Raw genomic sequence first — 53,768 nt, 5'->3', positions numbered from 1 at the left:
TTCTATTCCTGGAGCGGGAATACCCGCGGTGTCGCCCGCGAAATCAAGAAGCAGACCGGTTTCGACATGGTGGAACTTGAACTCGTGAAGCCTTATTCCGAAGACTACAACACCGTCTTGAAGCAGGCACAGAACGATCAGCACAAACAGGCGCGCCCTGCCCTCAAGAAAAAGCCTGACGCAAAGAAGTGGGCCGGTTACGAAACGATTATCATCGGTTACCCCAACTGGTGGGCGAGTATCCCGATGCCTATTGCGACTTTGCTCGAAAGTTACGACTTTACGGGCAAGCGGCTTCTGCCGTTCTGCTCCCACGGTGGCGGGCGCTTTGGCCAGAGCATCACCGCGATTGCGAAACTCGCGCCCAACGCAAAAATCGGCGAAGGACTTTCGGTGCATTATTCTGGCGGTTCAAGACTCTCGAAAGATGTGGCCAAGTGGCTCGAGAAAAACGGCGTGAAGACGAAATAATGTATATTCCCTGATATGCCTATTTCCGCCAAAATCCGTATGCCTCTTGATATCGCGATGACGGTCGCGACGCTCGTGCTGATGGGCGGCAATTACTTCTTTGAATCGACCGCCGTTCACGAGATTCTGGGCGTGGTGCTGCTTGTTCTGTGGGCGGTGCACATCACGCTGAACCGGCGATTCTTCCTTTCGCTGTTCAAGGGCCGCTACAACGTATTCCGCATCTTGCAGGCAGTCGTGAATTGCGGGATTCTTTTGTGCGCAATTTTCTTGATGGTGAGCGGAATCATGCTTTCGAACCATGTATTTTCTTGGCTCGGCATTGAAAGTGGAGCCAGTTTTGCCCGCAACACCCACATGCTTGCAAGTCACTGGTATCTTATATTTGTCTCGCTCCATATCGGATTGCATTTGTCGCTGTTCATCCGTGGAAAAGTTGCAACGGGCATAACGTTTGCGCTCGCCGCTTACGGAATTTACGCCTTTATCGCTCGCGGCCTCTGGAAATACCTTACGCTCCAGCAACCGTTCTTCTTCTTGGATCTGGAACGTGGCTATCTGCTGTTTACACTAGATTACATCGCCATTATGGCGCTGTTCGCGGTGGCGATGCACCTTGCGATGACGGCGATGGTTAAATACTCACGCTAATGAATGCACGATACCTGTATTCGTAAGACCTTCTAGTGCGAAAGTTTACTCAATAGAGCATTAATTGTCTTTAATTTCTTCAATAGTATCTAAAATGGCTTTGCAATCAATACCACCGTTTGCTTGGTCTTGTGTAGTTTTCAGGATAATACTTTCAAGACTTAGATAGTCATTTTTCTTCTTTTCCCATTTTTCTCTATAATCTTTTTCTTTAAGAAGACCTAGATGTTCCCAGTAATATTTTTTACCATTATGATTTATGACAAAATCTGGTAAATACTTGTTGCCATTAATTATTATATAGTTGCCATCATTTTCATAATGCCAATCAAGTCCTGCTTTTTCTAATTCGTTGGCTATAATCACTTCTGATTTTGAACGAACCATTATACCATTGTCTGTTCTGTGAATTTTTTCTTTTTCGTACCAGCCTTTATCTTCTATATTGATGAAATTTGGATTCGTAAACAAATCGGTACAACGTTTAGCTAATTCTGAATAAGCATCCGAAGAAAAACGTAAAAGATTTCTAAAATTGTCGTTATATAAAATTACGAGTCCATTCTGTTGTCTAGTTATGGCTGTATACAGAAGTTCTCGAGATAACATTCTGCTGTTTTTATTTAACACAAGGATTACATTTTTAAATTGACTACCTTGTGCTTTATGAACGGTGATTGCATAAGCAAGTTCTAAATCTCCGTCGTCATCATCTCCATAATATTTCCATGGGTACATGTTATCATTATATTTTTTTCCGTAATATGTTACTCCAAGTTGAGTAGAAAATTCAACATTTGGGAAATTTGTTCCTTTTGCACTGCTAACTCTTATCCCGATTTCACCATTTGCAATATAATTAAAATCATTTTTCGGATACGAGTCTGAGGTTCCATTCTTTGTACATATGACTTTATCGCCAACACCAATTTTTTGAAGTCCACAAACCTCAGAATAGTAATTGTTAACCTCTTTAAACTTAGAATAATGTGTTGGACGATACTTTTCGTGGATTATTTCATTAATAGAATAAATGCCATCAGGAGAGTTTTTTACAGGAGTTAGAATTTGCCAATTTTCTGCTTTTGAACCAGAGCCACCATTTTTTGGAACACCAAAAAATCCACCAACATTAAAATTTGTGTATTGACCATTAATAAAAGCTCCTAAACTAATGTCAAATTTTTTTATATCATCTTTATTTTCCATCCCAGCAACATTTACAATTTCATCAATAATTACATCATTAAGTTTTTCATCTTCGTATTTTCTAAAACGAATTCCTGATTCACCTTTTTCGATGGAATCTAAAATACTTTCATCTGGGTTGCTACCACCTTTAAACCAAGCCGCAAAGTCATTCGTCTCTGAAATATTGCTTCGCATAGTCTGGGAAAGCTTAGCAATATTGGAAAGATAATTCTTTGTAAAATGGTCAACTAAATCGGAAAAGGGCTTGCCACAACCTATGGGGGGGAGCTGATTCGGGTCGCCAACAAAGATAATTCTTTTGGCACATGACGCTGCTTTCAAAACTGCTGCAAACATTTCGGTTGTGAGCATCGAACATTCATCTATAATTACCGTATAATCGGATAATTCAACCTTTGATGTTCTTGGAAGCCGGTACCGGCCTGTATTCCAGTCGAAACTGTTGTCTCCAATTAAAAATCCAGCAATGGTTTTTGAATCATATTGCTTGCCGGTTGCATCCCACATTCTAACTCTCGCTTTGCCAGTAGGAGCAAGTAATAAGACTTTTGTATTGATTTCGGGGTGCGCGCACAAAGCGGAAAGTACAGTTGTTTTACCTGTACCGGCATCTCCAATTAAAACAGAAATTTGATTTTGAGCGAGTTTTGCTAAAGCCGCCAGCTTTTCTTCTGCGGCTAATTTTCCCTTTGGAGTATCATTACCGTCAAATTTTGAAAGTTTCTCCTTTAGGATTTTCTTAAAACTATCTATATCTAAATTGATTTTTTCGGATTTTACTCTTTTTCCTATTTCATCACGAGCAACTTTGTCAAATTCTTCTATACTCTTTAATTTTAAATAAGTTGTTTCTTTAATTTTTTTGATGATTATTTTTTCTTTTAAGTAATCTTCAAAAAGTTCTATACTATCAGTGTCAAAATGCAAATCATGTATTAGGTTTCTGGCATTTATTAACTCAACTAAACGAGTGTCCGGCAATGTCGTATGACCATAATTTTGTGCTTGTTCATCGAGTTCACGTATCAAAAAAGCCCTAAGTCTTTCTTTAGAATCTGCCTCAATTATTGTTAAATCTTTGTCTTCTTTTTGTTTTTGCACATTAAAAAACATGCCATTATCAAGAAGTGTTAATGGAATCTGTAAATCCAGCTTGTTTTGTAAAGAATTTTCAAATAATAAATAAGGATTGTTTATGAAATCACCATAAATTGCCTCGTTTTGCAAAATATCCGCGAATTGTTCTTCGCTACAAATAAAACGAGAAAGATTTTTAATTGTTTTAAGATTATCTTTAATAAATTTTTTTGCTTTGGCTTTTTGTGTTGCGGAAAATTCACCATTGTAGTCATCGATTGCTTTGTTCAATTCATTGATGGAGTCTTGAGTTCCATTAAATGAAATATTTTTAATAATATCTAGAGCTATATTTTTATCTTCATCATTAATTTTTGTTGTAAACTTTCCTGAAGAGAGAAGAAGCGTTCCAAGACCGGGATATATTCCACGTTCATTTTGTAAGCGCTCAATTTGTGAGTCTATCCAGCTTGAAATTTTGCCATAATCAAAAATGATTGTAGGAATATCTGTTGAAATTTCTTTATAACATTTTTTAGCCTTTTTTAAAATGCTGATTAATGCATCGTATGATATCAATTCAGAACCGTTGCTAAATTGATCCCGATAATCGTCATCAGCAAATAGAATATACTTGTCAATATTGGGCTGGCTGTTTGCTTGCCAATAATCATACAATTTTTTATAAGGAAATATAAAACCGTTATTGACAATATCATGTTCAATGATTTTGTCCCATAAAGAAGGGGTTGTCGTTATAGATGCATCAGATGAATCATAGTGTTGTGTATCATGTACTTTTTTTACAAAACCAATGCCCAAAACAACTCGACGGCTATCTTCTGTAAAAGGGACATTCTTTAAATACGGTACAATCAAAGATTTTTCGTTAACATTGTCATAGTAATATTCAAGAACGGCTTTTTGGTTTTGGGGCTCGTTTATCCATGTATTATTTATTGGATGATTTTTTGAATTTTTATGCGATGCCTTGTATTCATCTTCACGTTTTTCACTGTAATTAATAACAATAGAAGAAGCCAGTGAATCCTCTGTTCTAAGCCATCGGTAAGGACGGGAAATTAATGATTTGGATAAAATATCAACTTTTGTAGGTTTAATATGTTCAAGACCAGTATATGATGAATATGGGTATTCAGCCATAAAAGACAAAGCATCTTCTGATAAAAATGCTGCGTTCTCTTTAATACAAGGGATTTTCTCTTGATCTTGTATAGTTAGGTCTGTAAACTTTTTTGCAGCAAAAAGACATTCAAAATCACAATTCTTTTTATCTGCGATGCCTTTTAAATACTTGCAGGAAAAGTTGTCTTGTGGATGATTGCATAATGTTCCTTTCCAACCGTTATCCTGCCATGGGACTCTTACTGTTATGTTTTTTGAATTCTGCATAATTTTCCTTTTTACTCAATCAGCCCCAAACCGCCAAATGTGGTCTGTGATTTTGAATTATATTCCTGTAAAATATACGCTTTTCAAGTTTGTTCAAGTGGGTAAACAATCCTAGAGAAGCCTGTTTTCAATAGTTACAGCTGCGTTGGGGTGACCGGCGCGAACGTGACTGCGGGACTCGCCATCTAGGGACATGTCGCACAGAATGAACGCGAAAAAGCGCAGAAGGAAGTGGACAAGTGGGTAAAATAGCCCGCCGTACATTAGATATAACAATGGCCGTACTCACCCTCATATTGATGGGTGGGAACGGTCTTTTTTACAATGTTTTCGGCGGCGAACTTGACAGTAGACTCGTCCACGAAATCTTGGGCGTTGTGCAGTTTGTTTTGTGGGCGGTACACGTTGTTTGGAACCGTGCGTGGATCAAGGGCGTACTCAAGGGAAAATACAACGCGTTGAGAATCGTGCGGACGATTGTTAACGCTGGCGTTATCGTGTGCGTTCTGTTCTTGATGATAAGCGGGATTATGCTATCGAATCACGTGTTTTCTTGGCTCGGAATCGAAAGTGGAGCAAATTTTGCCCGCAACGCCCACATGCAAGCAAGTCACTGGTATCTCGTATTCGTCTCGCTACACATCGGGCTACACTTGTCGCTGTTTATTCGCGGAAAGGTCGCCACAGGCATAACGTTTGCGCTTGCCGCTTACGGAATATATGCTTTTGTCGCCCGCGGTCTCTGGAAATACCTTACGCTCCAGCAACCATTCTTCTTCCTGGATCTGGAACACGGCTATTTGCTGTTCGTACTAGACTACATCGCCATCATGGCGATGTTCGCGGTGGTGATGCACCTTGCGATGACGGCGATGGTTAAATACTCACGCTGACAAAAATGTGAAACTTCGCCCTTATAAAAATTCTATTTTAAACTTTGATGAAAACCATTAAACAAAATTTCCTTTTGATGATTGCGGCGGCATTTTTTGCAATTCTCGCCGCGGTTGTCGAAGGGTCTTTTGTTTATGACTACGATGTTGAATTAAACTCAAGCGTCGAATTAAGCTATGCCGAATTCAACCAAGACGCCGCTCACGAAAAGTCACATTTTCTGTCGCGAGAAGTTTCATCAGAAGCCGTTCTGCTCATGCGAAGAGCCGGGCAACAGGCGCTTTCACGTACTTTACGGAATGCGGGTTTTCAAGGAATTGGCGGTCGCGATGCAGCAGCATTTAAATGGGGTGCAAAGCACACTATTCAAAAAGTTTTTGCATCGATCGGAATACATAACGGCTTTCCGACACCCCTTGCATATCAAATTCCCAAAGAATATTACGTATTCACATTAAAACGAATACTTTGTTAACAAGTTCTTTCTCTCGATACACATTCCGCCGCACAAACAAGCGGCAAAATTTAAACTTTTAACAAAGAGAAAGAACATGGAAAACATTTCCAAAATGGAGATGGCGACAGCCCTCTTCAATCAAATTTATATCAAAACCGAAAAAGCCTTTTTCGGCCTCAAAACCAAAGTCACTTACGCCCCGACAAATTCTCCTGTCGTAGGGACCGCATTGGAATTCGCTCCCGCAGAAGGGCAAAAAGCAAAAGCAATTCTCGAAGCCTCCCCCGCTGAACTCGACGCCGTCCTGCAAAAGAATGGTCGCCCCAAAACAAGCGATAACGGGAACATGAAACTGAATCTCTGCTACTCGCGAGACCATGAATTCGCAGCATTCCACTTGCAACAATTCTCGGGATTCGAATACCACACGGTTGTCGAAACGCGATTTGCCACAGGCGATGAAGCGAAAAAACTGCTTCACGCATTCATCAAGTAAACGTAAAACATAAAACAAAGCGGATGTCGAAAGCTCGGCATCCGTTTATCTTTCTAAAAGTTTTCGTTGAATAAATACATCAGGCTTTGCCACAAGCTACTCATACGACACGAGAATTGAAAACGTAAGCAATGACCTAAAAACTACAGATAGGACTACATAATAAAACTACACAAAAAGCTACACTGAAAGCAAGAATAACCCAACGCATTCCCGTTCCGTTCACCGGCCTGTTGCAGTCAAGTACGCACAGACTGCAGTGTAATATCCTGTGACAGTTTCGGTGTACGAATCCGCAGCTTGCTGGCGCAACGTTTCCGCTTCTAGCAAATTGCTAAGCGTCGCAGTGCCCGCATTGTAAAATTCACGTTGTATGCGCAAGTTTTCTTCGGCCTGGGCAATGGCATCACGACTGATTTCTATTTGTTTGAAGGATTCGTTCAGCGTGTTCCATTTGGCATCAATATCCACCTTGATCAAGTTCTTGTTTTCTACCTCGTCAATCGCCGCCTTTTGCGCCTTCAAGTCAAGCTTGGCGGTAGAATAGCTATTGCTCCACCAATCCGAAATCGGCACCGTAAGCGATGCAAAAAGCACGCCATTCACAGCATCATCGTCAAGCAAGTTTTGATAAAGCAAACTTGCGCCAACAGCAAGAGTTGGGAGAACTTTGCCGCGTTCCATCGAACGCTCCTTTTCGGCAGCTTCGCGACTGATGGCAAGCAACTTACTTTCGGCACGGCGTTCAACACCATCGTCAGCAGAAATCGCGTAAGATTCAGGCGGCGTTATTTGTGAAAGATCAGCATCGGCAAGGTCAAAATCAGCATTGTCGCGGTTCATTTGCCGCGCCAGCATCAGCTTTGCGACCGAGATTCCATTTTCAAGTTTCAGACGATTGCTTTGCAGCTTTTTCTTTTCGAGTTCAACACGAAGCAAATCATTTTTCACAGCGACCCCCGCTTCTACAGCAACTTGGACATCGCTATAAATTCCATCCACCTGTTTTTCGGCTTCGGCAAGTGTTTTCAACTTTTCCTTAAGCGAAATAATGAGCCAGTAATAGGTCTCCGTATTCTTGCGGATTTCCGTTTCGGTAAGAGTTTCCTGCAATTTGGCAACACGAGTTCCAATTTTGGCAAGCTGATTGCCGTTGTAAATTTGTCCGCCCACAAAAATCGGCTGAATCAAAGTCAAATGCCCAATAATTCCTTTATCAACCATTCCCATATTAAAAGTCGTCGGAAGTCCTGACAACAAAGAAGGGTCAATCCCCGCCTGCACCAAGGTCGGCGCAACTTGTTGTCCGACACTTTCCATTTCTTTGGACAGATCCATTTTTTGTTTTACCAAGAAATCGTTCGAGATAAAGGCAAAACCACCGGCAAACACCTTCGGGAAATACGCCGGGAAGGCGCTTCCTTCGGTTTCTTCGGCCATTTGGCGATTCACTTTCGCACTTTTCAAAGTCGCATTATTTTCGCGTGCAATACGCAAGCAATCATCAAGCGTATACACATCCGCCGCGAACGATGCGGAAATGCTAAAAATAAGAGCAACCATTATGTTATTCAATTTATTCATTTTATAAACTCCCTGGATTCTTCGTCCCTTCGGTCCTCAGAATGACGCAAAGAGAACGTTTACTTCTTACCATCCACTGCCTATCGCCTACTTTTTCCTAATCACTAATCACCAACCACTAACCACTAATCACTTTCCTGCGTCTGAATTTCATACAACTTACACCCCAATAAGCAACGGGCAGCACAGTCAAAATCAAGCACATCGTCACAAGCGTTCCCCAGAAAATGATGATGGCCATAGGCACCCACAGACCATCTCCACTCACCATCATAGGTAAGACTCCCGCAGAAGCCGCCGCCGAAGTCAGGAATATCGGACGCATACGCCTAAGTGCCGAATTGTATATGGCATTTTTGGGACTCAAATGTTCCTTGCGTTTCAATTCCTCAGCATAATCAATCATGATAATTCCATTACGCACCATAATTCCAAACAAGCTCACCATGCCAAGGACGCCCGTAATCGTGAAATCCATATCCGTAATCCACATGGCAACACCCGTCCCGAAAATAGAAAGCGAAAGCAACGAGAACAACGTGAACGCGATACGAATTTTTCGGAAGTGCCATACCATGATAAAGAACATCATAGCAACAGCCACGACGAGACCTTTAAGGAGTCCAGGAAGCGTTTCGATAACAGAGGCCGCTTCGCCACCAAGCTCCAATTTAACCCCTTCGCTGGCAGTCAGTTTTTTCAACGATTCAAAATGTTTTAAAGCAAGGTCATTCGCACTGACATTCTGCGAAACTTCGGCAGAAATCGTCACCGTCGGGAGACCATTCCTTCTATCGCGCGCGCCCTCGTTGAATACAGGCGAGAATTTTGCAATCTGACGGAGCGGCGCATTAGAAAGTCCGCCATAAGTTGCGATTTGTTCATTTTCAAGATTCGAAAAACTTGCAGAATCAGCATGCGTTCCCTTAAGCACAACAGGAACATTTCTATTGCCTTCCCAAAGATTTGCAATCGGGAATCCGGCATTGTAGCGAGAAGCAAGCATCGCCTCGACAGAAAACTGGTTCACCCCAAGTTTCGAAGCATTTTCGTCAAGCGAAACTTTAATGCCGCTCAAAGGTTCTCCATAGGAACTGCGAACAAGATAAACACCTGGGAGACCCCGCAAATAATTTTTCACCTTTTCGCTTGCAACTTTACGATTTTCATCCGTTCCATCGGAGATTCTAATTTCTATTGGCGATGCGGCATCGCTAAAGCTGAGCTGTTTAAAGCGCACAAATACATTTGCAAAATGATCTACATATTTTTCCGAATACTCCTTGATAATCTCTTCTGTAGCATGAGCACTTTCGGTATTTACGATAAACTGCGCAAAATTTTCACCGGCAAATTGCGGTGCATAAGTCATATGAAAACGCGGCGAAGACATTCCCTTGAATGTCGTAATGTAGGTGACTCTCGGATCTTTTTCCAAGATACACTTCATGCTATCCGCCACGGCAGAAGTCTGATTAATCGAAGTCCCGTTCGGCAAATAGAATTCTACTGAGAGCTGGTTGCGTTCCGCAATCGGCATGAGTTTTATGGGGCGAGAAATAATCATAACCGCGCCCAAGACAACACAAATAACCGCCACAAGAATGGTCAATTTTGGGAACCTGAAACAAGTTCTTAAAACGCGTTCATAGATAAAGTTCGAGAGACTCTCAAAAGAGAACTTGCTCTTCTTTTTTGTTTTCGGTTTTAAGAAAGCAAATTGCAAATAGGGAACAATAAATATCGCCACGAGCAAAGAAATCGAAAGAACGATAGTCACCGCCCACGGGAATGTTGTCACAAAATCGCTAAACATTCCATTCATCGTCACCAAGAACGGGAAGAAGGTAATGCTTATGGCGAGCGTAGCCGAAAAAATCGATTTCAAGAAATGAACGGCGCTATGTTCCGCCGCTCTCCAGCGTGTACCAGAACCATAAATTCGTTCTTGATAATCATCCAATATCACGATGGAATTATCTACAATCATTCCCAGCGACACCATCAAGGCTGCAAGCGTCACACCGTTTATTTCGTAGCCGAGGCCAAAGAAAAGCCCAAGCGAAATGAAAATGGATATTGGAATAGTCGAAGCCGCAATCAATGCCACCTTGAAAGGTTGCAACAGAACAACCACAATAATAACCGCCAATACGGCAACCAAGATTTCTCTCAAAAAGTCATCAATACTTTTGCCAACAACTTCCGTCTGGTCCGTAATGCGGAACATCTTGACTTCTTCAGGCAAGCTGCTTTCAAATTCCGAAAGCACCTGTTTTATTTCCTTGCCCATTTTCACGATGTCGTGGCCTTTTTTCATTTCGATGCTAAGCATCACGCACTTGTTGCCGTTCACTTCGATATAGGCTGTACGATCAGGATATTCGCGTTCCACACGGGCTACATCTTTCAAGCGAACCACACTTCCGTCAGGCGCACTAAAGACAATTGTTTCGCGGACACTTTCTAAAGAATTCACGCCGCTTTCCACATAAATCGGGTGGTTGTAATCGCCGTCCCTTAAGGTTCCCGCAATATTCACGAGGCCTTGCCCCGAAAGGAACGCGGTCACCGACTTGTAGCCCAGCCCATATTGGGAAAGTTTTTCGTTATCCAGATAAATAGAAATCTGGTCTTTCTGTTCGCCAAAACGCGTAATGCGGCCGACACTTTCAAGCGGTCTTAAGTTATCCGCAAGTCCGTCAAGATATTCACCCAATTCACGATAAGTTTTATTCTTGCTTTCTATCGCCAAGAGCATCGACGAAGCATCGCCAAAATCATCCATCACGATGATTGCAAGGACTCCAGCAGGCAAACTCGACTTGAACTGCGAAACACCATGCTTGAATCGACTCCAAAATCCATCTTTGTCATACACGTAATCTTCAAGCGCCACCTGAACAATCACCATGCCATCGCGAGTCATAGAAGTCGTTTTGCTTTTTTTGACATCGCCATAAGTGAAGATGTAATCTTCAAGCGGTTTCGTAACACGGTCTTCCACTTCTTTTACAGTTGCACCGGGATAAACCGCAATCACAACGCCCTGACGCACTGTAAATTCAGGGAACTCATTTTTTCGATTAGCAGAAAGGCCATAAACGCCCAATAGCACCAAAATGCAGCAAAGCATAAACACAATGCCGCGATAACGCATGGCGGTTTCAACAAAGGAACGTTTCTTTTTCATAGAATTCCCCTATCGAGCAACAGCCTGATTTGCCGTTTGAACTCGGTCACCCTCGCCCACCTTGGACATTCCCTTTACCACAACGGAATCACCATCGTCAATTCCCTGCACCAAAAGCTGTGAACCATTTCCTAGAGAGGTTTCAACATTTTTTCTCATCGTTTTTCCACCACGGACGACCCAAACAAAAGAGCGATTGTATTCATCCAAAAGCACCGCAGATGCGGGGAGTTCTACACCAGCGAGAGAATTTTTACTATCGATGAACATTTCCAAAAGCATTCCCGGCAAAAGCTCGCCACTCTTATTTTTCAGTTCAGCTTCGATTTGGTAAGAACGCGAAAGCGGATTAGCAGAAATTCCCTTATTTGTAATCTTCCCTTCAAAAGTTTTATCGCCAAGTGCACCGACACGGACTTCTACTTTGTCACCCACATTGAGCATAGCAACATCTTTTTCGGGAACGGAGGCAACCGCCTTGACCGTCGCGATATTCACAATGCGAAACACAGGAGAACTCGGTACAACATTCTGCCCGATTTCAAGCGATTTGCCCACAACAATTCCCGTTGCAGGGGCGTAAAGTTTGCAATCATCCAGCGCCTTTTGCGCAAGTTTCTCCGCAGCAATAGCCTGCCTATATTTACTTTCAACATCCATCCACTGGATTTCAGAAATGGTCTTGTTCTCATGCAACTTTTCCATACGGGCGCGCGCATCTTCCGCCTGATTTTTCAAAGCAGAGGCAATCTCCAAGGCACTCTTTGCAGAAGTATCATCCAAGGTCGCCACGAGCGCACCCTTGTTCATCTTTTTGCCTTCGGTCACATGCACCGACTTCACCGTCCCCGGCGAAGAAAAGCTTACCATCGTTGTCGCGACTTCGGCTATAGAACCCGCGTAACGCAACGAACTGCCGACATTTGAATTCTTAGCGACAATAGTCTCGACTTTAACTATCGGCGTTTGTTTCTGAGCGATTTTCTTGTCATTGCGAGAATTGAAGTCACTTTCGCAAGCAACAAGAGACAATATCAAAAGAGGAAGTATGTACAATTTCGTATTCATACTTTAAAAAATATGATTTAGGCTCGTCAATTATAAGGTTAAAATTTCGCCAAAAACAGAAATTTTTACCATAATTCAAACTTTTTAGTGACTTTTTAGGCAAAATTGAGGTAATTTTTACTAGGAGCAATTTTAAACATTTGTTATTCGATTTTATGAAAAGAAAGCCTACAAACGCAAATAACATAAAGAAAGCCGACCTTTCCCTATTAGATTTTTTGAAGCAGTCAAACACTGTTCCTGGGAAAATTGTCTTTTTTGAAAACATTGAAGGGCTAGACACATCTGGCTATTTTTACATACAAGGTCTTGCATTATTTTTAATTGAAAAAGGCCACAGCACAATCGAAGTGAACACAACGACATACGAGTTGGAAAAAGGCTGTATTTTTGTCGTATTTCCAGGGCAAATCATCCATGTTATCAGCATAAGCAATGACATTAAACCGTTATGTATCGCGTGTTCAATGGACATGATGAACGACTTAATGTCTCAAGTCAAAGACAGTTTACAACTTTTTCAGCATGCAAAACAATCGCCATTCCAGAAAAAGGATGGTGAAAAATTTGAACAAATAAAAAAATCGTTCAGACACCTGCAAGAAAAAATTAAACTCACAAAAGACAATCGCTACCATTATCAAATCATTAAGAACCTTGTACTATCCATTGCGTTTGAATGCATCGACATTTTAACAGAAAAAAGCATTGAGCCGCAAGGTTCTAATCGAAAAAAAGCTTTATTCAACGCATTTCTGCAAAAAGTCGAAGAAGAACACCGCCAAAATCACAGTGTCAAATATTACGCTGACGAACTTTTCATCACCCCCAAATACCTTTCTACAGTCATTGAAGAAATGAGCGGCAAAGGCGCAAAACAATGGATTGACGAATACATCGCCCTAGACGCCAAGGTTCTTTTACAATCAACGCAAAAAGACATTCAAGAAATTTCAAACGAGCTGAACTTTATTGATGTAGGCTTCTTCGGGAAATTTTTCAAGCGCATGACAGGGATGACGCCCAAAGCCTTCCGCGAGAAAAAGGAATAAGCGGTTCTCATTCCCTGAAAGCGGATACTGTTCCACGATTTTTCTGTAGTCCTTTGACAAAAATGTTAGACTTATCTAAATTTGTTAGACAATGGAAATAAAACTTTCAGACCACTTTACATATCCACGGCTACTACGCTTTGTTCTGCCATCTATTTTAACATTATTTTTCACTACAATTTACAGCATAGTCGACGGAATTTTCGTATCGAATTTTGTCGGTAAAACAGCATTTGCCGCAGTAAATTTCGTCATGCCGATTCTTATGTTTCTTGCTTCTGTCGGCGTAATGATGGGAGCTGGCGGCAGCGCCCTTGTTGCAAAGCTTTTGGGCGAACAGAATAAGGTCAAGGCAAATCAGGTCTTTTCGATGATTGTCTATACCATGTTCGCATTTGGAATCATCGTAAGTATTGCCATCTCGTTTTTCATGGAAAATATCGTATGCTTTTTGGGAGCAAACGGTGAATTACTTACTCAAGCAACCCACTATGGGCGCATTGCCGTTCTCGGCGGAACCGCGTTCATATTCCAGCATATTTTCTATTGTTTTTTTATCGTAGCGGAACGGCCAAAATTAAGTTTTATAGTTACGGTCGTAGCGGGCGTCACCAATATTTTATTAGACCTTGTTTTTATCGTCATTTTAAAATGGGGGATTTCCGGAGCGGCATTTGCAACGGTAATCGGCCAGATGGTTGGCGGGATTGTCCCCTTGATATTTTTCCTTTTGCCCAACAAGACTCCATTGAGTCTTGTAAAGCCTTGCTTTGATGGTTCAGCACTGTTAACGACTTCGACAAACGGTATTTCCGAATTGGTATCAAATATCGCCATGTCAGTTGTAAGCATGCTCTACAATTACCAGCTTATCAAATTCGCAGGCGATACAGGTGTAGCCGCTTATGGAGCCATTATGTATACAAGCTACATATTCTCAACCATTTATATGGGGTATTCATTTGGCAGAGCTCCTATCGTAAGTTATCACTACGGCGCTAGCAATACAGAAGAACTCAAAAATCTGTTCAGGAAAGATTTGGTCATCGTCATCTTCGCAGGCTTCTTGCTAACGGCAACCTCTGAAATTTTAGCATATCCACTCGCATACATTTTTGGAAGCTACGATCTCAATTTATTCGAAATGATCCGTCACGGCATATACATTTATTCTTTCGCCTATTTACTGATGGGAGTAAACTACGCAGGGTCCTCGTTTTTCACCGCTTTAAACAACGGGTTGGTCTCAGGCCTTATCTCTTTCTTCAGGACTTTCCTTTTTGAGATCCTAGCCGTACTCACGCTACCCATTGCATTCGGAGTCGATGGAATTTGGGCGTCGACCGTGGTTGCAGAAGTCGCATCATTTATATTTACGGCAGCTTGCCTTGTGCGATACCGAAAGAAATATGGTTACTATTGATTTTTTAAGTACGAAATACTACTCGGGGATCATGAACAAGAAACTCATTGCAATTTTTTACGCTATTCTAGCTGCCGCATTTTACGCATTGAACGTTCCTTGTTCAAAAATATTACTTGGTCATATTTCACCTGTTTTTATGGCAGGGTTACTTTATATCGGTGCAGGATTCGGTGTTGGTATTCTCTACTTATTTCACATCAAGCACGAGCCCCAATTAGAACGATTAGATAGGAACGATTTTCCTTACACGTTGGGAATGGTATTACTCGACATCGTCGCGCCCATTTTGCTTATGTTTGGCGTAAAGTACGGAACATCCAGCAATGCATCTCTGCTCGGAAACTTTGAAATCGTCGCGACAACACTGATTGCATTTTTCATTTTCAGAGAAAGAGTTTCTTTATGTTTATGGCTTGCCATTTTGTTTATTACGGCGTCCAGTTTCATCCTCTCGTTTGAAAATATCCAAGCTTTTAATTTTTCAATTGGTTCCATTTTCGTTCTCGGAGCGACCATCTGCTGGGGGCTAGAAAACAACTGCACCCGCAAAATTTCGGATAAAAGCACATACCAGATTGTGACCATAAAAGGCCTCTGTTCCGGAATCGGTTCCATCGTCGTTTCGCTTACTACAGGCGAAATGAATTTTGCCGCAAAATACATCCCGCTCGCCCTGCTGCTCGGCTTTGTGGCTTACGGTCTGAGCATTTTTACATACATCCGAGCACAAAAATATCTGGGCGCCGCAAAGACAAGTGCGTTTTACGCTATAGCGCCATTTATTGGCGTCCTATTTTCTGTCGTACTCCTGAACGAAAAAATCACGCTGCAATACATCGTGGCACTCTTGGTCATGATTATCGGGACGACGTTCGTCGTTTACGAAACACTTGACCGCACGCACTCTACATAATTCGATCGAGGCGCAAATCAGTGCGTTTTGACCAATTTATTGCATTTTTTAATTTTGCATTTTGTTATTCCGCTACACATTCAGCATCGCTTCTATCAATTTTTCCTGATTGCCTAACAGCGGATACTGTTCTACGACTTTTCCGTATTCCATGCGAACCACGGATTGACAACTGTTTAAAATAAATTCAGGGTCATGCGTAATCACGAGTAGCGTTTTTCCGCTGGCGGCAAGCTTTTTAAGCGTCGCAGAAACAGCAAGCATTTGCCTATAGTCAAGACCGCTTGTGGGTTCGTCAAACACAACAACATCGCACCCGCTCGAAATTCCGCTGCCGATAGCGACACGCTGTTTTTGCCCGCCCGAAAGAGCCATCGGATGATTGTCCGCATATTGTTTGAGATTGAGACCTTCAAGAATTTCAAGAGCCAACTTTTCATCTTGCGGTTTCATGCCGAGCAGGACTTCATCCAGAACGCTTTCGGTAAAAAGCTGATGGTTCACATCTTGCATAATCAAGTACGTGCCGCGCTTGCGAGCCGCACGCTTTTGACGCCAAGAGCCCTGCAATCCGCACAATACTTGCGCAAGCGTCGATTTGCCAGCACCGTTATGACCAATCAGCGCCGTAATTTGCCCACACGGGAGTTCAAGACGATCAATATCTAAAATCAGATGCTTGCGATGGTATGAGAAAGTGAGATTGTCGAAAATGATAGATTGCTTCGCTTCGCTCGCAATGACGTTATTTTTGTCGCTCGCAACATCGTCAATTTCACCGCTCGCAATGTCGTTATGTCGGTGCGCTTGCCGAACCATCCCTTCGCGCAATTGTTCCAAATTCATGCAACGCAGTCCGAGGCTTGCCGCATATTCCGGACCTTTCGCTTCTAGTTCCGCTGGAGTCCATTCGTGTGCAATGCTGCCGTCTTTTACATAGCAAATCCGGTCTGCAATTTCGCGCAAGTAATGGATGCGGTGTTCCACGACAACAACGGTCTTGCCGCGAGATTTCCAGAACTTGATAATTTCGGCGAGGTCTGCGACAGTTTTCAAGTCAAGATTAGCCGAAGGCTCGTCGAGCACAAAAATTTCAGGGTCCGTCGCCGCAACAGACGCACACGCGATTTTCTGTTTTTCGCCGCCCGAAAGGTTAAAAATGCTACGACCCAGCAAATGCTCTAAATGAAATTCCTGGACAACATTTTCCACGCGCTGTTTGATTTCTTCGGGATCCATTCCCAAATTTTCGCAACCAAAAGCAAGTTCGCAATCCGTATCAATGTTGAAAAATTGCGAACGCGGATTCTGGAAAACGGAACCCACGACTCTTGAAATTTCGGCAAGCGTCATATCGGCGGTATTCTTGTCGCCGAGCTGCACATCACCATCCATCGTTCCCGAATGGTAATGCGGAATCAAACCGTTAATGAGTTTTGAAATCGTCGTCTTTCCGCAACCCGACTCCCCCGCCAGCACAACGCACTCGCCCGAACGAATCTCCAAATTCAAATTCTTGAGAATCGCATCATCCAGGGAATCGGAGTAAGAAAAGGAAATGTTTTTTAAAGAAATGTTCATAGGTTGGGAAAGACAATTAAGACGGATTGTTTCGCTACGCTCGCAATGACGTAACAGCACTAATTACGGAGTAAAAACATTACAACCACAACAATACAATAAGCCCACACAGCAGCATCCGCCCAGCGGAACCCAATCTTTGCAACGCAAGTGCGTTTCGTATCCGTCGAGAGTCCACGCGTTACTGCGGCAATCGAAAGTTCATCGCCAATTTTCGTAATAGAAACCAAAAGCGGTACTAGCCGATATTCAAGAAACGCCACCGGATTTTTCAGCGTCCGCAAACTGAACAAACGGATTCCGCGCATCCGCATCGCATTGCCAATCGCACGGGATTCATCATACACCGTAGGGAAAAATCGAATCATCACAATTAAGGGTATCGTCACCTTGTTCGAAATATGCATCCGCGACATGCATGCCAAAAATTCATTGACCTTGGTAGTTGTTATCACATAATAAAGCACAACGCAGGCCGGCATAATGCGGTACATCAAAAACAACGACGCAAGAATTATCGTACCCGAGGTACCAATATCCAAATTTTTCACAAAATCAAAGAAAAAGCCAGCAGTCAAATAAACAAAAAAGAAAGCGCAAACAAATTTCCACTTTCCCTCAAATAATAGCAATATAGACGTTACAACAACCATCAACAAACTATAGAATAGTGGAGCGGTAAAAACCATGCCGTTTGCCACCACCGCTAAAAACAGTTTTGTACGCGGATCTAATGCAAACGCAAGATTCCTAGATTGCTTCGTCACTTCGTTCCTCGCAATGACGCTATTTTGCAAGTCCGATGCGTTCAAAATGCTTTTTCATCATGCGACGAGCAATGAATCCACCCACCACAGCGCCTGCGGCACCAAAGCTAAAAAGTCCAATCAAAGGCCAATAGCTGCTAGAAAGCTCCGCCAAATGAGCAATATAAGCCTTATCGCAAACAGAACTGCAATACGCCAAGTATTCTTCGGTCGAAGACCAAAGCGGAATCATCATTGAAGAAGGCACAAAACTAATCATCACATTAGCAAGCAGACATCCCACAAAATTCTTGTGGAACAGCTTTAAGCAAAGGCCCGCCAAAACGCCATACACCACGCAAAGCAAACCAAAAGAAATTCCGTGGCCAGAGAACACCATGACAACGCCAAAAAGCATGCAAAGCAACACGCAGCAAAGTAAAGGCCTTTCGACTTTCGAAAAGAAAAGGAATAGCGGGACGCTCGTCACCAAGCTCACTACGCATGTGGAAACCACAATAAACGCAGGAATAAAACCGATACTCGCTCCAAGTCCAGAAAGAGCAAGGTAAAGTGCACCAAAAATGCCCACGTTCACGAGGTCACGCACCAACGTATTCGAAGATTTTTTTCCAGTAGTTTTCATTTTCTTGTCATCCCCGACTAAGTTTGGTAAGCCCGCCGAACCATCGGGAATCTCCTTAAACAGTTCCAATTGTGGATACTTTTTTGGGGCAAAAATAGAGAAATTTTCCCATTAAATTCTACTCCATTTAGACGCAGTTTAGCCCCGTTTAACTTTTCGTACACATACTATATCCACCCATGTTTTTTCCGCGTCCGATTGGAGTAGAAAAACGCTACACGTTATATTATTTTCGGGCAAAATTTTTGGGAGGATGTTATGCAAGTTTCTCGAGTTAATAAAGTTTTCGCCCGCCTGGGGCGTTTTCAAATTAAATTCCGTTGGCTGATTTTACTTGCAACAATTCTTGTGACTCTCGCCGCATGCCTCGGGCTTCCGCAATTGCAAATGACCAGCAGCGAAGAAGAATGGTTCGATGATTGGGACAAAGTCAAAATTGACCAAGCGCACTTCAATAACGTTTTCGGCAGCGATGACGGCTACATGGTGATGGTCCGTGCTAACGATGTTTTCGCCCCCGAAGTTTTAAGCGCCATCGACCGACTTTCCAAGCGTCTCGAAAATGAGGTCCCTTACGCCGACCGCGTTGTTTCACTCACACACAACTTATCCATCCCTATTGCAAATAACGAAGGCTTCGAAGTCATCGACCCGTTCGAAAGCGGCATCCCGACAGATTCAGCACAGCTCGCCGCCAAGAAATCGCTCATCATGAGCCGAGAATCTCTCGTGAACAACATCGTCTCCGACGACGCGAAAGAAACATGGGTTATTCTCTCGTTGAAATCATACGAAGGAGGCATCGATTTCGGCAAAGACAGTATCGCGCCTTTCGCTCGCAACGTCATTCTCTCCGATGAATTCAAAAGCGACAAGTTCGAGATGCTCCCAACCGGCATGAGCTACACCGAAATGGAAGAAAACGAAGTCATCTCGCGTGAATGCGCTATGCGCATTGGTATTGGCTTTACCGTCATGCTTGCATGCCTTATTTTATTTGTACGTTCCTTGCGCGGAGTCATTGTCCCCGCCATCGCAACCGTCGGAGGAATCGCCTCAGTGCTCGGCGTAAACGCTTGGCTCGGTATCGTCGGCGACGAAAGCATGGTCGCACTCCCCATACTTTTAGGCATGGCACTTTCGGTCGGCTACTCCATCCATTACATCAATTCATTCCGCATGCACTTTAGGCGCACGGGCAACCGCCGCGAATCCGTGATAAACGCTGTCGAAGAAACCGGCTGGCCGATCCTCTTTACCGTCATTACCACCGTTGCCTCGCTGATTTCGTTCCTGTTCGCAGGCATCCGCCCCATCCGCTGGATCGGCGGCATTTCGGCAGGCATCGTCTTCATGGTTTATTTGTACGTCATTATCTTGATTCCGATTCTCATGAGCTTCGGCAAAAACGCAAAGCCCGACCCGACAGAAGTGAAAACGGCCGGCGCCACCAAGGCCGACATCCTCTTTGAATTCTTCGGTCGCAAAGTTTGCAGGCACAGCGGCATCATCGCTGCAATTTCCGCCGCCATAATGTTGTTGCAAATTCCAGGCGTGATGAACATTGACGTGAACATGGACTACACAAAAACGATGGGCGAAAAAATCCCGTTCGTCACAAGGCTTATGGACATGCTTAGCGGCAAACTCGGAAGCCTCTACGATTTCAACGTAATGATTGAATTCAACGAAAGTGATGCACTGAAAAATCCAGTCAACATGAAACGTATCGAATCCCTCGAACAAAAACTCGGCACGCTCCAGCTCACAAAAATTTCAGGAGACAAACCCCGCGTTCAATCCGTAACGCGGCTCGTGAAAGAAATGAACCGCACGCTGAACAGCGACAGCACAGAATACTACAAGATTCCCGATGCGCAGGACATGCTCACGCAACTGCTGTTCCTCTACGAAATTTCAGATGCCGACGCGCTCTTTGAACGCATGGACGAAGATTACAAAACGACATTCATCCACATAGAACTCTCTGGGTACGATGCCAAGAAAATCGTTGAAGACCTCGATTCCGCAAAATCGTACGCCGCGCAAATTTTCCCGGACGCTAAAACTTCAATCGTCGGCGAAGTCGTGAACTATGCCGAAATGAACGGCAAGCTCGTAAATGGACTGTTGCGTTCGTTCGGAGGTTCATTTGTCATCATCGCCATCATGATGATTCTCGCATTCGGGAGCATCAAGGCGGGCCTCATCGGCATGATTCCAAACGTCGCCCCCGTACTTTTAATCGGTGGCGTCATGGGCTATTCGGGAATGCCACTTGACATGATAACGATGATCGTCATGCCGATGATTTTGGGCATCGCCGTTGACGACACCATCCACATGAACAATCACATCAAATACGGTTACGAACGCACGAGCAGCTACAAAAAAGCGCTATTGCTCTCTTACCGCGAAATCGGAAAGACGATGGGTATGACAACATTCATTCTCTGCGCAATGTTCTTCGTGTTCATCTTCAGCCCCATGGGCGCACTGCACAACGTCGGATTACTCTCCATCATTGGTCTTGCAGCAGCCCTCATTGCCGATTACACGCTCACCACCGCCCTTGTGTACGTCACCAAGCCGTATGGGAGAGAGAAACGCTCGTAAAAAGATTTCAGCTACTCGATATATCCTTCTTGGTCGTAACACTTGTGATGTTTCTTGATTAGATTCACAAGCGGTTGAACTCTCGAATCGGTCACTTTCATATTCTCGAATTTCAGAATCTGGTTGTCGTAGCGTTCGCGGCTGCCGTTTTCAATGCGTTTTTCAGCATCATTTGGAACAAAGAAAGCGGAACGCTCCTCAAGTTTGGCATAAAACTCGGTAAGATAGATATTGATGCCAGCAAGGTCTAAATCGCCAAAATGCATATAATAATTGTCGTTGCCACAGAGCCAACGAATCAAATCACCGGACTGCGGATAGCGAGCTACAAATAGTAATGGTTGCGGCTTAACAAAGGGAACAATTTGTTTGAACAATGTTTTCTGCCGTTCAATATAGCGGAAATTTTCCATATTCTCTATGCCCACAACTATCACATTTTCTGGGACAAAGAAATTTTCGTAATCAGCGATAAAAACAAAGGATCCATCAGGCGGATTCAAATCAAAATGTTTTCCATTGAGACTCACTGGTATCGGTTCATAGCAGTTTACCAAGAACCCCTTGCAACTACGGGCAGTTCGAATTTTTGAATTACCTGTTGATACAGCTTGTTCCTTTCGCATGGCCAACGGTCTGATGCTACTTTCCGCCCAAGAAAGCCTACGATACATCTCTTCGCTTTTTTCTAAATCTTTGAACGCATCATCTCGAATGGCTAGATAAGCTCGTAAGGCATTTCCATTTGGAGCTTTGCAAAAAGAACCTCGTCCTTTTGGGAATGAAATCAGCAAACCTTCCTTTAGCAATTCGGCAAAAATAACTCCTTTACAGTCGCTTGCGGGGAGTTCATCTCCGTTGGCAAGAACTATCAATTTATTCAATAACGCTGTTGTAATATTGTACGCCAAATTACACTCCTAGAGCTCTTGTCATTAACGGCCTTACCACGGTTTGCGATTTTGCATTCTTTTCGAGCAAATACGTGTAGCGATATTCCGACACACTCTGCGTTGTAGGTGAGCCATTCACCAAATAAATGTTTCGACTATTCGCAAATTTCAAAATGCCATTTGCATTCTTCGGGTGGAGTTTTCCGATTTCGTCCATCATGCAGTGGAGTTTAAATTCGCCGAACTTGCGTGAAGCCTGCGTCTTGAAAACATTGATGAGCATGATGTTCACCATTGCTTTCACGAGTACATCCGTACCTTCGGAACCCACATTAGAAATTTTGTCAATCCATCCAGTATCGTTATCGTTTTCTTGTACGCGGAACTGCAAGCGGAATGCATCCGAAAGTTTTAATGTATTACGCGTCGGTTCGTCATTTAGTGACTTCACAAATTGCAAAAGCAAATCAACCGCTCCGCGATTCGCACTTTCCGTATCGCCCATTGAGAACAAGTTCAATTCACCCAACGCATACTGATTTTCTGCATAGAATCTCTGCATCGCAAGCATCAAACGCATCAGCTTGTCATTCGATTCTTCGGTACGCAAAGCGATACTCTTGATTACGCCTGCAAAATTCTTTTCGACAAAATCGCGATTAATATTCAAAACAATTTTCTCGATTTCAGATTTTTGACGCGTAACATCGCCAACTTCTTTTGCAACGCGAGCCAAAATGTCGGAATATCGACCGCTCGTACGTTTGCGATATTCCTCAATCTTTTCGTTCAACAAAAAGTCGCTCAAATTGTCCGCAAAATCCATGAAATCGCTTTCGCTATTCAATTCCATCTTGAACTTGAACGTGTTGCGTCTGGAAAAACGCCCCTTGAACTTGTTAATAGACATCTCAAGTTCCTTGCTTCGCTTTTGAGCGTTCATCAACGATTCCTTGAGTTCAGTCAAAATTTCAGTACAGAGCCGGGCATTCGGTGTTTCGCCAACGCTCTTTATATTTTCTGGGCAGAAACTTGAAACGGAGAATTTATCCGTTTCTTCAACGGACTCCTTCAACTTGCGATCCGTTTCGCGGTTCTGCTGCAAAATTTCATTTTGCTCCGCACGCTTCGCTTCAAGGCGTTCCTTGCGAGCATTGAACTTTTGTTGCAAATCGTTCAAACGACTTTCTAAATCGCGTTTTTCATTTTTGAATTCGTCATCATGGTCGAAGAATTCCTGCTTGTCGTATCGATAACGAGCGACCAAATCGCGATTCCGTTCTATTTCGTTTAGCTGTTGCTGTACATTATCAATTTCCGCTTCGCATTCCTTCAAAACGCTGACATCGACATTCTTATTTTTCAGCTCTTCGTCACGCTGCTGCAACAACAATTTACGTTCGTTTTCCGCTTCGTTCTTGCGTGTTTCAATTTCTGCAAGAATCTGCACGCGGAAATCATTAAACGCATTTTGAAGAGATTCATTTTCTTGCTGTTTCGCTTTTTCGTTTGCTTTCAGTTCGCGATTTTTATCTGCGATAATTTTATTCTGCTGTTCCTCGGCATTCAACAGTTTTTCAGAGATGACATTCTGTTGCGACTGAATTTCATTCTTACGTTTTTCAATTTTCGCAGCATCATCGCGATTCCATTTTTCGCGTTCATTTTCCAAACGCTTACGCTTTATCGGAATCTGCACGAGTTCATTTTCGGCGTTTCTGATATTTTCCAAAAGCGGCTTAATCTTAGGGGCATACGAGCGTTCTACCGCCGAATTATTCTTTTCAAGAGCATCCGACAATTCCGTCTGTTTTGACTTGTTGTCTTCAACGGACTTCAAAATTGATTTTTTCTCGGTCGCAATTTCTTCGGGCGTTCGCACACGAATCGGCAAATCTTCAAGATTGATTTTCACGCCGAAAAGAGCGTCTCCATCTACAAGTTCCGGAGAAAGATCCGTATTGTACAGAACCGATTCCTCATCGACTACCTTGCCAATAGAATTTTCCCAACCCGGTTTATTCTGGCTAAGCCATTCATAAAGCGAACCCTTTTGCCGTTCCAGCAAATCGTCAAGGCTTTTGAGCTGAGCGGCAAAGCCTCGATTTTCCGCAACCAAGGCATCATTCTCTTTTTCGTATTCAACGCGATTGCGTTCCAGCTCGGCATCTCGTTGAGCAGAAAGTTTGTTCAACTCCGCTTGGCATGCAGACTTCAGCACTTTTATTTCACATTCGTGAGCATTCAATGATTTCAGTTGTTCATCGCATTCATTAATTTTATCTTTAAACGGATGTTCATACAGAAGCCTTAGCAGCTCCTTTTCGCAAGCGACACGATCTGCATTCAAGGCATTAATTGTATTTTTTACGCTTACCAGTTTTTCATCAAACCGAGCAACAATCGTTTCTCGCATTTGTTCAAATTTTTCGAGCACCCGCTGCCGTTGTTCCAACAACTCCGCATTTTTATCGTTCAGGCGAATGTTCTGATTTTGCTTAAATTCTTCCAAAGCCCGCGAAACTTGTTTCAGCAAATTCTCAAACTTTTCGGCGACATCTTCATATTCACGAGTCAGGAGGCGGCGACGTTCTTCCAATCGTTCTTTCTCGATTTTCAAGGAGCCTTCGCGTTCCTGTTTTTTCAGAATCTCATCAATATTCTTTGCTTGGTATTCCTGGAATTTATCGCGACACTTTTTCAAATTATCCTTAACAAGCGTCAAGTCCGCATTCAAGCCGTCGCGTTCCTTGTGGAACTTGCCACTTTCTTCGCTTATAAGACGAATCGTTTCATTCAAAGCTTCATTCGATTTTTCAATTTCAATCGCAATCGACGGGAGTTGCTCTTTAGCCACGCGATAAGAATAATTCAGTTGCTTGCCACAATCCTCGATATTCTTTTTGAGTCCCAAAAGCGAATGATAAATTTTAACAACGCGGTCGGCATCAAACCGCGTCTCGCATTCTCCTCGCTTATTCGTCGTGAACCAAAGCCCGATATCGCTATATTCCTGCTCGAACTCCGAAACTTGATGCCTGAAATATCCCAAGTCGATAAACGAACTTTCGCTATCCATCGATTGAATTATTGTTTCCTTGATAAAATCTGCATCGAGTTTAGAGTTGAGGAAAACATTCTGAATGCTTCGCGGAATGTTCTGGTAGCGGCTACTTTCCGCAATCGAAAACTTGAAAAATTCCTTCCGCATCACCGCCTGATGGTTGCCGTAAATAATGTCGCGAAACATTTCGTAGCGATCGACAATCGGGCTCATATAGCAACCGTTCAACCGAGTGCGAACAGTCGCCATTTCAGCAGTCACTTCGCCATTATCGTCAATCAGCCATTCCTTTTTGTACGGCGAATCGATAAAACGGAATACCGCACGACCATTCGATTTGCTTACCAACACGCAGAATGCCGACTCATCGCGTTCCACTTCATAGACAACATAAGAATTTGACTGTTCAAAATAAAAATCGTCAAAAGACTTTTTCTCTTTTGGGATTCCAAGCTTTTGCTTGTCCGCATTGTAGAAAAAGAGAATTGCACGCAAAAGAGTACTCTTGCCCACGCCCTGCGTACCAATCAAATGAACATTACCGTTCAGGCCAATTTCCGCATAACGCACATGAGCACTGTTGATAAAGACAATCTTGTTAAGGGATCTCATTTTCCGCTCCCTCCACAATATTCAAACAATTCACCAATTCGTCGAGATAATGGAATGCAGATGTCACTTTGTACAATCCTTCCAAGTCGTTTTCCAATTCCACAAAACCCGCTTTCATCAAATCATCGGTCAACCTGTCGATTACATCAGCAAAAACTTTCTTGTCGGCATAAAGCTTGACCGCTTTATCCTTCAGTTCCATGTCGCATGAAATCCGTTCCAGAATTTTCGCCTTGGTAAAAACGAATCCTGAGCCGAACGCAGAATTGAAAGTTTTCAAAAAATCCAGACGGTCAATCCAGTCACAAAAACGCAAGAGCTTGTCAACCGCATTCACCCTCTGCTCATGCCGCGAAAAGTAAAAATACCCGTTACCACTCTCCAGCACAAAGCCGATACCTTCGTAATATTCACGGTAGCTTTCAAAATCATCTTCAATCTGGTCGAAATATGCACGGTTCGCCTGCGAAACGCTGTTCATCGAAATGAACGAGCCCTTGCTCAAAATGTCAAAAATTTCCTTGGAGTATTTCAGCATAAAAGAAAAATATAAAAGTTCAGCAGTACGCAGAGTAATTTTACCCGAAACATTCAATAATACGCAAAGTATTTCTTGTAAAAAAGCTCATGTTATTTTTAAGAGTTTATCGCATCCATTTATTGCGTCATTTTTTGATGCGATAATCCTGTGCATAGCACCTCTACTATCGGAGGGTACATCGCCGGACATTCGATTTGCAAAGAAAAACATCGTTGGCCACGAAAACCGTATGTCATTTCTCCGCAAGAATTTTTTCAAGTTCGCCCTGCAATTCCTCGCGTTTGGGGAGATAAAGTTGGTACTTGCTTACAAACAAATTGTTTTCTATGCCCTGCATCGCGTATTCCATCAACAACTGGTCCTTGTAGGCTCCGAGTACGATTCCGATAGGCGGATTGTCGTCCTGGGCGCAAACCTCTTTTTTGAAGAAATTCAAGTACATATTCATTTGCCCCACATCGTAATGCTCGATTTCGCCTCGTTTTAAATCAATAAGAACAAAGCACTTGAGATTGTAATTGTAGAACACCAAATCTACTTTGAACAGCCTGGCGCCAATTTGCATCTTGTACTGCCGTCCGATAAAAGCGAAGCCTTTGCCGAACTCCAACAAGAATGTTTGCAAGTTGGCGACAACCTTTTCCTCGATATCTCCTTCAAGGTATTTCTGTTCTTCGTTTACACCAAGAAATTCCAGAATATAAGGGTCCTTTACGATATCTTCAGGCTTTTGCGTTTGGACTCCTTGCTTGCTTATTTCCAGCACACCTTTTTTGTCCTTGCTCAAGGCAATCCTATGGAACAGCAGACTTTTCATCTGACGCTTGAGTTCCCTGACGCTCCAGTTCTCGTTTTCGCATTGTCTTGTATAAAAACCTATTTCGAGATCAGAATCAGCTTTTAAAATTTCAAAATAATGACTCCAACTCAATTTGTGAGACAGCGTCTCACGAATTGGAAATGCCGTAAAAAGTTTACGCATATAGATCAAGTTCGAACGACTGAACCCTTTTCCAAATTGCGCGGTCAAGTCCTTAGCGAGGTTATCCAACAGTTCTGCCCCATATTGGGCCTTCGCGTTGCCGCCTTGTTCATATTCTACAATATGACGACCGATTTGCCAATAGGTATTTACGAGAGTGGAGTTCACTGCTTGAAACACCTGTTTACGGCTTTCAATCAGCAATGAACCTATTTGCGTTACAAGATTCTTGTACCCATTGCTCTGGTTTTGGGGAATCTCTATTTCTTTTCCTGTCTTTTTCTTCATTTTTCACTCCAGCCCGCAAACAAGCTTGAAATTGCGGGTCTTTTCTTCTGCTTAGCAAATATACATTCTTCAAATGTCATATTATGACATTTTTCAAAATTTGCTCTTAAAATTTACCCACTGCCGACACTTTCTTCAATTCCTCCACTATCGGGTGGTATATCGCCGGAGTAACCTCGCCGTTCAATTCCTCGCTGAAAGTCCGCACACTCACATTTTTCGCATTTTCGCACAGCATTCTGCGCCATCTGTAAGGAATTTTCCACTAGGCCAGTGTTTCCAAGCATTTGTTGATTTTCCGAGGCAATGTAATCCTTCATTTTCTTGAACAAACATATTAGAGCGATGTTCTGACGCACAGCCAAATTGCCCTTGAGAATGTACATAAGCATATAAATGCCTTGCTCGGTAAACGTGTAGGGAGCGTATCTTTGCCGCCCCAACTTGAGGTGCAAATTTTGCACTCACTTCGGATATATCAGCGGATATTCGTACCCATACGCTTCTTCGTACTTGTCCGTAATTTCAAATTCGTCCGAGAACTGCGATGCAAGCTGACAAAAGAGCACCAGTTTTCCTTCCAAATCAATTTCGTAGGGATAACTGTAATTCATGACATAGTAAAACAAATCCGTACTCGTCGCCATGAATCCGTTTTTCATCTCGGTCTGATCGACCATCGGGATGACGATATTCTGTGCGGCAATTTCACTTTCGTCAAGCGGGTCTGCCAATTTTTTTCGAAGGTTGTTGCAGTTCTGCTTTCGGCCACGCACTTCACGCAATACAGAGAGTCCGTCGTCGCTTCCTCTCAGCCAATCGAGCGATACCTTGATTCTGTAGCCCACATTCGGTTCCATCCAAACAGGGTTTCGACTCGCCAGAACGTTCGTAACATCAGTATTCGTTTCGAGCACTTGCTGGTCGCGGAAATATTTCACCAAGCGAATCTTTTTCAATAGTTCGCTTTGGTAATCAATCAAGTTCAGATATTCGATAATCTGCTTTTCGATTTCTATTAAGTTGTGCGAAGACTCGTTCAAGTCATACCGCAAATCATCAACCACAATTCGCAAATCCGCATCCATCGCAATTTTAAAAAATGCAGCCTGATTGTCTATCACTTTTTCCGCTTCAATTATCTGCAACTTGATACCGTCGCGTTTTTCATCGAAATGCTTGAGTTTCGCCTTTTTGATTTTGTAATTTGGTTCGTTCTTGTAAGTGTTATCGACATTACGCTTCAAGTCTATGACGTTACGCTTTGTATTGAGTGCAATGTTTTTCAAGCTTCGACGCACTTCGCGCAAGTAATTGTACTTTTGCGATTCATTCGTTTCTTGCAAGTAATATTCGATAGTTTCGTTCAGATGGTCAATATTCGCCTTGACGCTTTCGACATTGATTTCTTCGTTGACTTCAAGAACCTCTTCGAAGAACTTGAGATAAACATCTTCAAGTTCCAAAAAATTTCCGTTGTCACGAATGATGCCATAATCCACCAAATACTGAATACGCGACATTTTGTAATCGACAAGTGGCTCCGCCAGATCCATGCGAAATGAGAGCGTTTTTCGCTTCGCAAACATTTCTTTTAGCAAAGCCTTCTCGCGAGAAAGAGCCTGAATGAGTTCATCGATGGAGCGAAAATTATTCATAGTCAGAAAATTATAAAAAAATCGCCCCAGCATTTAGCTAGAGCGAAACTTAGCGTTATCATTCCCGCGACCCGTGCAGCATAGCCGATGTAATGTGGGAATCTTCTTACGTCACCTTCAACTTCGTCATGCTTTTTGCGCAAATGCCCATGGTCGATACGTTGTGCAAGAAGGCAGACGTTGTCGGCGAGAGGAGCCCGAGAAAACCGCCTACAAGCAAGCTCGTATTGAACGTCACGATAAAGCGGTAATTTTCAGAGATGCGCTCCATCAGCTTTTGGCTCAAGAGGCGCAGTTCCACGAGGTCTTCGAGATTTTCGCGGCGGAGCGTCACATCGGCGGTTTCACGTGCAATGTCACTGGCATCGCTCATGGCGACAGAGACATTTGCCGCAGCAAGCGCAGGAGCGTCATTGATGCCGTCACCCACCATAATAACACGCTTGCCTTCGGACTTCATTTGTTCTACATAGCGGTGCTTATCTTCGGGCAAGACCTGCGCATAGAACGTATCAACGCCAAGATGTTCGGCAACGCGTTCAGCCGCATTTTGGCTATCGCCCGTAATCATCACCACATTCTTGATGCCACTTTCACGCAAGCCGCGAATTGCATCCACTGCTTCTTCGCGAGGAGGATCACCAATGCAAATGGCACCCGCCAATTCGCCACCAATGCCCAGGTAAATCACGGATGCGGCACCCGCCTGTTCGTCAATAACCGCCTGGTTCGCTTCAGAAACATTGACCTTTTCATCTTCGATGACAAAATGCTTGCTTCCGATAACCACGCGCTTGCCCTTGAGCGAAGTCGCGATACCGTGCGCCACAATGTACTGCACATCGGCATGTTCTTCGGCGTGATTGATATTGCGTTCCAGCGCGGCTTTCACAATCGCACGAGCCATGCTATGCGGGAAATGTTCCTCGATGCATGCCGCAATTTTCAAGATCCGCTTTTCGGAATATTCGCCGAACGGAATAATCTTTTCGAGACGCGGTTCCGCCTTCGTGAGCGTTCCCGTCTTGTCGAACACAATCGTATCGGCAAGAGCAAGTTCTTCCAGGTACTTGCCGCCCTTCACCGTCATGTCCATATCCGCCGCTTCACGCAATGCAGAAATCACAGAAATCGGAGTCGAAAGCTTAATGGCGCAAGAGTAATCCACCATCAAGATGGAAACCGCACGTGAGATATTCTGCGTCAGCAAAAGCGTAAGCCCAAAGCCAAGGAAACTGAACGGCACAATGCTATCCGCCAAATGTTCGGCACGGCTCTGCACGCTAGCCTTCAAGTCTTCACTACGGTCAATCAGTTCCACGATTTTCTGAATTTTCGTATTGCTGTTCACCGCAGTCACACGGACCACAATCGAGCCTTCTTCAAGAACCGTGCCCGCAAAGACGATTCGGCCGGCAGTTTTCATCACCGCCTTGGATTCGCCCGTCATCGTCGATTCGTTCACGAACGCCTCGCCTTCAACAACGCGACCATCCACAGGAATCATGCTTCCAGAACGGATGCGAACAAGGTCATCGACCTGCACTTCCTTCATATCCACCAAAGTATCCACGCCGTCTTTTACGACCCAGACCTTATCAACCTTGACAGCGAGGCTTCCCGTCAAAGCAGTGCGCGTACGCGCCTTGGTGTAATCTTCCAGCAAGCCCGAAACGCCCAAAAGGAACATGACTGTGCCTGCGGACTCGTAATTTCTCTGGAGCAGGCTAGCGCCAATTGCGGCACCGTCCAATACATCAACAGTGAGGTTTCCGCTCGCAAGCGTCGAAATCCCGCGAGCCACATAACGCAACCCGCGAACAACCGTAATTGCAGTGCGAATCGGGAGCGGCAAAAAACAACGCGACAAATAGCGCCTTGCAATCATCATCGCAAGGTTGTTTTTAAACCCGTCGTCCAAAGCTTGCAACTGGTATTCCGTTTCACCGTCGCATTCGGGCAATTCTTTGGGATTGAGCGCACTTACAAAATCAAGAATCTGCTTACGGCTCGTCTCGAAATCACCCGCCTTGGCGGAATATTCAAAAAGGAGCCCGCCATTGGCGCTGTGCACTACAACACTTTTAACGCAAGGCTCATTCAAGCAAGCCTTGTGAATGCGCGCTTCATAATCACGTTCAAAAGCGTACGCCCCAGCACGCAAGCGAAGGCGACCCGGCTTATCGTAAACGATTCTGAATTTCATTTTTTAGTGGTTACCTTTGACCACTTAGTGCTTCAGCACTTATGTGGGCATGGCCACCTTTAGGTGGGTGATTAGTGGTTGACGCAGTTGACATCAGCAAATGCAGTCTTTTTTGCATACACTGCCTACTGTCTACTAACCACTGTCTACTTATTCAATCCCGCTTCTGCCTTGGCGTCGTTGCAGATATCGTTGGCTTCGTCCTTCATATCCTGGAATGCAGCCTTGGCGTCAGCCGTGAACTTCATGCCATGAGCAAGTCCCTGAACGGCAAGTTCGCGGGTTTTCTTTGCCTTGAGCACTTTCTTAGCGACAGCGGAACCCACAGCGCCAGCAATTACAAGCCAGAATTTTTCATTCTTGAACACAGACATATCATTCTCCTTATTAAAGAAAAATCAGCGGAGCACTTGCCCGCTTTTTAAAAATTAAATACTCTCCCCTCCGATTGCAAATTACAAATAAACTAAGCACATAACTCACGAGACCCCGCATCCCAGTTGAGTTTCACACGACTGACGCTAACATTGTTAGTGAATTTCTAACAATGTTAGACTCTCTAATTTTGTTAGAGAGTCTAACATTTTATGGATCATCGAAACTCAATAATCACGAAAGCGCAAGGACCTTGCCGAGCTCACGGCACTTTTCCTTGCCTGCGTCATCTGGAGCGCCTTCAATTGCGAGCGGATCATCAGCAAGCACAAGGCCCGCATTTGCGGCATCTTCTTTCCACGGATTCATCCATTCACCGCCACCCCAGCCATAAGAGCCAAAAAGCACCACCTTTTTGCCCGAAATTTGCGCCTTCAGCTGATTATAAAGCGGCTGGAATTCGCTATCTTCAAGCTCTTCGGCACCCATTGCCGGACAACCCAAAGCAAACTTGTCAAATTCCTGAGCCTTATCTACACTAAAATCAGACGTATTGAAAAGCGTCACTTCGGCGCCAGCTGCACTCGCACCCGCGACAACTTCATTCGCCATGACTTCGGTATTTCCCGTTCCTGTCCAATAAATAACAGCAATTTTATTCATTTTGTTTTCCTTTTTTATCGGTTAGTTAACATGCCACAGTTAAATCCGTTAAAGAATCGCCCTGTTCAAACCTCTCATTGAAAATCTTGTGACATTTTTTGTAAACATCAAAGATATGCATCGAATTCGGCACATCGTTATAAACTTTCCAACATCCAATCAACTTGTAATTTTTCCCGCCATACGCAATAAAATCTTTCACATCATCTAACGGATATCCCAAAAAAACGCCTACTTCATGCGGAAAGCAAACAGAACGCGCCATGCGCATCTGGAAAAAATTCAATAACGATTCCACATCAAATCCGATGTAGCCAAAACCTTTCAAAAAATTCCTAATCTCACAGGAATTACTCAACTCCTGTAAAGCGCTATTCCGATAAACATATATAAAATAACGGCCACAACGTTCAGCAACAATGCGAGCCGAAACGCCCTTTGGATTCAACACCCGATTCCAACGAGCCAAAATATTACAAAGCAAAACTCCATCAGTATCATCAAGGCAAAACAGATTAGCCGTTTTAAGGCCGGCAAGCGTCGGTGCACAATGGCGAACTAGGCGAGAATCGATATTTTCAATCATGAACAACCTAAGCAAAAGCAAAAAAAAATCCCGCCTACGACTTCCGCCGTAGGCGGGATAACCTATCCAGCATATATGAGGTAACGAATCTTATACACTAGCTGAGGTTCTATGGCAAAATTTTCTTTATTCTTATTTTAGAAATCTACAAACCCAAATGCTACTCCAAATAGACTTGAAACAATCCAAAAATTAGACATGTCTAACATAAAGAAAAATCCCGCCAACAATTTTCATTGCGGCGGGATTTTCATCCTATGGCAAAAAATCTATAAATAGTTTATTAGAAAGCAAATACTGTTTCAAGACCAAGCTTGAGACCAGCGTCATCAGCATCGTCACCGACCGGAATATTCACCTTAGCAAAGCCAGTCACATCAAGTCCTTCAACAGGAGTGAAGTAAGCACGGAGACCTACGTTAAACGTAGAAGTGTCATCATCTTTCTGCAACGTATTCGTGTGGTATTCAAGCGGAAGACCAAGAGCGATAGCGTCATTAATCTTCACGCTCGGTTCACCATAAGCAAAGAAGTATTCCGGAATTTCTTCGCCGTGAACAGTCGGATTCTTCTTGTCAATAATGGCATAGAACACAGAGCCCTTAATGTTTACCTTGCCCAAGTCCAAAGAAGGTTCAGCAAGGAAAGCATGCGTTGCCTTCGGATCATCTTCCTTGAGCGCATCCACATGCAAGCCGTAAACGAAGTGGAATGCAAACGCATCGAACTTCAGATTAGCATCAAGACCAGCATGCAATTCGTTGTGCTTTGCTTCCTGATAGGATTTGTAATCAAAGAACGGACGCAACACATGTTCGCCAAGGCCGAGTTCGTAAGCAAGGTGAAGGTCATAGGCAACGCCTACGCATTTTTCTTCACCATCTTCTTCAGTACAAATCTGATTGTCGTTGTCGCCGCGACCAAAGCCGAGGCCAAAAACAAGGCCGTTATAGTCAATTTCGAATCCTCGGATATCGTGTTCAGCCATACCAGCAGCGTTATCTGCCGGGTCATCATAATCGTAGAAGTTGAGGAACGCGCCTTCCGAGAAGGTCAAGTCGCCAAACTTCACGGCAAACTTATCGCTATGCGTGTACTGGACGAATGCGCCATTGTAAATCGCAGTCGGATCCGTTGTTTCGCCATCAGCTTCGAGCTGTACGGATGCAGACCATTTTTCGTTAAGCTTAACATCAACATTCAAATCAAAAGTAGAAGCGTAGCTATGGCTCTGCTTATCGTCATTAATTACATCGCCCGTGTATGCGTCAAATTCAACTTCACCAGAGAACTTGACTTCCGGGCCTTTAGATGCTGTTTCAGCTTCCTGAGCGAGAGCCGGTACGGCAAGGATAGATGCAGCAGCAAGACCAAACAAGAGGTTGGATGTTAAACGAGTTTTCATTTTTTACTCTCCAATGACGGTTTTTTATTTTTTTTGTAACACCCCGTCTAAGCTTTTACATTTTGTGTTACAAAATCCTTGGCTTTTCGCCCTTTTTACTCTTCTTAGAGCAAAGAGCGTGCCAATTATTTTTCAGTTCAACCCATTCCTGTTCTTCATTTGATTCAATCATTTTAGTCTCCTCTATCTTTATTAGTTTAGTCTAAGTTAAAAGGTTTAATTAAGGGCCGACGGCTTTTGGCCAATCGGCCCTTAATGATTCTTGACTCAAATGAAACTGGACTTTAGATTTTAATCTTCAAATCGACCTTTCTTATTTGCATTCATACCGAAGAGCTTGAGGAAAACGAATGTCGCCACAAGCACAACAATCGAGCACACAATCCAGAACTTGTCGCCGCCCACCGGAATCTGGTAGAGGAGTATCGAGACCGCCCAGGCAAGCACCGTCTGGACCACAGCCATCAACACACCAAGACCAAGACCGATTTCGCGAACGACCACGCCCATTGCAGCAAGGCAAGGCACGTAGAGCAAGATAAAGATCAAGAACGCAAACACCTGCCAGTTAAATCCGTCTACCGGATTTCCATTCTTGTCCGGGTTGTGGAAGTAAGAACGGAGGTTGGCATAGATGTCAGCAGTTTCACTCAAGTCACCTTCTTCGAGAGCGCCGATTTCATCTTCACTCAACGTGAGGCCTGCAGCAGCGAGTTTTGCAAATACCTCTTCACGAGCCTTGTCGGCACCTTCATCTTCGCTGAAGGTTTCGATAGAAGCATATTCTTCGCAAGTAATCGCCTTGGCTTCAAGAATCTTATCGAGTGTGACTTTCTTGAGCTCTGCGGCATTCTGCGCTTCGAGTTCGCCAGATGTTCCGAGAATGTCCGTGAGAGAGCCGAAGACTTCACTCAAGTTTTCCGGAATCGTGCCAAGGGCTTCCTTGAATGCACCGAGAATATCCGGAGCACCACCTTCTTCCTCTTCTTCGGCCGGGCATTCGTCCACGCCAGCGATGAGAGGCTTTTCGGTTGGTGAGCTTGCCGAACCATCAACAGGAGCATCGGCAACAGAAATGTCACTGGATCCTTCGCTTTGCTCAGGATGACGTTCCGTAGCAGCGCTATCGGCGACGGCAGAGTCAGCAACGACTACATCACTTCTCTCGTCTTTCGTCTCTCGTCTTTCGTCTGCAATGGGGCGTTGCGGGGTGTCCCCGCTAGAAGGGGTAGCGGACGCCGCGTCAGAGGCGGGAGCGAGGGGAAGGCTTTCCCCTTCAACTACCTTTTCGCCTTTCGTCACTGCATCACCCGGCCCCGCCATGGAGTACAAGGAGTTCATCGTACCAATCACAGCTTCCTTAGCAAGGAGACCCGTGAACAGCGACACAGAAGCAGGCCAGTTGTTGGATTCAACGCCGAACGGTTCAAAAATCGGAGTAATCGCTTTACCAATTGCAGAGAGCAAGCTGTTTTCGGAATCCCCATTGCCAGCCGTGAATTCCGTTTCCGTCTTAATCTTGGATTCGTCAATCACGACACCTTCAGGGAGCGGCACTTCCTTTTCGTCCTGCACCATGGCGTAACCTTCTTCGGCCTTCACGATTTCCGTCTTTTCGCCATTGATTTCGGTGTAGAGTTTATCTACAAAACCAAAGCTATTGAGGAACCCGAGAATAGCAACGGCAATCGTAATCACCTTACCAGCACGGACAATGTAATCGCGCAAACGGAGCCAGGAGTGGATCATGAGCGACTTGAATTTCGGCAAGTGGTATGGCGGCAGCTCCATCACAAAGTTGCTAGCCTCACCCACAAACAAGGAGCGGCGAAGAATCAAGCCGTACACGATCGCAAAGAGAACACCCGCAAGATAAAGCGCAAACACTACAGTCCCAGCCTGGGCTCCAAAGAATGCCGCAGCAAACAACGCATACACCGGAAGGCGAGCGCCGCAGCTCATGAACGGCACAAGGAAAATCGTGAGGAAACGTTCACGCTTGGATTCGAGCACACGAGAACCCATAATGCCCGGCACGCCGCAACCGAAGCCCACCATCATCGGCACGAATGCACGACCCGGGAGCCCGAGGAATCTCATGAAGCGGTCCGCGACAAAAGCCGCACGCGCCATGTAACCCGAGTCTTCCAAGAACGAAAGGCAGAGGAACATGAAGAAGATAACCGGGATGAACGTCGAAACCGTCTGGATACCGGCGCCAATACCATCGGCGAGAATTGCAGACACAAAGCCAGGCGCATGGAGCACATCCGTGAGCAAGTAGCCAAGACCATCCACAAAAATAGCACCAAACAGCACATCAAAGAAATCGATGAACGCAGAACCGATTGTGACGGCCACCCAGAAGACCAGGTACATCACCAAGAGGAAAATCGGGAGAGACGCCCAACGATTCAAAAGCACAGAATCGAGCTTATCGGACCAGGTTCTCTTAGAACGGTTCGAAAGAATCGTCTTACCTGCAATTTCGTGAGCCAAGCTGTAGCGCGCATCTGCCATTGCAAATTCGCTTTCTTCGTTCAGCATCTTGGTCACTTCGGCCTTGTTGATTTGGACCTTGGCTTCTGCAAACTTGTCTGCATAGCTCTTTTCGTTGCCCAAGTACATGAGCGAAACCCAGCGGGCATCCGTATCCAAAAGCTTTGCAACCGGTTCAACCTTCGGTTCCAAATACTTCACGGCATTTTCGACATTCTCGCCGTAATGGATAGCCTTAGGAGTCATCTTTTTGCCAGCGACAACATGAGCCATTTCGCTGATAAAGTTCGTGATACTTCTTTCGTTCACGGCCGAAAGCGGAATCACCGGCACGCCAAAACGTTCAGCAAGGATATCCAAATCCAAATGCAAGCCGCGCTTTTCCGCAATGTCGATCATGTTTGCAGCAATCACCATCGGAATCTGCATATCGACAAGCTGAGAAGTCAAGAACAAGTTACGTTCAATGTTCGAGGCATCAATGATATTGACAATGAGGTCCGCTTCGCGAGTGAGCAAGTAATCGACAGCGGCGCGTTCGTCTTCGGCATTCGCAAAGAGAGCGTAAGTACCCGGCAAGTCCACCACGCGGATGTGCTGGTTACCGAGTTCAAAAAATCCTTCCTTCTTTTCGACAGTCACGCCCGGCCAGTTCCCAACACTCTGGCGAGCACCCGTAAGAGCATTAAAAAGAGCCGTTTTACCGCAGTTCGGGTTACCGGCAATTGCAATAGTAAAAAGCTTCGGAGCCATTAGACCCTCTTCAATTTAAGAACGTTCGCTTCTTGCTTGCGAAGCGACAAACGGTACGACAAAACACTGACTTCAATCGGATCACCGAGAGGAGCCACCTGCAAAACTTCAAGCGTCACACCACGCACAAGCCCCATAGAAAGCAATTTGGACTTGTAGCGGGCATCGCCTTCGTTATAACCGAGGATTTCTACCTTATCACCTTTTTTGAGGTCAGAAAACTTCGGTTCAAGATCCCATTTCTTTGTAGAGGTTTTGCCTCCACAACCGCAATTACAACCCATTTTATTTTCCTTTTTTAGCCTTTAAAGCATTCGCCTTTTTCGCAACAGCGCCTTCATTTCCCCTCTTCATGAAGTCTTCAATTGTCGAAAGAGTTTCAGCAGAAAGAATATGCTCCATGCTGCAGGCGTCCTTGTCAGCAATCGCTTCGGAAACGCCCAGACGGATCAAAAAACCCTTCAAAAGAATATGGCGGTTCAGCACATCGGCAGCCGCCTTGCGACCTTCTTCCGTGAGTTCCACGCCACTGTAAGGTTCCTGAGTCACAAGACCCAGCTTTTTAAGTTCAAGAATCGCCTTAGCCACAGAAGGCATCTTCACAGAAAGGGCGGCGGCAATATCCTTGACACGGGCAATCCCGTTTGCCAAGCGAAGCATGTGCACCATTTCCAAGTAGTCTTCGAGACTCTGGCTAAGCTTCACGTGATTGTTTTCCATATTCGATGATCCTTTAAACGTTAACGTCGCCTAATTTTATTAGACAAGACTAAAATTAGTAAGCCAAGGCTAATTAGTCAAGGCTAAACTTTTATAATTTTTGCAAAAATATGAGAAACGCAAGAAAAGATATAGGGAGAGGCTATAGGAAAAGCACGCAATCCGCCCTATTGTTTTTCCTTTTCGACTTTTTTATATTTTAACACGGATCCTCAAAGGATGCCATCCGGCTTAGCCGGGCGTTAATATATCGATTAGTTTTATCCAAACAATCAACAAATAGGAAGCTCATGGCAAGACCCGTCAGAGAAACCCCCATGTTGACGCCTTTGGCGTCCGCCTATTTGCTCGATCATAAAATTATGCAAGCATAATTTTGCGACACTCGCTTGCAAGCTATTGTTCGGCGAGGATGCTCGCCGGTTTATCGCCCGTATGCAGGAGAGGCACCCCGAAACTCCAGAAGCTCGTGCCCGCCGCTTACGGAATTACGAATTTTTCCAAAAAGCATTTGAACGAGGCATGCGCGAAAAGCGTGCCCGTGAAGCAGCTAACGGAGGTAAAGATCCATGGTTCAGATATGTGGAATTTCCGAAAGAATCAAAATTGTAAGACTGCAACCTATCTAATAAATTTAAAGCCCATCGTAAAAAAAACAATTTTATGTCCGCCAGCGAGCGGACATTTTTGTTTTTGGGGCTTTGGGGGAAAGTCGCAAAAACGCACATTTAGAGAGTTATACCGCAAAAAAGTGCTTATAATTCTCTAAATGTAATGTTTTTGAGGACATTTAGAGAATTATAAAGAGGTTTTTGTTATATTAAACTATAAACGGAGGTAAAAAATGCTCATCGGACGTTCAAAACAGCAAGAAGAACTTCGCGCTTTAGTCGAAAGCAGGGAATCCCAATTCTGCGCCATTTACGGAAGACGCCGAATCGGCAAAACATACCTCGTCCGCGAAACGTTCAATTACCACTTTACGTTCCAGCACACAGGCCTCGCCGACCAGCCTCTAAAAAAACAATTATCCTCATTCAGAGATTCCCTAATCTCCGCCGGGGCCCCAAAACAGCCTGTTCCCAAGAACTGGAGCGAAGCGTTTACCGCATTACAAACTTTTTTGCAAAATTCCGAGGACAAAAAAAAGATCATTTTCATCGATGAACTTTCGTGGATTGACACACCCAAATCAGGATTCGTCAGTGCGCTAGAGCATTTTTGGAACGCCTGGGCAACAGCCCGCAAAGAACAGGACATCGTCTTAATCGTCTGCGGAAGTTCCACATCATGGATTACGAATAAAATCATCAACAACCACGGAGGTCTACACAACAGGCTCACCTGCACCATCCATCTTGAACCCTTCACGCTTAGCGAATGCGAAAAATTTGCCAAAACGGCCCAACTGGGATTTTCTCGCACAGACATTGCCAACGCCTACATGATATTCGGAGGCGTGCCATTTTACTGGAGTTTACTGAAACGTACGGAGAGCCTTCCGCAAAATATCGACAGACTTTTCTTCGATAAAGACGCAAAATTAAAATACGAATATAGGGAAATGTTCGCCTCCCTCTTTAAAGACCCATCTTTACACCTTAAAGTATTGGAAGAACTCTGCAAGAAAAAAGCAGGCCTCACACGCGAACAGCTCACGCAATCTCCAGACTTAAAGAACGACGGCACCCTTACAAAAATTCTAGAAGAACTGGAACAATGTGGATTCATTCAAAGATACCATAAAATCGGCCAAGAAAAAAAAGGTGCCCTTTTCCAGATTATAGACAACTTTGTACTGTTCCACTTCAAATTTTTGGCGACAAACAAAAACATCGACAAACAGTTCTGGAGCAAATCGCTAAATACAGCCCCACTAAACACGTGGTACGGTTTAGCTTTTGAGCGCCTGTGCTTACAACACATCGACCAGATAAAAAGCGCTCTTGGGATTTCAGGAATATTGACAAACACAGCATCTTGGTTCAGCAAAGCCAGCGACGGAAACGACGGTGCACAAATCGACCTTGTCATCGACCGTAACGACGGCATCATCGACATTTGCGAGATGAAATATTGCAGGGACAAATACTCCCTCGATAAGAAATCCTACGAGAATCTAAAGAACAAAAGAGGTGCTTTTGAAAACAACACCAAAACGAGAAAAGCCGTCCAAATCGTGCTAATATCCTCGTTCGGCGCACAACACAACGCCTACTACAACGAGCTCATACATCAAGAAATTACACTCGATGACCTTTTCAAATAATCGGGATTTAGAGAATTATACCGCAGAAAAGGACTTATTAATCTTCTCAATGGGCAATTAGAAACATATTAGCTATTAAATTACTTACCCTATTTTCAAAACATTTTTTCCTTATATCCGCAAGCAGGATAATTAGAACATCCAATAAAATTATATCCATTATAGGCTTTCCGTTTTACAAGGAAACCGCCACATTCAGGACATATTTTAGGACTTGACAAAATAGTCACGTCTCTTTGTGCATACCGACACCGAGGAAAATTAGAGCACCCCACAAAAGATTTTCCATCATGTTCAATTTTTAGCAAGTCTCCAGTTTTGCAAAGAGGGCATTTCGTCTGCTTTTCGCTAATTTTTCTCCTTGTTGATTTAAAGAATACTGATGTAGATTCTGAGAATTCCTTGAAAAAAAGCGATGGATTCTTGTTGTCCACAAGGACATAGGTTCTATTTTTAGTTCGGGTAATAGCAACATAAAACAGACGACGTTCTTCTGCAAATCTGTAATCTTCTGCATTTGTAAGAACAAAGTTCAAAACAGGATCATCAATTATCTGATTCGGGAATCCAAGTTTGTCATTTCTAAAATTCAGCAAAATAACATTATCCGCTTCCAAGCCCTTTGATTTGTGAACAGAAAGGAATTGTATTTGCAACTTCGGATTCTGAATGTACTCTAGTGCATCTACACCATTTTTCCGAATCTTTCGGAACAAGCCTGTATCTTTTGCAATTTCTATATCGTAATTCGTTCGTCCCAAAAGTAAAATGGACGAATTCGTTCCATAATCCAAAGCAATTTTATTGATTATCGCTTGTAACGCATTTTTCGGATTGTCGTCGAACCCCCAAAAAACAAGGGGATAATCTAACTTTTTATCGGAGCGTAAACTTTTCTTGAGTTGGAGCGGATTTTGCAAAATAAAACGCGATGCTTCATCGATTAATTTTTGCGAATTACGATATGTTTTCTCAATTTTTAATATTTTCGTTTTTCCAAAATACTTTGCAATATCAGTGAATAATGAAATATCGCTACCGGCAAATCGATATATAGATTGCCAGTCATCCCCTACACAGAATAACTTTGCTTTTGTTTTATCAACAATCACCTTCAACAAATTAAATCTTGCCTTTGAAATATCTTGATATTCATCTACAATCACATATTTATACAAAGGAATATCGCAACCAGCATTAACATTCTCTGTTGCGTTGTTTATCATATCCGAGAAATCAATTGAATTATTGGCTATTAAGTATTTTTGATATTCTTCCAATATTACTCTTATTATATTCAAAAAAGTGTTGTTTCTTCTTTGCAAGAATTTGTTATCTTCTGACGAAAGCCAATCTTTCCAATTATCAATTGTTTCTATTGTATAATTATTAGACTTAAAAAGTACAATAAACGTTCCGCACAGCTTCACAAACTCAGAAAAAAACTTATTCGTCTTGGTTGCATAAACAGTATTGAAAATATCCATGAAGTCTCGTGATTTCAGAACAACTCCATTTTGTTTCAAAAGCTCTTCAAGCTTTTGTAAAAGCACCCCTTCAGAATTGTAGTATGAATAGGTTTCAATCAACTTGGTATTATTCTGCTTATGAAGTTCTCTTTTCCAATCAATTCCTTCTAAATATTTTTGAGCTTCAATGGGAGAAAGCCATGGAACCGTATTGTTCCTCGTTATTCCAAAATGTTCCAAATAAATATCATAATCTTTCAAATAAAAATCAGGTCTGTACGTTTTTCGCAAGGGGTCAGGATTTTCAAACGGGTAGAGTTTTTCATATTCGTAATTTATGCCGTTTAAAAAAAGAAAATTTGCGATTTGAACTTCTTCGAGACTTTTTACTTTTTCATTTTTTAGCGTTGTATGATTCTGCGACTTCTTTATTTTTTCTTCTTGAGTATACTTCTCTTGATCATATTTCGACCTAAGCGTTTCCAAATCCACGTTTTTTTCGGCCTCATACAATTCACCTAATGACGAATAATCCTCCATATTCTTAGGGATATCAATATAGTATGCAAAATACTCAATCAAATTTTTTACCAATTCAGGATAATCAACCAATTCTTTTTCAAAAAAGTTATGTATAAATTCATTAAAAAGAGATTCATCAAGAACGTCAGGCCTTTTTCCAACAGCACTTTTGATTATATCAAGACCCAATTTATGAAAAGTTGTTGATTTAACAGGGATTCCCAACTTTCCCTGAATTCTATCGGTCATTTCTTGAGCAGATTTTTTCGTAAACGAAATAAGCAGTATTTCTTCCGGACTTATATTCTTTACGTCACATAAATACTTGACCTTACCTGCAATCGTCAGCGTTTTTCCACTACCCGCCCCTGCCAAAACAAGAATTCTATCTTCATCGGTTATGACTGCTTCTCTTTGTTGCATATCTAAGGACTTTCCATCTATGTTGGAAAACAGATAATCATATTTTTGCGATTCCCGCACAATAAACGATTTATTCGCTTTTTCTAAATAATTAAAAAGATTCTCATAGATTATTTCAAAATGACTTATTTTCCCATACTCTTCATCATTCACATTCAAATTACAAATAGCAACATCTTGAGACAATTTTTTCCATTTCTGATAAAATATTTTTCCATCAGAGTCTGTAACATAACGACTAGTCAAGAAATCAAGTTCATCAAAGAAAATGTTCACAAATTGCAAAAGCAACTTGAGATTTTCTTTGCGTTTAATCTCTGCATTTGACGCAAAAACGAGCCTTGGAAAATCCTCGTATTTTCTTCTGAACTCTTCCAATTTTATAAAAGTATTTGTTTTCGAAGAAATTGAACTGTACTTTAGCCATTCAAAATACAAAGCTTGGTATTTATAAATAAAAGTATCCCTTTCAGAGTCTTGAATATAACGTTTCAATATTTCATCAAATTCAACAAAAAATGGTTCAACTTTAACCAATAACTCTTTGCATTTGATTACCACATTCGACTCTATAACGAGTCCTGGGAAATCCTTGTACTTTTTCTTAAAATCTTCTAGCTTTACAAAATCTTCAACTTTTGACGGAATGCCACTATACCTTTGCAATTCAAGGTACAACGCTTTATACTTTAAAATAAAAGCGTCTCTTTCAGCATCCTGAATATAATGCTTAAATAACCCGTCAAATTCAACGAAAAACGAATCACATATTTCTATGAAACTCCGTACTTTTTCTTCAAATTCTTTAGCAAGCCGTTTTCGATGAGCTACATAACAAGCAACAAATATTACTAGCAATACAATTATTAAAACAAACATACCTAGCGACAACCATCACCCCTTAAATTTCCATATTTCATATCCTTGCCGCCTTGCGGAATCATACACAGGTTGCATGTTCTTCCGTAAAATGTTGACAAATTCATTCTTACTGTTACCGGGTTTGAACAATTCTGTCTCCGCCCATATTGAATGGATGTTGTCGCGGTAGCATTTCTCGAAGCGGCTGCGAACGAATTCGTCATCCCACATCAAACGGTACATTTCATATTGGTTGTCAGCAAATCGGTTGAAAAATGTCCAATGCGGCAGGCGATTATTCTTGGAAGAGTTTAACGAAGAATCCATCGGAATCAGATTCCACAATTCATCGTTCATCACGAACGACCATGGAATAAAATGGTCAATATCGTAATCATTTTCAATAGGCTTGTTTGTATAGATGTCAAGAATCGTTTCTCGTTGCAGGATTATTTCCCATAGTTTACGGACTTGTTCAAGTTTTCGAGCACTCGCATCCATAGGCGAGAGCTTATATACAATCCCAGGGACTTCGGGATTGTTGACCTGCAGCCACTTGGATTTTTCATGTTGAATCCATCCGAGTAACGCAACAGAATTATCTTGGATATATTGCTTCCAAACGGGATTGAACACAACGACACGATTCAGTTGCGAGCCTTCGTCAAAGGTGTACGGCAGCAAAATACGACGATTCACAGCTTGCGTATATCTGACAATTTCCGAGGCACTATTCCAATTAACTTTCGCACCACCTCCCTGTTCGTAACGATCGTAGAATCCAGCCAGAGCACGATAGGGTACGTATTTAGTTAACGCAACTTTATACTTTTTTATATCTGTGTTATATTGCTTAATGGCGTTCTTGATTTCGACCTTCGAGGCATTGGATGGGAGTTCACTTTTCGCAGCCAACTGCACGATGGCAAGTTCCAAAGCATCACGAAATTTTCCTTTCAGCATCCCGCTCAAGTGGACATGATATTCCAACACAGTGTACCAGACATTTGCAATCATCTCATCGATAATAGCATCGAATGTCGACTGCACAAAATCTTCATCAATAAGTTTGACAATCGCCTCAAGCCAGTAAAACTTGTAGCAATATGTCGGATTTTTCATCATGAGCGAAAAACACTCGACATCAAGCTGATTACAATAAGGCGAACTAATATCTAAAGCTAGGCTTTGTGGGAAAGAATTATATTCATCCATTTTTCGTCTTTCCTATTCGGTCTAACATCTGTAGAAATCCAATATTCTCTACATTGTAATTCTGGAACAAGTGTAAGCATTTCATTTAGACGATTTTCCGTAAAATCTATAAAATAGCGACCTTGACGTTCGCCAGAAAAATCACCATACTTGAAGGATGTATAAATTACTCCAGTATTTTTCAGCGCAACGGCCATTTTATGCAATACGGAAATCAAGTCATCCCATTGCAAATGGAGAATAGAGGCACAAGCCCAAATTCCATCATATTCATTTACTGATGCAAATTCTTGAAAATACAACTGCTTAACAGGAATTCCCGTATAGGCACTTGCCAATCGGCAAAATTCCCTAGAACCATCAACAGCATCAACGTCATAACCTTTATCCAAAAAATATTTGGTATCTCGACCAGAACCACATCCAAAATCGAGAATTTTCGCATACGATGGCATATATCGCAAGAACCGCTCCTGCGTCGCAGAAAAATCAACACAAACAGTGCTACGAGAATACTCTAGAGCATTTCTATTATAATATTCAATGGTCGATGTCATACAACATCTTTAAAATACTTTATTTCAGCCCCTCTCATAAACTTACTTTTCAAAATGTCACTTCAAATCAAGAACATTCAAGAGAATGCTTACAAAAAATGGAGGAAGTTCATTAACCTCCTCCAAAAGAGACTTAGTAAATCAATCACCATCGTTCATTGGGATTACTTATTTCATTTTCTTCAAAGCACAATCGCCGCAGCAACGAGAGTCTATAACAATCAAACTTTCCTCGCGGCCCTCACAGCGTTGAAAGATTTACGTAGTGCCGACCTTTTCGAGCAACAAGTTCATAACCAAGAGACGAAAGCAACGCATTTAGCGTCTTTAAGGTTATGTTCATCGGTTGCATTGCACGTAAATTTTGAATCACCGATGTCGAAATTCCAGAAGCTTTCGATAAAGCACGAACACTAACATCCTGTTCCGCCATTGCATCTAATATAAGCTCAGACAAAAGGAAATTTGCATATTCCTTTTCAAAGGCTTTCTTTTGTTTCGGGTCGGACATGATCCTTTCAAATGTCGATTCAGCCTTCTTCATAATATTCTCCCTTTTGCACACGAGTGTTATAACTTTGCATAGAAAATATTGCTCTTTGTTTTTCGCTTTCAGGAAGTTTTAGAGACTTCTTGCAAAATGCATTCGTCACAATAATTTTCTTTCCCATAAAAAAGAAGGAAAGGAATCGGTCCGGTTGCGGTTTGAATGCATAAATTTTATCACCTTCATTTCTAAACTTTGTTATATCCGAGATTTTTCCTGAATCACCCATTCTTTTAAACAGCATCAGCACTTTACGTTTTTGCGTATCACCTAATCTATTAAAATAATCTAAAGCCTGACTTATTCCATTTTCATCGTAATACCATTCTATAGTAAAGCTAGGACCCTCATAAGCTAAAATTTCTCTCATTACAAATGTATCTCCTTTTTGATACGCTGTCAAGAGCTGCAATTTCAAACTCAGATACATTTGCAACATTCATGCCAACAGGAAAACCGTCGTTTTCACGCAAAAAACGGCAAATTGCAAATTGAGAAAAAGTGATTAATCACCTTTGATCACTGATTAATCAGTTTAATCACTTTTGAGCGGTCCCATCCAAAATAAAGCCTCACTCTCGACTTTTCGCCCACTTCTAGGGAAATTCTGACAACATCATTCCGCAATGTAAGCATTTCGAATAATTGCCAAAATCGAGCTTTTTGCTAGATTTCAAACATGAACTTTCTTGAGCAGAAAATCCTTGCCGATGGCGTCGTCAAGCCAGGCAACGTTCTTAAGGTTGACAGTTTCCTAAACCATCAAATTGATATTCGCCTAATGCATAAAATCGGCGAAGAATTCAAGCGTCGATTTGCCGACGTAGAATTCAACAAGGTTCTCACCATCGAAGCAAGCGGCATCGCCATCGCGGCATTTATCGCTTACTTGAACGATGTTCCAGTCGTCTTTGCCAAAAAAGGCCAGACCGTCAACAGCACCGACGACAAATACGTGGCAAAGGCATACTCCTTCACGCACAAAAAGTTCAACGATATTTTTGTTTCGCGCCCCTACCTCAAGCCGACCGACAAGATTCTCATCGTTGACGACTTCCTCGCCGATGGGGAAGCCAGCAAGGCGCTCATCGATCTCGTGAGGCAAGCAGGCGCCGAACTCGTCGGAGTCGGCATCGCCATCGAAAAGGGCATGCAGCCCGGTGGTGCAAAGCTCCGCGCCGCAGGCGTACGCCTGGAATCCATAGCCATCGTCGATAGCATGGACGCCGAAACAGGATTTATCAAGTTCCGCGAACAGTAAACGAGGCTTGCCATGAAGACTTCAGACAACATTTATCAACTTGACGGTCGCATTCCTCTTTTGCAGGCGATACCTTTCGGCTTACAGCATGTACTCGCCATGTTCGTGAGCAACATAACGCCCATCATCATCCTTGCCAATGTTGTCGGAATCGAAAAGGGCATCACCGCTTCGCTTATCCAAAATTGCATGATTATTGCGAGCATCGGTACGCTCATCCAGCTCTACCCCGTTTGGAAAATCGGTTCCAGACTCCCCATCGTGATGGGCATCAGCTTTACATTCCTTTCCGTTTCTATTTCCATCGGAACTACGCAGGGCATGGGTGCGCTCATGGGCGCAGTCATCGTAGGCGGCATCATCGAAGGCTTGCTCGGCCTCTGCGCTAAATACTGGCTCAAGCTCATCCCGCACATCGTCGCGGCCACAGTCGTCACGTCCATCGGATTCTCGCTTTTGCCCATCGGCGCAAACTCATTCGCTGGCGGCCAAGGCGCCGCTGATTTCGGTTCCGCGCAGAACTGGATTGTCGGTAGCGTTACGCTCCTCACCTGTTTGCTCACGCAAATTTTTGCGAAAGGGTTCTTGCGCTCGCTTTCCGTCTTGGTCGGCCTCATCGTCGGTTACATTCTCTCGCTTTGCATGGGCATGGTAGACTTCTCCGGACTTTCCAACTGCAGCATCATCGCGCTCCCGAAGATTCTCCCATTCACTCCAGAATTTCACCTCGGCGCTATTCTCTCCGTTGTCGCGATTTACCTCGTCTCCGCGACAGAAACGGTCGGTGACTCGAGCGCACTTTGCAGCGGCGCCCTCAAGCGTCAAATCCACAAAGCCGAAATGGGCGGAGCTATCAGCTGCGATGGTTTCGTAAGCACCATCTCCGGCATCTTCGGCTGTACACCAATTACATCCTTCAGCCAGAACGTCGGGCTCGCTTCGCTTTCCGGCGTCGTGAATCGCTTTGCGATTGCGACAAGCGCTGGCATCATGATTCTCGGCGGCATTTTCCCGCCTATCGGCACACTCCTCACGACCATCCCGCAAGCGGTTCTCGGCGGCTGCACCATCATGATGTTCGGCTCCATCCTTTTCGCAGGTTTTGGCATGATTGCCAAGAGCGGATTCTCGCAGCGCAACATGATCATCGTCAGCATGTCGCTGAGCATCGGCCTCGGCTTTACTTCGGCCTCCAAGATGTTCCAGATTTTCCCGCAAACAATCCAGATTATCTTCGCCGAAAACTGCGTCGCCGTCGTATTCCTCCTCGCCGTTGCTCTAAACCTCGTGCTGCCCAAGGACAAGGAAGAAAAAATCGCGGAAAAGAAATAACAAATAAATGAATTTCAACTTAAAAGCTCAGCCAAACCAGCTGGGCATTTTTGATAAATTCATCATTTTCCTTCGAAACTGATTCCAAATGATTTTGGAATTACAATTTCCTTGTAGACATTCATCAAATAGTCATCCGTCATTCCAGAAACGTAATCGGCAACAACGCGCGGTAACGAATTCGTATCCTTGTACTTTTCGCTCATTTTTTCATACCAGTGATTGATTCCCGTCGCCTTTTTCACGCCCGTACGGAGTTCATCCAGACATGTTTCAAAAACAGCCCGGAACATCGTCCTTATTTTTTCGTCCTGAGATGACTTTTTCGGATTCGTATAAATATTATCGTAATTCCATTTTTTCAATTGATCAAGAGCGTTAAAGACGTCCGACGAAAAGCTCAACGAATCTTTATCAATACTATTGTTGACAAGGTCTGTGATGAGCGTATTGACGATTTTTTCATTATCGTCACCGAGAATCTCCGTAATTTCTTTTGGAACATCCTCAGGCTTAATCAATTTCAAGATGAGAGCGTCCTTGACATCACGACCAACGTAAGCAATCACGTCCGAGATTCGCATGACGCAACCTTCCAATGTCATCGGAACCATCTCTTTCGACTTCAGCGTTCCACTCAAGCTGTTCTTGTATTCTTCCAGCAACTTTTCGGGAGTCTTGCTGCGATTACAGCCATATTCGTTCTCCAGAACTTCGCCGTTGTGACAGATGATTCCATCGAGCACTTGCGCTGTGAGATTCAAGCCTTTACCGTACGCTTCGAGGTCATGGAAAAGCCTAAAGCTTTGTACATTGTGTTCAAAAATCCCTTCGCCGCAATCCTGCAAAAAATTCGAGACAATCCTTTCGCCATCGTGTCCAAAAGGCGTATGGCCAACGTCATGCCCTAGCGAAATTGCTTCAATCAAGTCTTCATTCAAATTTAAAAAACGCCCAATGGTTCTTGCAATTTTCGATACCAACTGCACGTGCAAAACACGATGTGTGATATGATCATTTTCAACAAGATAAAAAGCCTGAGTTTTATCGATATATCGGCTATAGCAATAAGAATGGATTATTTTATCTGCATCTCTAGAAAAATTCGGACGAACATCATCTTGCATCTCACGGAAACGAACTGCATCCGTCGACTTGCAAGCATATTCTGCAAGCGATTTTTCCTTATCCATCAAACGTGACTCAATTCTGCTTTTGACCGTTGCGTTCCATTCCATAAAGCAAATCCTTTAATCGGTAGATTACATCTACATTTCATTTAATAAAATATATAAAACAGTAAAATTTTTCCTTCGAAAAAAGTTATTATTTGAAGGAATAATTACAATACGCAAAGTCGTTCTTAATAAAATTTTCAATAGAGAAACAAGGTTACTCACATGAACATTTTTAAAAATAGTTTTCTCTCAAACGCAATCGCATTTGCAACAGCCACAATCCTTGCCGTAGGTAGCGTTTCGCAGGTTCAAGCCAAAGGCGCCGCAAACGCAAAGAGCATCGCAGCAGACGAAGACATCCGCATCGTCAAAGTAGATGACAGCAATTTCGAAAAAGAAATTCTGCACTCCAAAACGCCGGTCATCTTGGAATTTTCATCGACCAGTTGCCCACCGTGCCTCGTGATGATCCCGACGCTTATCGGTATCGCGAAAAATTACCGCGACATCAAAGTTGCATCCGTGGGCATCGATGAACCCAACATCGAAAAAATCAAGAACACGCTCCCGATTCAAGCGTTCCCAACATTTTTCCTCATCAAAGACGGACAAATCGTAAACCGCCTCGTCGGAGTCGTCAAAGAAGAACAGCTACTGCAAGCGCTCGATTACACGCCTAGCGCAAACACGGCAAAACCACAGCCCGCCAAGAAGCCCGCTAAAAAGACAGGCAAAGATAGAAACCTTGTCTGTAAAGTCAACGGCCAGTTCCACGGACTCAAGAATCTCGTTACCATTTCATTCGTCTTCGGCGATACCGAAATCAAGAACGTCGATATCGTTACGGACGTATTCGTTCCGCCCGAAATGAGCGACAAGCGCGAAGAAATGATGGCACACATACGCGCAAGCGGCAAAGGCGAAGTCACCCCGACTATGGCCGGATTCCAAATGCACATCGACAACGATTGCCGTTTCATGAAAGCGATGGATATGAAACGCACATCCACCTACGGCGAAATTCGCGCTGGGCTGGAACTGCAAGGATTCAAGTGCGAATAAACGTGTAACCTAAAACTTAGAACAACAAAAGACCGCAGCGAATTGCTACGGCCTTTTATTAATGCTATTGATTGCTTCGTCGCCTTTCGGCTCCTCGCAATGACGTATCGTTACTTCACCACAATATTCACCAACTTGCCCGGGAGCACGATGGACTTCACGACGGTCTTACCCGCCATAAATTGGGCTCTTCGAGCCCTTGCCCAATCGCCTCGGTAATGCCCACGCAAGCGTGGTCGCTACACTCGGCTCAGGGGCAATCCTTCATGCGTTCGTTACGCTGGCTTGACAACGATATTGACCAATTTACCAGGCACAACAATCGACTTGACGACAGTCATTCCCTTGGTAAATTCTTTTACTCGTTCGTTTTCAAGAGCGAGTTTTTCGAGGGCAGCCTTGTCCAAGTCCTTAGCAACAGAAGCCTTGGCGCGGACCTTGCCGTTCACCTGGAACACGACTTCGACGGTATTTTCCACGGCCTTGGAGTGGTCGGCTTCCGGCCAGGCGACGTTCGTGAGCGAGCCTTCGTGACCGAGGATGCTCCACATTTCTTCGGCGATATGCGGGGCAAACGGGTGCAAGAGCTTGACGAACGTTTCGCACGGTTCGCGGTAGCGCTTGTCCATCTTCATCATTTCGTTATTGAAGATCATCAACTGGCTGATGGCAGTGTTGAAGCTCATATTTTCAATGTCGTTCGTGACCTTGATAACGCTCTGGTGCATCACCTTTTCGATAGCTTCCGGAGCGGCTTCGTCAACGAAGACCGGGGCTTCATCGCTGTCGCCGACAACAGAACGCCAGGCGCGGCCGAGGAAGCGGTTCATGCCTTCGATGCCCTTGGTCTGCCACGGCTTCACGGCGTCGAGCGGGCCCATGAACATTTCGTACAAGCGAAGACTGTCGGCACCGTAGTCACGGACAACGTCATCGGGGTTCACGACGTTCTTGAGGGACTTACTCATCTTAGCCACAATCTGCTTGAGTTCGATATCAGTACCCTTCTTGAAGAACTTGCCGTTCTTTTCTTCAACTTCGTCGGTCGGGACCTTGGAGCCTGCGGCATCTTCGTAAGCGAAGGCAAGAATCATGCCCTGGTTGAAGAGTTTCTGGAACGGTTCGTCGGTAGAGACGAGGCCGAGGTCGAACAAAACCTTGTGCCAGAAGCGGCTATAGAGCAGGTGGAGCACGGCGTGTTCGGCACCACCCACGTAGAGGTCCACGGGCATCCAGTACTTTTCAAGTTCCTTTGCCACAAATGCATCACCGTTGCAAGCGTCAATGTAGCGGAGGTAATACCAGCAAGAACCTGCCCACTGCGGCATGGTGTTCGTTTCGCGAATACCCTTGCGGCCGTTCTTATCGACGACCTGGAGCCATTCGGTGGCGTTCGCGAGCGGAGACTGACCGCCGTCACCCGGCTTGTAGTCCTTGAGTTCCGGCAAGAGCACCGGAAGTTCGGCGTCATCCACCGTAGAGATTTCGCCATCTTCCCAGTGGATAATCGGGAACGGTTCACCCCAGTAGCGCTGACGGCTGAAGAGCCAATCGCGGAGCTTGTAGTTCACGGTAGCCTTACCGATCTTGTTGGCTTCGAGCCATTCGATGACCTTGGCGATACCCTGCTTCTTGTTGAGACCGTTCAGGCAGAGCGTTGCATTTTCGCTGTTGATGTAAGTGCCGTCGGCAGCCCAGCAAGCTTCGCCAGCGAGAACCTTCGGGCGAACATCTTCGGGGCAGCTTGCGTCCGGTTCCATGATGCAGATCACCGGGAGGTTGAACTTCTTCGCGAAATCGAAGTCGCGGGTATCGTGAGCAGGCACGGCCATGATAGCGCCGGTGCCATAGCCCGTCAAAACGTAGTCGGCTACCCACACCGGAATCTTCGTGCCGGTGAGCGGGTTCACGGCGTAAGAACCGGTGAATACGCCGGTCTTTTCCTTAGCGAGTTCCGTACGGTCGAGGTCGCTCTTGAGAGCGGCGGCGTGCACGTATTCTTCCACGGCGGCCTTCTGTTCGGCAGTCGTGAGTTCCGGCACCATCGCGTGTTCCGGAGCCACCACCATGTAGGTAGCACCGAACAGCGTATCGCAACGGGTCGTGTAGACGCGGAGCTTCTTTTCGGTCGGCTTGCCGTTAGCGTCGGCAATGGCAAAGTCCACTTCGGCGCCGTAGCTCTTGCCGATCCAGTTCTTCTGCATGTCCTTCACGCCCTGCGGCCAGTCGAGTTTGTCGAGGCCCTTCAGCAGGCGGTCGCCATACAGCGGGATGCGCATGAGCCACTGCTTGAGGTTACGGCGTTCGACTTCCTTGGTGCCGCACTTTTCG

The 53,768-nt window shown here is 43.9% G+C and carries 41 protein-coding genes; 13 read left to right on the top strand and 28 right to left on the bottom strand.

Annotated elements, in window-relative coordinates:
• On the top strand, positions 1-471 hold a 471-nt coding region (locus HUF13_RS10365), incomplete at its 5' end, for a flavodoxin (protein ID WP_304039081.1).
• Between the two features lie 15 nt (positions 472-486).
• On the top strand, positions 487-1,122 hold the full coding sequence (locus HUF13_RS10360) for a DUF4405 domain-containing protein (RefSeq protein WP_173475058.1): 636 nt from the start codon (positions 487-489) through the stop codon (positions 1,120-1,122).
• 60 nt (positions 1,123-1,182) lie between these two features.
• Here HUF13_RS10360 and HUF13_RS10355 read toward each other — a convergent pair whose 3' ends face one another.
• Positions 1,183-4,824 carry an AAA family ATPase gene (locus tag HUF13_RS10355; RefSeq protein WP_173475057.1) on the bottom strand — a complete coding sequence of 1,214 codons (3,642 nt, stop codon included), beginning with the start codon at positions 4,822-4,824 and terminating at the stop codon, positions 1,183-1,185.
• A gap of 275 nt (positions 4,825-5,099) precedes the next feature.
• Here HUF13_RS10355 and HUF13_RS10350 point away from each other — a divergent pair, with 275 nt between their 5' ends.
• The 3 genes from HUF13_RS10350 (at position 5,100) to HUF13_RS10340 (ending at position 6,671) form a co-directional block, all read left to right on the top strand.
• Positions 5,100-5,717 carry a DUF4405 domain-containing protein gene (locus tag HUF13_RS10350; protein WP_173475056.1) on the top strand — a complete coding sequence of 206 codons (618 nt, stop codon included), beginning with the start codon at positions 5,100-5,102 and terminating at the stop codon, positions 5,715-5,717.
• 47 nt (positions 5,718-5,764) lie between these two features.
• Entirely contained in the window at positions 5,765-6,193 is a 429-nt protein-coding gene (locus HUF13_RS10345) for a hypothetical protein (RefSeq protein WP_173475055.1), read from the top strand.
• 76 nt (positions 6,194-6,269) lie between these two features.
• Entirely contained in the window at positions 6,270-6,671 is a 402-nt protein-coding gene (locus HUF13_RS10340; protein WP_173466806.1) for a hypothetical protein, read from the top strand.
• Between the two features lie 222 nt (positions 6,672-6,893).
• Here HUF13_RS10340 and HUF13_RS10335 read toward each other — a convergent pair whose 3' ends face one another.
• From HUF13_RS10335 to HUF13_RS10325, 3 genes are all read right to left on the bottom strand, one after another.
• On the bottom strand, positions 6,894-8,255 hold the full coding sequence (locus tag HUF13_RS10335; protein ID WP_173475054.1) for a TolC family protein: 1,362 nt from the start codon (positions 8,253-8,255) through the stop codon (positions 6,894-6,896).
• A gap of 118 nt (positions 8,256-8,373) precedes the next feature.
• On the bottom strand, positions 8,374-11,448 hold the full coding sequence (locus HUF13_RS10330; protein WP_173475053.1) for an efflux RND transporter permease subunit: 3,075 nt from the start codon (positions 11,446-11,448) through the stop codon (positions 8,374-8,376).
• 9 nt (positions 11,449-11,457) lie between these two features.
• A complete protein-coding gene (locus HUF13_RS10325; RefSeq protein ID WP_173475052.1) occupies positions 11,458-12,516 on the bottom strand; it encodes an efflux RND transporter periplasmic adaptor subunit in 1,059 nt (352 codons plus the stop codon).
• A 155-nt stretch (positions 12,517-12,671) separates the two neighbouring features.
• On the opposite strand from HUF13_RS10325, the gene HUF13_RS10320 reads away from it, so the two are divergent.
• From HUF13_RS10320 to HUF13_RS10310, 3 genes are all read left to right on the top strand, one after another.
• Positions 12,672-13,568, top strand: coding sequence for an AraC family transcriptional regulator (locus HUF13_RS10320; RefSeq protein WP_173475051.1), 897 nt, complete (start codon positions 12,672-12,674; stop codon positions 13,566-13,568).
• 91 nt (positions 13,569-13,659) lie between these two features.
• Entirely contained in the window at positions 13,660-14,991 is a 1,332-nt protein-coding gene (locus HUF13_RS10315) for an MATE family efflux transporter (RefSeq protein WP_173475050.1), read from the top strand.
• A 31-nt stretch (positions 14,992-15,022) separates the two neighbouring features.
• Complete coding sequence (locus HUF13_RS10310) at positions 15,023-15,907, top strand: DMT family transporter (RefSeq protein WP_173475049.1); 885 nt, start codon at positions 15,023-15,025, stop codon at positions 15,905-15,907.
• Positions 15,908-15,979: 72 nt separating this feature from the next.
• Here HUF13_RS10310 and HUF13_RS10305 read toward each other — a convergent pair whose 3' ends face one another.
• The 3 genes from HUF13_RS10305 to HUF13_RS10295 are packed head-to-tail and all read right to left on the bottom strand — an operon-like array spanning position 15,980 to position 18,880.
• Complete coding sequence (locus HUF13_RS10305) at positions 15,980-17,488, bottom strand: ABC transporter ATP-binding protein (RefSeq protein ID WP_173475048.1); 1,509 nt, start codon at positions 17,486-17,488, stop codon at positions 15,980-15,982.
• Positions 17,489-17,547: 59 nt separating this feature from the next.
• On the bottom strand, positions 17,548-18,300 hold the full coding sequence (locus tag HUF13_RS10300) for an energy-coupling factor transporter transmembrane component T (protein WP_304039079.1): 753 nt from the start codon (positions 18,298-18,300) through the stop codon (positions 17,548-17,550).
• Positions 18,275-18,880 carry an MptD family putative ECF transporter S component gene (locus tag HUF13_RS10295; protein ID WP_173475047.1) on the bottom strand — a complete coding sequence of 202 codons (606 nt, stop codon included), beginning with the start codon at positions 18,878-18,880 and terminating at the stop codon, positions 18,275-18,277. Before HUF13_RS10295 ends, HUF13_RS10300 begins: the two co-directional genes overlap by 26 nt.
• 258 nt (positions 18,881-19,138) lie before the next feature.
• Here HUF13_RS10295 and HUF13_RS10290 point away from each other — a divergent pair, with 258 nt between their 5' ends.
• Positions 19,139-21,496, top strand: coding sequence for an RND family transporter (locus tag HUF13_RS10290; RefSeq protein WP_173475046.1), 2,358 nt, complete (start codon positions 19,139-19,141; stop codon positions 21,494-21,496).
• Between the two features lie 11 nt (positions 21,497-21,507).
• On the opposite strand, the gene HUF13_RS10285 is transcribed toward HUF13_RS10290, so the two are convergent.
• The 14 genes from HUF13_RS10285 to HUF13_RS10220 form a co-directional block, all read right to left on the bottom strand.
• Positions 21,508-22,407: a hypothetical protein gene (locus HUF13_RS10285; RefSeq protein WP_173475045.1), complete on the bottom strand. Its 900-nt coding sequence runs from the start codon at positions 22,405-22,407 to the stop codon at positions 21,508-21,510.
• Position 22,408: 1 nt separating this feature from the next.
• Positions 22,409-26,065 carry an ATP-binding protein gene (locus tag HUF13_RS10280; protein ID WP_173475044.1) on the bottom strand — a complete coding sequence of 1,219 codons (3,657 nt, stop codon included), beginning with the start codon at positions 26,063-26,065 and terminating at the stop codon, positions 22,409-22,411.
• A complete protein-coding gene (locus HUF13_RS10275; RefSeq protein WP_173475060.1) occupies positions 26,052-26,600 on the bottom strand; it encodes a hypothetical protein in 549 nt (182 codons plus the stop codon). The genes HUF13_RS10280 and HUF13_RS10275 overlap by 14 nt, the downstream gene beginning before the upstream one ends.
• A 238-nt stretch (positions 26,601-26,838) precedes the next feature.
• Positions 26,839-27,876 (bottom strand): YhcG family protein, encoded by a 1,038-nt coding sequence (locus HUF13_RS10270; protein ID WP_173475043.1) that lies wholly within the window; start codon positions 27,874-27,876, stop codon positions 26,839-26,841.
• A gap of 113 nt (positions 27,877-27,989) precedes the next feature.
• Positions 27,990-28,268: a hypothetical protein gene (locus HUF13_RS10265; protein ID WP_173475042.1), complete on the bottom strand. Its 279-nt coding sequence runs from the start codon at positions 28,266-28,268 to the stop codon at positions 27,990-27,992.
• Between the two features lie 72 nt (positions 28,269-28,340).
• Positions 28,341-29,534: a hypothetical protein gene (locus tag HUF13_RS10260; protein WP_173475041.1), complete on the bottom strand. Its 1,194-nt coding sequence runs from the start codon at positions 29,532-29,534 to the stop codon at positions 28,341-28,343.
• Between the two features lie 106 nt (positions 29,535-29,640).
• Complete coding sequence (locus HUF13_RS10255) at positions 29,641-31,740, bottom strand: heavy metal translocating P-type ATPase (protein ID WP_173475040.1); 2,100 nt, start codon at positions 31,738-31,740, stop codon at positions 29,641-29,643.
• 146 nt (positions 31,741-31,886) lie between these two features.
• Positions 31,887-32,114, bottom strand: coding sequence for a DUF1490 domain-containing protein (locus HUF13_RS10250; RefSeq protein WP_173475039.1), 228 nt, complete (start codon positions 32,112-32,114; stop codon positions 31,887-31,889).
• Positions 32,115-32,349: 235 nt separating this feature from the next.
• Positions 32,350-32,778, bottom strand: coding sequence for a flavodoxin (locus tag HUF13_RS10245; protein WP_173475038.1), 429 nt, complete (start codon positions 32,776-32,778; stop codon positions 32,350-32,352).
• 25 nt (positions 32,779-32,803) lie between these two features.
• Positions 32,804-33,364 carry a DUF3793 family protein gene (locus HUF13_RS10240; protein WP_173475037.1) on the bottom strand — a complete coding sequence of 187 codons (561 nt, stop codon included), beginning with the start codon at positions 33,362-33,364 and terminating at the stop codon, positions 32,804-32,806.
• Positions 33,365-33,647: 283 nt separating this feature from the next.
• Complete coding sequence (locus HUF13_RS10235) at positions 33,648-34,769, bottom strand: porin (protein ID WP_173475036.1); 1,122 nt, start codon at positions 34,767-34,769, stop codon at positions 33,648-33,650.
• Between the two features lie 291 nt (positions 34,770-35,060).
• Positions 35,061-38,021 (bottom strand): ferrous iron transport protein B, encoded by a 2,961-nt coding sequence (feoB, locus tag HUF13_RS10230; RefSeq protein WP_173475035.1) that lies wholly within the window; start codon positions 38,019-38,021, stop codon positions 35,061-35,063.
• Positions 38,021-38,305: a FeoA family protein gene (locus HUF13_RS10225; RefSeq protein WP_173475034.1), complete on the bottom strand. Its 285-nt coding sequence runs from the start codon at positions 38,303-38,305 to the stop codon at positions 38,021-38,023. Before HUF13_RS10225 ends, feoB begins: the two co-directional genes overlap by 1 nt.
• A 1-nt stretch (position 38,306) precedes the next feature.
• Complete coding sequence (locus tag HUF13_RS10220) at positions 38,307-38,741, bottom strand: metal-dependent transcriptional regulator (RefSeq protein WP_072829744.1); 435 nt, start codon at positions 38,739-38,741, stop codon at positions 38,307-38,309.
• A gap of 844 nt (positions 38,742-39,585) precedes the next feature.
• On the opposite strand from HUF13_RS10220, the gene HUF13_RS10215 reads away from it, so the two are divergent.
• Positions 39,586-41,010, top strand: a complete 1,425-nt coding sequence (locus HUF13_RS10215) for an ATP-binding protein (protein ID WP_173475033.1) — start codon at positions 39,586-39,588, stop codon at positions 41,008-41,010.
• Positions 41,011-41,105: 95 nt separating this feature from the next.
• Here HUF13_RS10215 and HUF13_RS10210 read toward each other — a convergent pair whose 3' ends face one another.
• The 5 genes from HUF13_RS10210 to HUF13_RS10190 form a co-directional block, all read right to left on the bottom strand.
• Positions 41,106-44,303 (bottom strand): UvrD-helicase domain-containing protein, encoded by a 3,198-nt coding sequence (locus HUF13_RS10210; RefSeq protein WP_173475032.1) that lies wholly within the window; start codon positions 44,301-44,303, stop codon positions 41,106-41,108.
• A gap of 15 nt (positions 44,304-44,318) precedes the next feature.
• Positions 44,319-45,500, bottom strand: a complete 1,182-nt coding sequence (locus HUF13_RS10205; RefSeq protein WP_173475031.1) for an HNH endonuclease domain-containing protein — start codon at positions 45,498-45,500, stop codon at positions 44,319-44,321.
• Positions 45,467-46,057 (bottom strand): bifunctional 2-polyprenyl-6-hydroxyphenol methylase/3-demethylubiquinol 3-O-methyltransferase UbiG, encoded by a 591-nt coding sequence (locus tag HUF13_RS10200; RefSeq protein ID WP_173475030.1) that lies wholly within the window; start codon positions 46,055-46,057, stop codon positions 45,467-45,469. Before HUF13_RS10200 ends, HUF13_RS10205 begins: the two co-directional genes overlap by 34 nt.
• 241 nt (positions 46,058-46,298) lie before the next feature.
• Positions 46,299-46,601: a helix-turn-helix transcriptional regulator gene (locus HUF13_RS10195; RefSeq protein WP_173475029.1), complete on the bottom strand. Its 303-nt coding sequence runs from the start codon at positions 46,599-46,601 to the stop codon at positions 46,299-46,301.
• Positions 46,588-46,974: a type II toxin-antitoxin system RelE/ParE family toxin gene (locus HUF13_RS10190; protein ID WP_173475059.1), complete on the bottom strand. Its 387-nt coding sequence runs from the start codon at positions 46,972-46,974 to the stop codon at positions 46,588-46,590. The genes HUF13_RS10195 and HUF13_RS10190 overlap by 14 nt, the downstream gene beginning before the upstream one ends.
• 309 nt (positions 46,975-47,283) lie before the next feature.
• On the opposite strand from HUF13_RS10190, the gene HUF13_RS10185 reads away from it, so the two are divergent.
• Together HUF13_RS10185 and HUF13_RS10180 are read left to right on the top strand one after the other, a co-directional pair.
• Positions 47,284-47,865, top strand: a complete 582-nt coding sequence (locus tag HUF13_RS10185; RefSeq protein WP_173475028.1) for a xanthine phosphoribosyltransferase — start codon at positions 47,284-47,286, stop codon at positions 47,863-47,865.
• A gap of 12 nt (positions 47,866-47,877) precedes the next feature.
• Positions 47,878-49,197, top strand: a complete 1,320-nt coding sequence (locus tag HUF13_RS10180; protein ID WP_173475027.1) for a nucleobase:cation symporter-2 family protein — start codon at positions 47,878-47,880, stop codon at positions 49,195-49,197.
• A gap of 62 nt (positions 49,198-49,259) precedes the next feature.
• On the opposite strand, the gene HUF13_RS10175 is transcribed toward HUF13_RS10180, so the two are convergent.
• On the bottom strand, positions 49,260-50,435 hold the full coding sequence (locus tag HUF13_RS10175) for a deoxyguanosinetriphosphate triphosphohydrolase family protein (protein WP_173475026.1): 1,176 nt from the start codon (positions 50,433-50,435) through the stop codon (positions 49,260-49,262).
• Positions 50,436-50,597: 162 nt separating this feature from the next.
• Here HUF13_RS10175 and HUF13_RS10170 point away from each other — a divergent pair, with 162 nt between their 5' ends.
• The gene (locus HUF13_RS10170) at positions 50,598-51,437 is read left to right on the top strand and encodes a co-chaperone YbbN (protein WP_173475025.1); all 840 of its coding nucleotides are present in this window, start codon (positions 50,598-50,600) and stop codon (positions 51,435-51,437) included.
• A 275-nt stretch (positions 51,438-51,712) separates the two neighbouring features.
• On the opposite strand, the gene leuS is transcribed toward HUF13_RS10170, so the two are convergent.
• A partial coding sequence (gene leuS, locus HUF13_RS10165; protein WP_173475024.1) for a leucine--tRNA ligase occupies positions 51,713-53,768 on the bottom strand: 2,056 nt, incomplete at its 5' end.

Source organism: Fibrobacter succinogenes, from assembly GCF_902779965.1.
GTDB lineage: Bacteria > Fibrobacterota > Fibrobacteria > Fibrobacterales > Fibrobacteraceae > Fibrobacter > Fibrobacter succinogenes_F.
Note: the sequence above shows the minus strand (reverse complement) of the source record. Positions and strands in the feature narration are given on the sequence as shown.

Excerpts from the sequence above, each read along its gene's own strand:
- HUF13_RS10360 (WP_173475058.1), top strand. The coding sequence starts at position 487 with ATGCCTATTTCCGCCAAAATCCGTATGCCTCTTGATATCGCGATGACG.
- HUF13_RS10355 (WP_173475057.1), bottom strand. The coding sequence starts at position 4,824 with ATGCAGAATTCAAAAAACATAACAGTAAGAGTCCCATGGCAGGATAAC.
- HUF13_RS10350 (WP_173475056.1), top strand. The coding sequence starts at position 5,100 with ATGGCCGTACTCACCCTCATATTGATGGGTGGGAACGGTCTTTTTTAC.
- HUF13_RS10345 (WP_173475055.1), top strand. The coding sequence starts at position 5,765 with ATGAAAACCATTAAACAAAATTTCCTTTTGATGATTGCGGCGGCATTT.
- HUF13_RS10340 (WP_173466806.1), top strand. The coding sequence starts at position 6,270 with ATGGAAAACATTTCCAAAATGGAGATGGCGACAGCCCTCTTCAATCAA.
- HUF13_RS10335 (WP_173475054.1), bottom strand. The coding sequence starts at position 8,255 with ATGAATAAATTGAATAACATAATGGTTGCTCTTATTTTTAGCATTTCC.
- HUF13_RS10330 (WP_173475053.1), bottom strand. The coding sequence starts at position 11,448 with ATGAAAAAGAAACGTTCCTTTGTTGAAACCGCCATGCGTTATCGCGGC.
- HUF13_RS10325 (WP_173475052.1), bottom strand. The coding sequence starts at position 12,516 with ATGAATACGAAATTGTACATACTTCCTCTTTTGATATTGTCTCTTGTT.
- HUF13_RS10320 (WP_173475051.1), top strand. The coding sequence starts at position 12,672 with ATGAAAAGAAAGCCTACAAACGCAAATAACATAAAGAAAGCCGACCTT.
- HUF13_RS10315 (WP_173475050.1), top strand. The coding sequence starts at position 13,660 with ATGGAAATAAAACTTTCAGACCACTTTACATATCCACGGCTACTACGC.
- HUF13_RS10310 (WP_173475049.1), top strand. The coding sequence starts at position 15,023 with ATGAACAAGAAACTCATTGCAATTTTTTACGCTATTCTAGCTGCCGCA.
- HUF13_RS10305 (WP_173475048.1), bottom strand. The coding sequence starts at position 17,488 with ATGAACATTTCTTTAAAAAACATTTCCTTTTCTTACTCCGATTCCCTG.
- HUF13_RS10295 (WP_173475047.1), bottom strand. The coding sequence starts at position 18,880 with ATGAAAACTACTGGAAAAAAATCTTCGAATACGTTGGTGCGTGACCTC.
- HUF13_RS10290 (WP_173475046.1), top strand. The coding sequence starts at position 19,139 with ATGCAAGTTTCTCGAGTTAATAAAGTTTTCGCCCGCCTGGGGCGTTTT.
- HUF13_RS10280 (WP_173475044.1), bottom strand. The coding sequence starts at position 26,065 with ATGAGATCCCTTAACAAGATTGTCTTTATCAACAGTGCTCATGTGCGT.
- HUF13_RS10270 (WP_173475043.1), bottom strand. The coding sequence starts at position 27,876 with ATGAAGAAAAAGACAGGAAAAGAAATAGAGATTCCCCAAAACCAGAGC.
- HUF13_RS10265 (WP_173475042.1), bottom strand. The coding sequence starts at position 28,268 with ATGCTTATGTACATTCTCAAGGGCAATTTGGCTGTGCGTCAGAACATC.
- HUF13_RS10260 (WP_173475041.1), bottom strand. The coding sequence starts at position 29,534 with ATGAATAATTTTCGCTCCATCGATGAACTCATTCAGGCTCTTTCTCGC.
- HUF13_RS10255 (WP_173475040.1), bottom strand. The coding sequence starts at position 31,740 with ATGAAATTCAGAATCGTTTACGATAAGCCGGGTCGCCTTCGCTTGCGT.
- HUF13_RS10250 (WP_173475039.1), bottom strand. The coding sequence starts at position 32,114 with ATGTCTGTGTTCAAGAATGAAAAATTCTGGCTTGTAATTGCTGGCGCT.
- HUF13_RS10245 (WP_173475038.1), bottom strand. The coding sequence starts at position 32,778 with ATGAATAAAATTGCTGTTATTTATTGGACAGGAACGGGAAATACCGAA.
- HUF13_RS10240 (WP_173475037.1), bottom strand. The coding sequence starts at position 33,364 with ATGATTGAAAATATCGATTCTCGCCTAGTTCGCCATTGTGCACCGACG.
- HUF13_RS10235 (WP_173475036.1), bottom strand. The coding sequence starts at position 34,769 with ATGAAAACTCGTTTAACATCCAACCTCTTGTTTGGTCTTGCTGCTGCA.
- feoB (WP_173475035.1), bottom strand. The coding sequence starts at position 38,021 with ATGGCTCCGAAGCTTTTTACTATTGCAATTGCCGGTAACCCGAACTGC.
- HUF13_RS10225 (WP_173475034.1), bottom strand. The coding sequence starts at position 38,305 with ATGGGTTGTAATTGCGGTTGTGGAGGCAAAACCTCTACAAAGAAATGG.
- HUF13_RS10220 (WP_072829744.1), bottom strand. The coding sequence starts at position 38,741 with ATGGAAAACAATCACGTGAAGCTTAGCCAGAGTCTCGAAGACTACTTG.
- HUF13_RS10215 (WP_173475033.1), top strand. The coding sequence starts at position 39,586 with ATGCTCATCGGACGTTCAAAACAGCAAGAAGAACTTCGCGCTTTAGTC.
- HUF13_RS10210 (WP_173475032.1), bottom strand. The coding sequence starts at position 44,303 with ATGTTTGTTTTAATAATTGTATTGCTAGTAATATTTGTTGCTTGTTAT.
- HUF13_RS10205 (WP_173475031.1), bottom strand. The coding sequence starts at position 45,500 with ATGGATGAATATAATTCTTTCCCACAAAGCCTAGCTTTAGATATTAGT.
- HUF13_RS10200 (WP_173475030.1), bottom strand. The coding sequence starts at position 46,057 with ATGACATCGACCATTGAATATTATAATAGAAATGCTCTAGAGTATTCT.
- HUF13_RS10195 (WP_173475029.1), bottom strand. The coding sequence starts at position 46,601 with ATGAAGAAGGCTGAATCGACATTTGAAAGGATCATGTCCGACCCGAAA.
- HUF13_RS10190 (WP_173475059.1), bottom strand. The coding sequence starts at position 46,974 with ATGAGAGAAATTTTAGCTTATGAGGGTCCTAGCTTTACTATAGAATGG.
- HUF13_RS10185 (WP_173475028.1), top strand. The coding sequence starts at position 47,284 with ATGAACTTTCTTGAGCAGAAAATCCTTGCCGATGGCGTCGTCAAGCCA.
- HUF13_RS10180 (WP_173475027.1), top strand. The coding sequence starts at position 47,878 with ATGAAGACTTCAGACAACATTTATCAACTTGACGGTCGCATTCCTCTT.
- HUF13_RS10175 (WP_173475026.1), bottom strand. The coding sequence starts at position 50,435 with ATGGAATGGAACGCAACGGTCAAAAGCAGAATTGAGTCACGTTTGATG.
- HUF13_RS10170 (WP_173475025.1), top strand. The coding sequence starts at position 50,598 with ATGAACATTTTTAAAAATAGTTTTCTCTCAAACGCAATCGCATTTGCA.